The sequence below is a fragment of the Natronogracilivirga saccharolytica genome (assembly GCF_017921895.1).
GTDB lineage: Bacteria > Bacteroidota > Rhodothermia > Balneolales > Natronogracilivirgulaceae > Natronogracilivirga > Natronogracilivirga saccharolytica.
This window is the reverse complement of sequence record NZ_JAFIDN010000001.1, coordinates 403700-461370: the sequence shown is the minus strand read 5'-3', so window position 1 is coordinate 461370 and position 57671 is coordinate 403700. Positions and strand designations below refer to the sequence as shown.

Genomic DNA, 57671 nt, shown 5'->3' with positions numbered 1-57671 from the left:
GACCGTTTGTTTCTCCGAAGTGTCAAGCTGTATACCGACGGGGCGCTGGGGAGCCGCGGTGCCGCACTGCTGGATGACTATTCCGATGATCCCGGCAACCGGGGTTTGCTGCTGTTATCCCATGAGGAACTAACAGAAAAAATCAGAAAAATTATCCAGGCAGGATTTCAGCCGGCCGTGCATGCCATTGGCGATGAAGCCAACCGGATGGTCCTCGATGTTTTTGAAAATGCAGCAGAAGAGTCTGGTGTGCAGCAAAATAATTCGGATGCCGGGATTGATGCCCGCCTCAACCGGCCGCGCATTGAACACGCCCAGGTGGTCCATCCCGATGATATTCCGCGGTTTGATGAGCTCGGCGTCATTGCCTCGATGCAGCCGGTACATGCAACCAGTGATATGAACATGGCAGAAGACAGGATTGGCCGGGACCGGATGAAAGGAGCGTACGCCTGGCGGACCATCCTGGAGCAAAATATCATGATCGCATCCGGATCCGACTTTCCGGTCGAACTATCCAATCCCTTTCATGGACTCTATTCAGCGGTAAAACGCCGGGATCATGAGGGAAATCCGGAGGGCGGATGGTACCCGGAACAACGCCTCAGCCGGAAAGAGGCACTGCACAGCTTTACTCTCGGAGCTGCCTATGCCGGTTTTATGGAAGACAGGACCGGATCGCTTGAACCGGGCAAATGGGCCGACTTTATCCTTGTTGACAAGGATTTTTTTGAAATTCCTGAATCTGAAATTCACCGGATTGAAGTGGTGGAAACCTGGCTGGCAGGAGAGAAGGTATATCCATGACCATTGAATATCTGTTATATCAGGTACTGCGGCTTGGCTCTGTTCTGATTGTCGGTTATCTGGCCGGACTGCTTGTGATACATCGCGGAGTGAAAGTCAATTACACCAGAAAACTGTTTCACTTCGCCATTTTTTTCTTTCCGGTACTCTTTGCCCCGGATTTCGATGTGGATGGCAATCCAGTCTCCCTTTCGGTGTCCACGGGTGTGATACTTATGCTGGGACTCGGCCTGTTTCTCAAACCCATACGGGACCGATGGTATTTTGCTTCCGTGTTATTCCGGGCGATTGACAGACCTGAGGACCGCCCCTACACTCTTTTCTGGTTGACAACGCAGGTTATTACCGGCTATATCGTCATCGTCTTCTTCGTCATTGCTTTCGGACACCATGGCATGGGAGAACTGATGATGATTCCCATACTCATTAACGGGATTGGTGACGGTCTTGCCGAACCTGTAGGCGTCCGATACGGCCGTCACAGTTACCCGGTTCCTGCCTTCTTGTCATCCCGAAGGTATCAGAGAACACTGGAAGGAAGCGCCTGTGTATTTATCACTTCCCTGCTGGTCGTGCCGTTTTTTCACGACCATTTTACCGCACAGCAACTGATTACAGCATTAATCGCAATGCCGGTAATCATGACCCTGGCAGAAGCATTTTCTCCCCATACCTGGGATACCCCTTTTATTTTTCTGGCCGGCGGATTTTCACTACTTGCCATCACTCAGTTTATATAAGCATGATGTTACCATTTCAAAACGGGCTGAAAGTGCACAATCCGGCAGTTTTTCGTGCGATCCGGTGATCAGGTATCCGTTGGATTGCATCCGCTCTGCAAATGACTCCAGAGCCGTAAACTGACGCTCCTCAGTGAAGTAGGTAAAGACCAGATTCCGGCAGAATATGATGTCAAAGATGGTATCTGGCATTTTTTTGCTTATATCCAGCTGCCGGAATGTAACAAGCCGCCGGACTTCCGGCCGGACGCGGCAGCCTGCAGCACCTGCCCGTACGTGATCTGATTTATCGATTCCGGCTTCGAATTCAAACCATTTTTGTTTTTCGTTGGCGGTTGCTTCTTTCAGTGATCCGGGACTGTAGAAGGCTGATTCGGCACGGCGCAGCACTTCCGGGTTCCGGTCCGTAGCCAGAATCTGTCCCGGACTTTCAGGTAAATTTCCGGTGCTGTCCTGACCTGCATTTTCCATAAGCATGATTGCGGCACTGTAGGCTTCTTCGCCGTTGCAGCAGCCGGCAGACCAGATTCGCAGCGGCTCCGGCCGGCGGGCTGCCATCAGCTCCGGAAGCACATCATCTCTGAGCTGATCCCATAATTTTCTGTCCCGGAAAAAACGGCTGATGGTAATGTCACAATTCGCATCAAGTCGTTTCCATTCTTCCGGATTCCGCTCCAGGAAGCGAGCATAATCTGCATAGCTGGTGCAGCCGGTATCGGCCATAAGGCTCCGGATTCTCCGGATTACCTGCCTTCTGGGTTTCCGGTATCCGGCCCAGCGATACCCCAGTTTCGGAAGCGCCCACTGCAGAAAACCGACAGCCGTTCCGGGGTATACATCATCAGAGTTGCAGGGTCTTTCTCTTGCCATTTTGTTATTCATAAATCTTCGGTCGCAATCCTGCCGGACGGCATCATCAGCAAGGTATCATCAATAAACAGGAAAATAAAACCGGGTTGCGAAAAGGGGGTGGGTGCGGCGTTTGACCGGCCAGGTGCTCCGTATCTGGAATTCGTGATAGCTAAAGTATTACATGCGGAGGCATGGTGTAATTTTTGTTCATTATCCGGAATCAGGCCTGCATTTTTATTGTTTTAGAATCAGTAGTTTATAAGATAACTTTGCCGGAACGAAGTGCATAAAGTCCCTGGATGCACAAGTCGAGTGCGCAAGTGAGGAAATCATAACCTGAAAAAAATAGGAGTTGTCATGGGTCAGGCAGTGAAAGAAAGGAGTGCCGAATCTTCTGGTCACACATTTGTGCCAAAGCATCAGATTCGTGAAACGTTTTCAAGGGCAATGTCGGACATGTACAAGAAAGAAGTGCCGCTCTACGGGGAGCTGCTCGATATTGTCCGCGACATCAACAGAGAACACCTTGAGGCACATCCGGATCTTGAAGAAGAAGTTGGCAGCCTTGACCGCGTGTCCGAAGAGCGTCACGGGGCTATCCGGCTGGGCAAGCCGGAAGAGCTTGCAACCATGTCGAGGCTGTTTGGCGTGATGGGAATGGTTCCTGTGGGCTATTATGATCTCTCTGTCGCCAACCTGCCCGTACATTCAACCGCGTTTCGTCCGGTCGAAGAAGACGAACTTGCCAAAAATCCCTTCCGGGTATTCACCTCACTGCTCAGAACAGATCTTCTGGATGATGAAACCCGGCAGCAGGCCATCGACTCACTTGCTGACCGCGAAATATTCACACCCGGAGCCATTGAACTCATCAACATCAACGAAAGGCAGGGGGGATTGACGGCCGATCAGGCTGATGCGTTTATCCGGGAGGCACTGGAAACCTTCCGCTGGCACAGTGAGGCGCGCGTGCCGCTGGATCAGTACGAAAAGTTCCTGAAATCAAGCGGACTGGTTGCAGATATCGCATCATTTAAAGGTCCGCATATCAACCACCTGACTCCGAGGGTCCTCGACATTCAGAAACTGCACAGGCGCATGCAGGATATGGGCATCGAGACCATCCCGGAAGTCCAGGGCCCGCCGTCGGGGTGGCCCATTCTGTTGCAGCAGACCTCGTTCCGCGCCCTGGTTGAAAAAACGCATTTCCCTGATGACAAAGGGGGCTATGTGGAAGGCCGGCACCGTGCCCGCTTCGGGGAGATAGAGCAGCGGCACACGGCGCTGAAACCGGAAGGAATGGCCATATACGACCGGCTCATTGCAAAAGCGAAACAGTATGGAAACGACCTGAAGAAAGAAGGGGAGGAAGTATATCGAAAAGAGTACCCCGGAATGCTTGCCGAACTGTTTGAGAAAGAGTTTCCTGCCAAAACGAATGATGAGCTGCGCCGGCAGGATCTTGGCTATTTCGTTTACGAAAAGACGAAAAAAGGGCAGCAGCATCCCGAAGCCATACAGGCCGAGCAAAACGGACAGAGCAACCACCAGCTGATGGAAACATTGATCCGCAAAGGATTGGTTAAAGCCACGCCGGTCACCTATGAAGACTTCCTTCCTGTCAGTGCCGCCGGAATCTTCAAGTCCAACCTCGACGAAAAGAGCGGCTTGATTGAAAGCGGAGAAGCTTCGGACCGGGCGCTGCTTGAAGAAGCACTTGGCGATACGGTGGCAGATTACCATGATTTGTACCGCCGTCAGGAAGAGCAGTCCATCCGCAGTATTCTGTAACCAATTGACAGATGCATAAGCCGCAATTTATTTGTATGTTGGTTTCAAGTTATTAAACATCAATAAAATAGCGGGATTATGATAAGCTCCGGCATTTTCTGGCGTACGGTTATCTCCGGTTTCATAGCCACCTTTGTCATGATGATGATTGCCTTTGTGCAGGGCGGGGTCGGTTTACCGGCAATTGATGTCGGGCATCTGATCAAGGCCAGTTTCAATGAGGTTCATCCCGACGAACCCTATGGAATAATGTGGGGCAATGCTGCTTTCTATATGGGCGGCATTTTGCTGGCATTGATATGGGTTGCTTTTCTTCAGAAACGTATTCCCGGAAACTGGTTTGTGCAAGGCATCATCTACGGAGTCATAATTTCTTTGTTCGCCGGATTGATCTTGTCGCCGCTGGTTGCCCTCGCTGCGGGAGATGCCGTCGGAATTTTCTACTTTGACACCTGGTTTCCCGGTCTGATATTCCTGGCCGGCCTTACCATGCATTTGGGGTACGGAATTGTGCTTCTGCTGTGCCTCAGATATGCGGGCGTAAGCGGACCGGACCCGCACTCATAAAAAATTCCGTTTTTTATAAAATTTTCACGAGATTCCATCCTGAAACAGGACCGGATTGACGGTTCTTTCCGTATCACATTGCATTAATTCCGGTATTGCAAATGGGTGAATCTCCCGTTCGTGAAACTCTCAAAACCAGGCTTGGATTCCTGCTGCTTGCTGCAAGCTGTGCGGTTGGCCTGGGTAATGTGTGGCGGTTCCCATTTATTGCCGGACTCTACGGCGGGGCTTCCTTCGTACTTGTTTACCTGATCTTTCTGGTCATTCTGGGTCTGCCCCTGATGGTCATGGAGCTGTCAGTCGGCCGCGCGGCACGCCAGAATATCGGCAAGGCATTCAAAACCCTTCAGCCCAAAGGAACATACTGGAATATCTACGGGCATATCGGCATCGGCGGCAACTACTTGCTGATGATGTTCTACACGACGGTGACCGGATGGATACTCGCTTATTTTTATTCCAGTCTGAGAGGCGAACTGACCGGCCTGTCATCGGCAGAAACGCAGGAATACTTCAGCGGAATGCTTACCGATCCCATCGGAATGACCTTCTGGATGATCCTGTCGGTAGTCATCGGATTTGTGGTCACCGGTATCGGATTACGCCGGGGCGTCGAGCGTGTATCCAAATTCATGATGCTGTCTCTGCTCTTTCTGATGATTGCCCTGGCCGTTAACGCTATTACACTCGATGGCGCTTCCGAGGGACTGGCATTTTATCTGCTGCCCGATTTCGGACGTATGATGGAACAGGGCGCCGGCGCCGTTATACTTGCAGCCATGGGGCAGGCGTTCTTTACGCTCAGCATCGGAATGGGCGGCATGGCCATATTCGGAAGCTACATCGGAAAAGAACGTTCGCTGCCCGGCGAATCGGTTCGGATTGTCGGGCTGGACGCCTCAGTGGCCATCATGAGCGGACTGATCATCTTTCCAGCCAGCTTTGCGTTCGGTGTAAGTCCGGATGCTGGACCCGGGCTGCTTTTCGTAACTTTGCCTAACATCTTCAACCAGATGGCGGGAGGATACTTCTGGGCCACAGTATTCTTCCTTTTCATGAGCTTTGCTGCTCTGTCTACGGTCATTGCCATTCTTGAAAATATCGTGAGTTACTGGATCGATTTTTGGGGATGGACACGCAGGCGCGCTTCATGGGTCAACTGCATCGCGCTCATCATCCTGTCGATGCCGACCGTGCTCGGTTTCAATGTGCTGTCCGACATTCAGCCGCTGGGCGAAGGCAGCAATATTCTGGAACTCGAGGATATGCTGGTAAGCACCACCATCATCCCCATTGGTGCACTCATTTTTGTGCTGTTTACCACCACCCGGTACGGATGGGGATGGAAAAGGTTCATCGCAGAAGCCAATACCGGAACAGGGCTCAAGTTTCCCCTCGTTGTGCGATTCTATGTCACATGGATTTTGCCGCTCATCATCATTGCAGTTTTGATCAGCGGGTACTGGGAACTTTTAAAATCCTGATATTCTGGCAGTCTGTTTTGTTTGCAGACGAGTAAAATAATTAGCACAAGATACTGTTAATTGGATATTTATACTGAATATCAGTATATTTAGTTGCTGTTTATGCTCTCCCTTTATATCCCTCTGCAGGCCAATTGACTGACACATGATATGCTGCGTATGAATATCATAGTCGAGCTCAGTTCATTTGGTTTGTATTTCGTGAACAAGCCTATACTAATGGAAAAAAATGAAATTATATATGTTTCTTATCCTGACAAGCCTGGTAATGGTTTCTTGCAGTGAAAGCGTTTCTGAGCATAAAGATCATAAAAATAAGCATAAAGATGATCATCTGACGCTCACTGACGAGAATGCAGCAAGCCAGAAATGGTTTGATAACGAAGAGGTCTTTTCAACCAGCAGCGGTTATGTTGAGTTCACAACGGGTTTTTCAGGAACAGTTGCCATTTTTACTGGAAATTCAAAAAATTTGACCGGGTATATCGATCTTCAAAAAAATGAAATTGAACTGGAACTGGATTTAACGACACTAAGAACAGGGATCATCAGAAGAGATTCGGATATTTTTGAGTTATTGAACGCGTTTACGAATCCAATGGTACATTTTAAGGGCACATTTGAACCTGCATTTGATCAGAACAGCAATATGGAGCAAGTGGTAAAGGCCTCAGGAAAATTTACTTTGAATGGGATAGAACGCGATATAACTGCAGATGGATTCCTCAAAAAAATGGTTGCCGGAATTTTACTTGATGCCGGGTTTACCCTGGATATTGTTGAGCATGATATTATTCCACCCCGTATTTATACTTTTGAAATGTTCAAAGACCAGGAAGTTCGGATGCAAGCTGACTTTGCACCAGGGAAGCTTGCACTACTGGAATAATTTATATGGAAGTCGGTTACAAACACGGGCGATGGATCGGCACAGGCTACTGGCAGCGGATGGTATGATCCACCTCAATATACGCTTGCTTTGCTGAGCTCTGCCCGGAAGCGTGGTTCATCATGACGCTCCAGATAATAAGTAAAAATCCCGTCTTCAAGATCCAGCTCCATCATCCAGACATTGGTAGCCGCTTCCGGAATCATTTGCGCTGTCACATCATCAGCCGGAAAATGCTGACGCGTGGCCGAGCCCCGGTCATCCGCATAGCCTCCGTAGCCATGGGAATCATTCTCACCCAGATCCTCTTCGGTTCGCTCATCCCCGAGATGGTCATGAAACAGATGCAGGCCATCATGCCGTTTTTCCAGGACCCACGCCCCGTGCCAGTAATCGCTGTCGCGGTACAGTTCGATGCGGATCATATCCTCATCGCAGAATGACAGGTGAGTGCGTAATTCCGTGGCAACAAGCGGATGGTCCGGATCATCAGGATAGGAGGCCTCGCCAGTAAAGGTCTCACCGCAAAGAGCGGAAAGATTATCGAAGAAAGCGGAATGGACATCTGCTTGCTCGTCGTTGTTGCATCCACTGACTCCTGTCGACAAAACGACAAATATGGAAATAAAAAGTGTGTATTTCATCGGACATTTATTTGGATGTTAAAGGACTATAACAAGATAGTATATAATTTTTCCTGAACAATTGTCATTATTTCAAATGGTCACATGAGTTAATATCAGGGAGGCAGTCGGTTAAGATATATTGATCCATTGGTGTCGGCAAGAGAATAAGTTGGTCAAAATATTTTAAATAGTAAAGTAACTGTAATGTAATTAGCTTTGGCATGTTTCATGCCTTCCGGCTAATCTGGTCCCGGATACGTGCGGGACATCGCGCAATAAACGATATATAACCTTTTCCGGAAGAAACCAGTACCTTAACATATGACCCATCCATATCCTCTGAAAGAAACGCCTTTAGCGAAAGAGGGGCTGATCTGGTTTATTATTGCGACAACGTTAGCAATTGTCAATTGGCTGGCCAGTGTGGGTGCTTATAGCGAACTACCTGGCGGAACCGGAAAATTGTTCCTGTTACATGTGATCTACAGTTATTTTGTTTTTCTTCACATTCTGGCTATGGTCGCGCTTTTTCGGATTACCATCTGGAAACATATCAGGACACTGAGAAATTTGTTTCAGGAGGCAGTCGGTATGTTGTTTGCTTTCATCGGGTTTTCCGGAGCAATGGTTAATCTGCAATGGTTTGGTGAATGGGCACACGGGTTGTTTTTTCCTGCGATTGAATTCGCGTTCAGTTTTTCCGATTCCATCATTCAGCTTTTCGTTCTGTTCGCCGTTATTGCGGCAACAGGAGTTTTTTCCATTTCCTACTACACCATGCGGTTGAATCTCAAGGATAGTTATCGCATTCATGTTGAAAGCGAGCGGCTTAGAAACGAACTTGAAACGGCAAGAGAAATGCAGATGGGTATCATGCCGTCAGAAGCACCAGCAATGTCCGGATTTGATATTGCCGGTTTCTGCATTCCTGCAACAGAGGTTGGCGGTGATTATTTTGACTATATATGGCTGGACGATACCCGGTCAAAACTGGGCCTTGCGATAGCAGATGTCAGCGGAAAAGGAATGAAGGCCGCCATGACCGCTGTCATGCTCAGTGGTATGCTTCATGCCCAATCTGCCCGGGATAAAAAAACAGAGGACATACTGGGCTCTGTGAACTCCCCGATGTGCAGGAAAACAGATCCGGGAATGTTTATCGCAATGCTTTTTGGAATACTGGATTCCCGGAGCGGAACTTTCACTTATACCAATGCAGGACAAATGCCGCCGTTACTTTACAGTAACGGGGAAGTGTGTGAACTTTCCGTGCAGGATGTCCGGCTGCCCGTCGGGGTGAAAGCCGGAGTGAATTACAACTCGGATTCTGTTGCACTGAAATCAGGTGATGTCCTGTTCCTTTATACGGATGGAGTAAATGAAGCTATGAATGAACAGCGTGAACTGTTTGGCTTGGAGCGGCTGAATCAGTCTTTGGCTGAGGCTGTCCGAAAAGAATCATCAAGCGAAGGCCTGGCACATCTGCAGTCAAAAATTGATGAATTTACGTGTGCACAGGCACGTCATGATGATATCACCATGGTAATGATCCGGCGCTCAAAGGACGGGAACGGTGAATACCGGAAGCCGGAACCTCAGAAAAATAACAAGTGAGCCATGATGGTGATGACCGGCAGGGTGATCAGTGTGCGAAGGATAAAAATGAGGATAAGCTCCCACAGGTTAAGCGGAATCTTTGATTTCAGGATGAGCGCGCCGACCTCGGACATGTAAATCAGCTGACTTACCGACAGTGCGGCGATAACAAACCGGGTGAGATCGCTTTCGATGCCGGCTGCAAGCACGGCCGGAATGAACATGTCGGCAAAACCGATCAGCGTGGCCGGAGCCGCGGCATGTGCTTCGGGAATTTGCAGCAGCTGAAGCAGCGGGATCATCGGGTAGGACAGCCACATGAACAGCGGGGTGAATTCCGCCAGAATGAGTGCCGAAATGCCGATCGCGAACACCAGCGGCAGCAGGGAAAAGAAGATATCGGCGACATTCAGCATGGAATTCCGGAGCAGCATGGCGGGTCCCGGCGCCTTTTTGGCACGGGCCATGGCCTTGAACAGCGAATCCATAAAAATATTTGTCTGATACAGCTTCTCCTCGACCAGTTTTTGCCCCACCGGCTCGTAATAGGTGTCCGGTTTGTGACATAGCGGAAGCAGGCGGGGAAGCACTACAGCCGCGATAATTCCCGCAACCACTACCGTGCCGTAATACTGCAGAAACATGTGGTTCAGATCCACGAAATTGATAATCACCAGACTGAAAGCAATGGACACAACGGAAAAGTTTGTGGCAATGACCGCCGATTCTCTCCGGCTGTAATACCCGTTTTGGTACTGCTGCATGGTAATCAGAACACCAACCGTACCCGATCCGAACCAGGATGCCGTAGCATCAATGGCACTGCGGCCGGGAAGATTGAATATCAGCCGGAATGGCTTGCGCACCAGACTGCCGATAAATTCCATGAAACCGTAATCGACAAGAAAGGGAAGGAAAATGGCTGCAAAAAGAAAGAAAGCAAGAAGGACGGTAATGAGCTCATTCAGCATGAGTCCGCCCGTAATATCGGCTGTTATGAACTCCGGTCCGGTCTGCAGGAGAGTCAGTGTCGCAAGAAGCGTACCTGCCAGCCTCATGGCAAGCCAGACCGGTCCGACATGGAACATTTCGTGAAACGGGCCCTGTTCAGCCCAGTCGGGACGTGCTGTTTTCACGAAAACAGTAATCAGACTCGATATCCAGAAAATGATTACCGCAATGGCGGGAAGTGACCTTCCCAGCAGTGACATAAGGAGGTCGGCAAGTATTCCCATGCCGACATTGATCGACCCGTCAAATGTGAATGGAATAAGAAACATGCCAATGCCGACCAGTGACGGCAGCAAAAAAATCAGGAAGTTGCGAGTGGTGAACAGTTCAGAGTCGGGCTCTTTTTGATCACCGGCCGGGTTGGATGTCATAAGAACGATTTCGTGCAGGTGTATTGCGGAATTGCGGAAAGGTATATATTACGGGCTGTCTGGTCAAGAAGGATATCATTGGAAAGAGTGATCACTGACAGTTACAAAAAACAAATCCCGGAAAAATTAGTAATGTGATGCAACATATCGGCCTGCTGCCAAGATTGATTATAGGAATTATATCCGGAATTCTCATCGGACTCTATCTGCCGGAGTGGACGGGACGTATCCTGTACACCTTCACCCATTTGTTCGGAGAGTTTCTGGGGTATATCGTGCCGCTGATTATCATAGGTTTCATTGTGGCGGGAATTGCCGAGCTCGGGGCAAAAGCCGGACGCCTGCTTGCCGGAACGGCCGGACTCGCCTATGTGTCCACCATCCTGGCAGGTATAGCCGCGTTTTTCATCGCTCTCGTTGTCATACCCCAGTTTATTACGCACGGGGCGGCCGGTGATCCGGATGCGGAGGGGCTGGTACCCTTTATCGAAATCAGCACTCCACCGATCATGGGCGTGATGACAGCGCTGGTGACAGCGTTCATATTCGGTCTCGGAATTAACTTCCTGAAGAATGAAAAGCAGCAGACCACCATGTTTCAGTTCGTGGAGGAATTCCGGTCAATCATTGTGCTGGTCATCACAAAAGTGATCATTCCGCTGCTGCCGGTTCATATTGCGGGTATCTTTGCGGATATGGCTGCCACAGGTGAAGCCTTTCAAACGCTTTCGGTGTTTGCACGGGTATTTGTTCTGATCATTCTGATGCATCTCGGCTATCTTGTCATTCAGTTTTCGATTGCAGCCAGCCGTGTCGGCGGAAATCCGCTGAAATCACTCAAAAACATGCTGCCGGCCTACACGACGGCGCTCGGCACCATGTCCAGCGCCGCCACCATCCCGGTGACCCTTCAAAGCGCAAAGTCCAACGGCGTATCGGAGCGCATTGCCGAATTTGTGATCCCGCTTTCGGCAACGATCCATCTTGCGGGTAGCACAATTACCCTTGTTGCCTGCTCGGTTGCTGTTGTGGTGCTCGACGGCGGAACCCCTGATTTTACAAACTTCTTTCCCTATATCATCCTGCTCGGGGTGACCATGATCGCAGCTCCGGGTGTGCCGGGAGGAGCCGTTGTTGCCGCCCTGGGACTGATGTCCTCAATCCTCGGTTTCACCGAAGCACAGCAGGGGCTGATGCTGGCCTTGTACATGGCTCAGGATGGTTTCGGCACCGCCTGCAACGTGACCGGAGACGGGGCCATTTCGCAGCTTATTGATTCGTGGTCCGACAAGCCGGAAGCAGAGCAGCCGGCCCGGGAAGCGTAAAAACGGGCATGTTCTGAAATGCAGGGGCAACCGTATGGCGGAGAATACTAAAAGCGCTTTTTTGTTAATTTAAATGAGCTTTTGAAGACCGTTATGCCGCAAATGAACTTGTTTTTAGATGAAATTTCCTGTACTGTATAGTATGAATATAAAACTGCCATCCGCTTTTGACTAACCGGAGACCAAAAGGTGGATCTGAAATCATCTGTTGACATAAGAGGGCACGCAAGAGGTGGCCAGGGAATGGTTACCGCTTTCGAAATTCTCGCAAAAGTATGCAGCTATCGCTATGATCTGGAGGTGCAGGCATTTCCGTTTTTTGGCGTTGAGCGTACTGGTGCACCCATTCAGGCGTATCTCAGGGTTTCCCCCGAACCGATACAGAACCGCAGTTACATTTATCACCCGGACCTGGTGGTCGTCTTTGATGAAGGGCTGATGGATCAGCAGGCGATTACCGGCGGGATTTCGGAAAACGCGGTCATTCTGATCAACAGTGATCATCCGCCCGAACATTTTAAAATCGCGGGCGCACATGTATGCACGGTGCCCGCCACCCGTATATCCGTGGCCAACCGGCTGGGCAGCAAGTCACTGCCGATTGTCAATGCGGCCATGACCGGTGCCGTTCTGAAAATACTGGGAGCAGATATTGAGCAGGCCGAAGCGATTATTGCACAGGAGGTACCTTCGAAACCGGATGCCAATGTCGAGTCAGCACGTATCGCCTTTGGCCAGGTCGTTATGCCAGGGTCTTTCACAATCGATGATTTTGCGCGGCAGCTGTCCAAAAAAAACGGTGATCCCGCCATTGAAACCAACGGATCGGCAACATCGCTGAAAACAGATTCCCAAAGTCCGGGCCCGGTCGTTCCGCACTGGAACAAACCGATGTCGCTCAACAAAACCGGCAGCTGGCGGGTTATTGCGCCGAAATACACCAGTATCATTCCGCCCTGTTCGAACGACTGTCCGGCCGGGACCGACGTACGAAAATTCCTGGCCCAGGCGTCAGAGGGAAAATTTGAAGATGCTTACCGCACAATCTACTCCCACAATCCATTTCCTGCAATCTGCGGACGCGTATGCCCTCACTTCTGTCAGCAGAACTGCAACCGGATCAATCTCGACGGCGAAGTCAACATTGGTGCCATTGAGCGCTTCATCGGCGATCAGAACCGCTCTTTTTCCCACAAAAAGCTTCCGGTAACGCAAAAAGAAAAAATTGCGGTCATCGGATCGGGTCCTGCCGGGTTGACCGCCGCACTGCGCCTTCGCACTCAGGGGTACGCCGTGACGGTTTTCGAAGCGATGCCGAAAGCCGGCGGGATGATGCGGTCCGGAATACCCCTGTTTCGTCTGCCCGACGATGTACTTGACCGGGAGATCAGAATGATCGAAGAGCAGGGCGTGGAGATTGTACTAAACCGCAAAGTGACCGTTGATGAGCTTGCGCCTGACTATCCGGTAATTATCACGGCTGTCGGCTCCCATGTTGGCACGGATATGAACCTGGGTGACGATGCTGAGGTTATTGATGGCATTGCATTCCTCCGTGAAATCAAATTCAGTCAGAACGGCTTGCCTGTCAGCATACGTCCCAGCGACGAAACTGCCATTGTAGGCGGCGGCAATACGGCCATTGATGTCGCAAGAACAGCACTTCGGCTCGGAGCCAGACCCACGATTTATTACCGTCGTACCCGGAATGAAATGCCGGCGATTGCCCATGAAGTGGAAGAGGCTATTCGCGAAGGAGTTGCTATTGAGTTCCTTACGGCTCCAACCGGATTGAAAAAACGCACCGACGGCCGGCTTGAAATGACGTATCAAAGGATGAAACTGGGTGAACCCGATCAATCCGGAAGGAGGAGACCGGTGCCCGTTGAAGGATCTGAAACCACCGTCGTTATCGATCATATTGTCAAGGCAATAGGACAGCGTTTCGATGGCCATGCCTTTGCCGGCCGGCAGGTTAAACCCGCCCAGGGCAGACTCTTGTTTGATGATGATGACCCCGGCACCGCACTGTTCTGCGCCGGTGATATGGCCTGGGGCGGAACCGTGGCCGAAGCCATAGGAAGCGGCAATGATGCCGCAGATGAAGTTATGGCCTGGTTAGCCGGTCAGAATTGGAAAAAGCAGAAGAACGGCACCCGCATCGCCACCCCGGATGACATCAATTTTGCCTACTACCTGCCGACGCCGGGCAATCCCACACCCGCAGAACGTCCCGAAAACCTGTTCGGTGATTTCCGGGAAGTGGCACGCGGACTCTCAAAAGAAACTGCGGTTGCGGAAGCCGGCCGCTGCCTGCACTGTGGCGACTGTTTCAACTGCGGCAACTGCCTGAATTACTGTCCCGACGCCGCCATCTTCATCGATGAAGAGAACCGGCTCCGGATAGATTACGACTACTGCAAGGGATGCGGCATTTGTATTCGGGAATGCCCGTGTTCCGCTATTGACTATGACCTTACTTCAGAGGGAGGCTGATGATTATGTCACAGCTTGAAGCGATTGAGAAACAGAGAAAAACGGGGCCGGGTCCTGCATCCCGGCATGTGAAAAAAGTGCTGAAAGGCAATGCCGCCGCCGCGCTTGCCGCCAGGCTTTGCCGTGTCAGTTTCGTGACGGCGTATCCGATAACACCGCAAACCTCTATCATCGAGGAGATCAACGCCATGATCGCCCGCAAGGAGTTCGATGCCACCTGTGTCAACATGGAGAGCGAACATTCCGTTTTTGCTGCTTTGAAGGGCGCTTCACTGGTTGGAGAGAGGGTTTTTACCGCCACAAGCGGACAAGGCCTGCTCTATGCTCATGAAGTGCTCCACGCCATCGCTCATATGCGGCTTCCCATCGTTGCCTGCAATGTGGGGCGGCCATCCTATCCGTGGAATATCTGGGCCGATCAGACCGACTCCATTTCCCAAAGAGATACCGGCTGGATTCAATTTTACTGCGAAAGCGCCCAGGAAGTGCTCGATACCATCATCCAGTCATACAAAATTGCCGAAAGCAGCAATATGCCGGTGATGGTCGTTCTGGATGCATTCTATCTGAGCCACACAAGCGAAAACGTCTATGTGCCGGAACAGCAGCTGGTAGATGATTTTTGTCCGCATGAGCGAAGGACCAGCGACCGCGTTGATCCGAAAGATCCCAAATCTTTTGGGGGGCTGGTTGACCCGTCCAAATATGATACCTACAACCGTGCGCACTGGGAAGAGATGTGCCGGATTGAGGAGCAAACCGATGCCGTCGGGCGGGAATTTGAGCAATTTTTCGGCCGGAATTACGGAGCTGTGGAGGCAGTGAATATCGGGCCTCAGACCAAAACCGTTCTGGTCACCATGTCTTCGATCACTACAACGGCAAGACAGGTCATTGCAGACCATGAGGATACGGGCCTGCTTAAAATCCGCCTTTTCAAGCCGTTCCCCAAAGACTCGGTGCGAAAAGCGCTGGACCGGACAGCCAAAGACTGCAATGTGGTGGCCGTTGACCGGAATTATACGGCCGACCGCGAAGGGGCGTTGCTGCAGCAGCTCAGGCAGACCATGTGCAAGACGGACAGGAAACTGTTCGGCGTGTATGCCGGATTGGGCGGGCGAGATGTTTCACCGCAGACCATCCGGAACATTCTCGATATCGACTACTCCTCACCGGACACCGAAGAAATTAACTGGATACAATGATGTGAACATAACCGGGCTATCGCCGGGTCACACAGGCTCATGATTAAACACGGTCATGGTATTACATCGGACGATATAAATCCAAACATTTAAACACATGAAACCCGATACCGATTTTATCATAACCGGGGAACAGGTCAGCAAAGGAGCGCTGAGCTGCCGCGGGTGCGGATGGTCGCTGCTGGCCAGATATGTCTCCAATGTGATGGGTCCGGAAACGGTGTATGTGGTTCCGGCGTGCTGTTTTTCCATAATTGCCGGGCCCAGCCCGATGAATCTGATGAACGGTACGGTAGTGCATACCCTGTTTGCCGCAGCTGCTGCTACAGCAACGGGGGTGCGGCATGCACTGGACCGTCAGGGCAAGCAGGAAACCAATGTTGTAGTGCTTGCCGGAGACGGAGGCACATTCGATATCGGGCTGCAGGCATTATCCGGTGCGGCATCCCGGGAGGAAAATATTCTGTTCATTTGCAATAACAACGGGGCCTACATGAATACCGGAGTTCAGAGCAGCGCCGGAACCCCCTCCGGCGTGCGGACCACCACCGATCCGTCCGGCAAGGCCACACCGGCTAAAAATGTTATGGAAATTATTGAGGCGCATAACATACCCTATTTTGCAACAGCCTCGCCCGCCTTTCTCAGAGATCTTCAGCGCAAGCTGGAAAAAGCGAAAGAAGCCCGGGGGTTCCGTTTTCTGATGGTGGACGGGCCCTGTCCGCCCGGACACAAGCACGAACCTGCCATATCCATCGAACTTGCCAGGATTGCTGTCGAGACCCGCTTTTTCCCGCTTTTTGAATCCGCGAACGGCGGTATAGAAATCAACTATTTTCCGCAAAAGAACCTGCCTGTGGATGATTACCTCAAGAGACAGGGACGTTTTGCCCATCTGTACAGTGACGGTTCGGAAAGCCGGGCGCCGGCATCCGGCCAGGATTCAGGGGCACATGCCAACGGGAATCAGACCAGGGAGACATCCGGAAAAAATCAGGAGATGCTCAACGCCATCCAGATGCAGGTAGATCAGCAGTGGGAAAAACTGATGGGCAAGCAAACTGTATCTAAAGTGTGATAGTCCGTTCCGGCTGAAGCATCGATTTCTTATCTTGGCCTCTTCTTTGATTCATCACTGAGACGTGATGATTCTGCAACCAAAACTTATTGTCATTTTTAGCTGACGTACCCCATGCATTCATATTACACTCTGTTTTTAACCTTTTTTTTGAGCAGCTGGCTGTTGATCTCCTGCGCTGAGCCGGCGCTGATGCTGACCGAATATGATGACGATGAGCTTCTTGAGTTCACAGTAAGCGATGATACCTATTATTTCCGGACGGGAGCGGGTATCTACGAACTTCAGTTCTATTCTCAGGAAATTCTGGAAGTGGGTTTTCTGCCTTCCGGATCTGAATCGGAAATGGCGGCGATCAGAAAGATGGAGGAGGAAGTCGGTACGGACGGGGATGACGATGCTTCTGATGATCCGGCCGAGCCACCGGAGAAACAGGAAAAAATCCGCTATCAGTCACATGCGGTCGTAATGGAACCGCGGCATCCTGCTGTGCAGGTCGAGCAGGATGATGAGCGCATCCAGCTGCATACCAGCGGGGTGAGCGTGATTTACCACATCCCCGATGCCCGCTTTTCGTTCTATTATGACGGTGACAGGATTCTGCAGGAACACGACGGCTTTGTGCAAAATGAAGATGACGACGGATACCGCGTGGACTTCCGCATTTCCGAAACCGAGATGCTTATGGGCGGCGGGTCCCGCGCGCTGGGTATGGACCGGCGGGGACACAGACTCGAACTCTACAACCGCGCGCACTTCGGTTACGAAACCCGGTCGGAGCTGATCAACTACACCCTGCCCATGGTGCTCTCATCCGGTATGTATGCCGTTCATTTCGACAATCCCACAACAGGTTATCTTGATCTGGACAGTCAGAACGACGGAACCCTGGGATTTGAAGCGCACTCCGGCCGCCAGGTCTATCAAATCATTGCCGGTGACCGGTGGGAAAAGATCATCGAAAATTACACCGAATTGACCGGCCACCAGCCGCTGCCGCCACGGTGGACTTTCGGCAGCTTTGCAAGCCGGTTCGGATACCGCTCGCAGGAGGAGGTGAAAGAGACGGCTGCCAGATATCATGAAGAAGAAATTCCGCTTGATGCGATTATTCTGGATCTGTACTGGTTTGGCCAGGAAATGAAGGGTACGATGGGAAATCTTGCATTTGAAGAAGAGACCTTCCCCGAGCCGGCCCAAATGGTGAGTGAGCTCGAAGAGGCCGGTGTCAGGACGGTTCTGATCACCGAACCTTTCGTACTGACGACCTCAGACAGGTGGGATGAAGTCGTCGAAGAAGAAGTCCTAGCCCTGGACACCCTTGGCAACCCGGCTGTTTACGACTTCTTTTTCGGTGAGACCGGACTCATCGACGTGTTCAAGCCCGAAGGTGAACAGTGGTTCTGGAATATCTATCAGGAATTGAAGGAGAACTATGGTATTCACGGATGGTGGGGTGACCTTGGCGAGCCGGAAGTCCACCCCGACTGGGTGCGTCATCACGGCGGCACGGCCAGGGATGTGCACAATATCTACGGACACCAGTGGGGAAAGCTGATCCACCAAGGCTATGAGCGGCACTATCCTGACAAACGTCCGTTTATTCTGATGCGGGCCGGGTATTCCGGTTCTCAGCGCATCGGCATGATTCCATGGACCGGTGACGTCAGCCGGACGTGGGGCGGGCTGAAGCCGCAGCCCGAGATTTCATTGCAAATGGGCCTGCAGGGCATCGCGTATCTGCACTCCGATCTGGGAGGGTTTGCCGGTGACGTGGTGGATGATGAGCTGTATGTCCGGTGGATGCAGTATGGTGTGTTTCAGCCCGTGTACCGTCCGCACGCGCAGGATGAGATACCCTCCGAGCCGGTTTTCCGGAGTGAGGAAGCGATGAAGCTGTCAAAACAAGCTATTGAGCTGCGTTACCGGCTGCTTCCGTACATTTACACTGCGGCATTTCAGAATACACAAACAGGTATTCCGTTCATGCGTCCGCTCTTTTTTGAGGAGCCGGATAACCATGCCATTTACCGGGTCTCCGGAACCTACCTCTTCGGTGATGATATTCTCACAGCTCCGGTGCTGCGCCAGGGCAAAAAAGAGGTGCCCGCATACATGCCCGATACGGGGAACTGGATCGATTTTTACACTGGCGAGTGCTACGAGGGCGGCCAGCGGCATTGGATACCGGCAAAAGAAGACCGGATTCCGACGTTTGTCAGGGGCGGGGCAGTCATTCCGCTGGCGGACCTGGTGCAATCCACGGAAGATTACAGCGTGGAACATCTCACCCTGAAATACTTTTTCGATGCAGGTGCCTCCGGGTATGAGACCAGAATCTATCACGATGACGGTCTGACCAGGGATGCATTTGGTCGTGATATGTATGAGAAGCTGCTGATTGGCGTTGAGCCGGAGGCCGGGGATGATGACACCGGCCGGCAGGTGACCATAACATTTGAAACCGAAACCGGCGATGCGTTTTCTGATGAAGACGGGTTTTCAGAAATATCGCTGCATGCGTCCAATTTTCCGGCGAATCCGGATAGCGTCGTACTGAACGGAGAGGAGACAGGTTTTTCCTATGATCCGGAGAGCAAAATACTGGAAGTCAGCACATTCCTGCTTGAGTCGGGTCGGAATGTGCTGACATTGAAATTTTAACCGGAAGGGCAGGACTGCCCAACGGCCGGGATTACTCGCCGGACTCTTCCTGCTTAAGGTACCGGTTCATCCAGTCGATCTGCCGCTCCACCATATCGATCCGGAATTTCGGTTCCCGGATTCCGTGAGGTTGACGGGGGTAGGTTACCATTTGCGTCTCTATATCCAGGCGTTTGAGTGCGTTGTAGAGTTCAAAGCCTTGCGTCGGCGGGACACGGACGTCTTCCTCCGGATGAAGAATAAGCGTTGGTGTGCTTATATTTTCGACGTTGAAAATGGCCGAATGCTTTTTGAAGCGATCATAGTTTTCCCAAAACTCCGCTTCGAAATAGTCTGGCAGGAAACCGGGGATGTCGGCGGTGCCGGTCATGCTGATCAGATTTGTGACGCCCGCACCCACGATGGACGCCTGAAACCGGTCGGTCCTGGTAATCGCAAATGAAGCCATATATCCGCCATAGGACCATCCCATTATTCCCTGACGCTCCTCATCCACCATTCCGCGTTCCACCAGGTAGTCAATTCCGGCCTTCATGTCCTCAAGATCGCCGTATCCCCAGTCAGAAACATTGGCAAACCGGAATTCCCTGCCGTATCCGCCCGAACCGCGAAAATTGGGCCTGAGCACAAAATAGCCCTCTGCGGCAAACTGCTGAAGCGGGGCAAATGATGAAGCAAGGTAGCTTTCGCCATACACTCCGGTCGGGCCGCCATGCACATCCAGAATAACCGGATAGGTTTTACCTTCTTCGTAATCAAGGGGATAAATAAGCGGAGATTCAATCTCCAGTCCGTCAAACGACTCCCAGATGATGACTTCAGCACGGGCAAGTTCGGTGAGTTCAAATCCCTCGTTGATATCGGTCAGCCGGTCAGGCTGAAAATCACTTTCATCAGATACAATCACATCCGGTGACTTGTGAAAATCCTGATGGATGGCGGCAAGGCGGGTGCCGTCTGCGTTCAGCGACAATCCGGTGAACCGACCGTCGCCCCGGGTGATCTGGCGGTATTCACCGCCGTCAACAGGCATGGCAAACAGATCGATGGAGGTCCGGTGCAGCTCTGTGTAGTAAATGGACTCACCATCAGGTGCCCATTCCATCAGCCTGGCCTCATCATCAAATGTTTCACCGAGCTGACGGTAGGAGCCGTCCTCCAGATCCATCACAAAAATGTAGTAGTGACCGGGCCAGCGGGGATCACCGTTATCCGAGGTGAATGCCAGATAGTTGCCGTCCGGTGAGTAAAGCGGCGTTGTGTCACTGCCGCCCAGATCGATGATTTTTTCCACCGCCCCGCTGTCGGACGGCACCGTTGAGATGCTGGTTTCGGGCCAGTACTGGGTGCCCGGGCGGGGCTGATGGTCGAAGACAATGGTTTCATCATCGGGAGACCAGTCAAAATGTCCGACATGAAATTCGCCTTCTGTGAGACGGCGGATGTCTGCCGAAGCTTCCTTCTCCGGTTCAACTTCAAAAACATAGATGTGAGCATATCTGAGGTCTTCATCGACAACATTGACGTCCCGGCGCTCACGGCGGCGCTGCTCTTCCTCGTCCGTCGGCGGATCGGTCATGGAGAAAGCGATGTGGCTGCCGCTGTTGGACCATCGGTAGCTGCTTACACTGCCATCCGCCTCTGTGACCTGCCAGGCCTCGCCGCCTTTGGGGTCAATCATCCATATTTGATTGCCGTCATCATTGCGTCCGGATGTAAAACTCAGATAACGACCGTCCGGAGACCACTGGGGGTTGGATGCAGAGTGATCTCCCCGGGTGAGCTGGTACTGGCGGGACCCGTCAGAGCGGACCATATGAATGTGCGTCAGATAATCACTTTTGTCTCCTTCCGTACGCGCTTCTGATACGGTAAAGGCAATCCATTCGCCATCGGGTGAAATTTCAGTGCTTCCGGCGTTCCGAAAGTTCTCGACGATATACTCCGGAGACCAGTGCTCATCGTTGCCGTTTTTATTTTCATGATCATCACTCGTGGATGGCTCGCTTGCGGCAATAGAACTGCTGCCGCATCCCGTAAGAACGAAAAAAGACAGTGTAAATAACAGAACCTGTTTGTTCATGCTGAATTGTATTTGGTGATAGTTGGATGGGAAATGTTTGCAATACCTGGTGCAGCAAGGCTGTCCCGGTGCAATAATCAGGGCTTATAAGTCACACAGGGTAAAGGATAAACAGGATTGACGGAAAAAGAAAAGGGAATGTTGTGACGGAACGGGCGGTTATAATCGATGATAGATGTCATTAAACGAAAAAAACTGTCGGGGTGTACATATGCCTTTATCTGCCGGAGACCGGGCGCCTGAATTCACATTATCTGATCATCAGGGCCGGAACACATCCCTCACGGAACTGCTGAAAAACGGTCCGCTCGTGCTTTTCTTTTATCCCAAAGACGACTCGCCCGGATGCACCAGGCAAGCCTGTTCGTTCCGGGATAACTACGAGACCTTGCTGTCGCGCGGTGTCTCCGTTGCCGGAATCAGCAAAGATTCCGGGGAGGATCACAAGTCATTTATTGAAAAACACCAGCTGCCGTATCCCCTTCTGGTGGATACGGACGGGAGCATTCACGAAAATTATGGTTGCCAGACGCTTTTCGGAATGCTGACCAGGCGGATTACCTATCTGATCGATACCGATCGCACCATTCTGCTGGCACACGAAGATAATTTTCGCATGGGAAGCCATGTGGAGGCTGTAATCGGGGCACTGAGCTTAAAAGCGGAAAAACAGAAGGCTGATTAGTCTGCGGATCCGGGCCATCCGGGTGATCCCGTTTATCCCGGCATCACGGCCGCGAAATATATTCCGGAGACATACCTGCTCAGGTGTTCAGAAGCTCATCTTTCTCCTGCATTCTCGGGCTAGCCTTGAAAAAGGCAAAAACGATGCTGATGAGTACGTAGATGCCAAATCTGGGCGCACTGAGAAACACCTCGTTCTCTGTATGAAAGCTGTAGAGCCATTCAAACAGGAAGTGCGCAGCGCAGACACCGCCAAGAAACCACAGTATTGAGTAAATAATATTTGTCATACGGCCGGATAGATCATCCGCGTGGCGCCAGGGTCAGCCCAGTTCCAGCGGACCGGATTCGTCATCCCCTTCGTACCACTTGAGTTCAATTTCCAGTTTATGCCGCAAGCCTTTTTTGGGCTTTTGCTCATGCTCAAACTCGACATCCAGCATGACGTTGGCAGGCAATTCCACATTTACCTCATCAGTTCCTTGTTTCAGCAGGACATTGCCTTTCTCCACCTTGTCGGCAAGCTGGCGCAGAAAATCTGCGGCTTCGGCAAGGGATCGCCGCTCCTTTTTCTTGAAAAGCTGCACTTCACGAGTCATAATATTCCGTATTTAGGGTTGAAAAGTTGTAACCGGATAATCAGGTTAAACGTTAATTACGCACGTAAAAATATACAAATCGGGATATTCTGCAACAGATTTAATCACATAGTAGCGGAAGGCATACAAATGTGTAACTTTCGGCAAGATCGTGCGTCATACGGTTGAATGATACATAACTCTTGATGACACGATCAGGCCGTCAACCCGCATATCGCAGAGTTTAACAGATGAAGTCGAACGACTTGCCGGATCCCGAGATAATCAACCGCATTCTCGACGGGGAAAAGGAACTGTATCGTGTGATCATTCAACGATACACCACATTGGTATTGCATGTGGTCAGAAGGTATGAAACAGATACTCAGCAGTCTGAAGAAATGGCACATGATGTTTTCCTGAAAGTGTACGAGCGTCTCGGTCAGTTCAGAGGTAATGCTGCTTTTTCCTCCTGGATTTACCGGCTTGCCCATAATCATTGCCTGGATCAGACCCGGCGCAATAAGTATCGGCAAACGATATACACTGAAATGCCGGATCATAACACAAAAGACATGGAGGACCTTTCGGCCTCTGCTGATAAAGCGATACTCGCAGAAGACACTTCGGCCATTTTGGAATGGGCCATGGGAAAAATAAGTGATAAGTACATTGTGCCCCTTCTAATGAAATACCGGGACGGATTTTCATATGATGAAATATCCCGTGATCTGAAGGTGCCGGTTGGAGCATTGAAAGTAAGAGTGCATCGGGCCAGAAAAGAACTTAAAAACTATCTGGAGCAGGTGATATGACTATAAACAAAGATGAATTGCTGAGGCGTTTTCTTGATGGGGAGCTCTCTGAGTCCGAAGAGCAGAAGGCACTGCATGTCATTGCCGACGATCCCGAACTCAGGCAGATACTGAAATTTGATCTGCATTTGCGGCAGAACCTTTCACGTGAACCGCAAAGCAGCAAATTTGTGCAACATGATATTAATTCTGCCGACAGTCCCGGTTTTAACCCGGAAAATCTTGAAAACCGAGTGATGCATTCCCTGAAACTTCATGAAAAATCAGGCGAGAGCATAGCATCTGAACAGGTGAATATGCCGGGAAAAAGCCGGAAACGGACCGTACTAAACAGGTTGACTGAGACAATCAGAAGCTTGTGGCAGCCCAGAGAAGTCCTCTGGCGCCCGGTATGGTCTGTGGGAGTTGCGGTCTTCTTATTGCTGATACTCGTTTTGAGTCCGGTCATGATTATGTCTCTGATGGAACAGGAGCCCCAAAGAGCCCCGGACATGCCCGTCCGTCAAATTGTCGAACAAACCACAGATCAGGTGATGATGCGTTTTGTTTATGTCGACAGAGAAGCCGAATCCGTAGCCGTTGCCGGTGATTTCAGCGACTGGGAGCCGATACAACTGAACCGGCAAAATATTAATGGTGATGTAGCATGGACGGGCATTATTCCGTTGCCTCGTGGAGAACATCGTTACATGTTTATAAAAGACGGAGAGGATTGGGCTACCGATCCCCTCGCTAACCGGTTTGTTGACGATGGATTTGGCAATAAAAATGCAGTAATCAGTCTATGATCGGAAAACTGCTGACAACCATGATACTCGCAGCAATTATACTTGGATGGAACAAAGCCTCCGCTCAGCGCGTCGAGTCCAACATTAGTCTCTCAGCAACCGGAGGATATGCGACAAATTCATACCTCGTATCAGGGATGCCCCTCTGGGACCGCAGATACAAAAGCCTCTATTCTGCTCTTTCTCCCAGTGGGTCACTTCGCATTCGGGGTCGTGACCGAAGCCTCTCACTTTACGGCGGAGGAAACTTGTTGCAGTTTACTGATGACAGAGAAGCCTGGTTAGGTGGCAATGTGGCGGCAACGTATCGTGAGCAGGTATACTCAACGCTTTCATTGCAGGCAACCGGCGGATTTGATGGAATTTCTGCTGATTACAACAGAAATATGAGGTGGCTTCAAACGGGGGTACGGTGGCTTATAAGTCCGTTTTTACAAGTGGATGCGTCTGTCGGAACCGGACGCTGGTCGGTCAGTGATTTCGGAGATGATAACAGTGATGTATCAGATCGGTTCAGCATCATATCATCAGGTCTTGAATACTGGCCGGACTTTCGCTGGCGTATTCAAGCCAGGTTTTCAACTGCAATCGACAATATCACAAATCTGAATGATGGATTTACAGGAACAGTTACCGTATCCAGATTTCTGTATCGGGGTACAGTAGTGACGTTACGTTCCGGACTTGAGCATTATTCTTCCGAATATGCGGCAGGTATTGTAACAGAGGCTCAGTCCTTGCCGGAAGCAGGAGTGACCAATCACTCTGAAATGACACGAGCCCATCAGCAGGTCTTTTCCGGAGACATACTTGAGACTGCAGATGAAACTGGTGAAGAAGTTATCAGACTCGATGATCAGTTTTACAGGACGATGCTGCAGGTATCGCATCCGCTGAGCAGTCGTGTAACACTGACCGGAACGGTATCCGGACTGTTATGGACCAGCAGTCAGGACGATCGCATTGTACCCGATTTTCAGGTTTCCGCAGGGGTTCGGGTTCCTTTTTCAGTTAATGTCAGAAGAAAAGGGGACCTGAAATCCGTGAGATGGAAATCGACAGAACCGGGCAGTGCCGTTATTTCTGTCAGGTACAGCGAACAGGCAGATCTGTATATCACCGGCAATTTTAATGACTGGGAGGAACCCGGCGAACCACTGATCAAATCCGGACGTAATGAATATCGTGCGGAGCTGGATATGCAGATTGGAGCGCATGAATTTAAAATCGGGAAAAAAGATAATGGCAGTCTGGAATGGCTTGAGCTTCCAGATAATGCTGAAACCGTGAGTGACGGATTTGGTGGTCGCAACGGCAGGGTTTTTATCGATGAATGAGCGAAGAAGACTATGAAAAATCAGATCAGAACAGAATATTATGACTCAGAAAGCCAACAAACTGATCGGAAAAGAGCCGAAGGTAATATATCGGAGCTCTCTGCTCATCCAATGAATGAAAAATGGAATGTAATACAGGCTGACGTGCGATCCTTTAATCTCAAAAACAGATATATCTCAGAACGAATGTTTGGAAAATTTGATTTGCAAAGGGTATTCGCTGCATTGGTTGTGCTGTTCCTTGTTTTGGTCAGTGGCACGCATGCTCGCGGTGCAGATGAATATCGTCAGATGCTGCAGCGAGGAGTTGAAGCGGGTATGGATGCAGATGGGCTGGAAACGGTGATCTCACGGGCGCGGGATCGGCAGATTGGTCCGGAGCAGCTTGACCAACTTCTCACTCCGGCAATTTCGCTCGCTGAAGCTGATCTGCCTTATCATAGTGTACTCCAGAAAGCCATGGAAGGTATGGCAAAGCGAGTTCCGCCAGATAACATCCGAAATGTTCTCAACCAGATGACCGAGGGACTGAATCGATCGGCAACAATCATAGATGACTGGATGCAGCAGGAAAGGGTCAGATCATCTGTTATATCTGCTCTTGGTGACAGGGATGAGCAGATTGTTATCAGGCAGCTTCGTAATCAGCTTTTGGAAAACACATCATACGCGTTGCAGCAGGATATTGGGGAGGATGCCATCAGGAACTTTCTGAGTCATGTCATTAGTGAAAATGTCATCGACCAAAGCGGTCTGTCTTCCGTAGCTTCTGCTGTTCGCGCTTTTCCGGATTTGCCCACCTCAAGAGACGATCCGGCATCGAGCAACATAATTCTGATTCGGGCATTGAAATCAGGCTTCAGTGCCGGAGAAATTCAGCAGCTGCCTGATGCCCTCCGGTCGGCGAAATTTCGGAGTGAAATGCCGGCAGAACACATTGCAAGAGGTATGAACAGACAAATGGAAGAAGGTGTACCCAGTGAGCATATCCTGAAAAATCTGTTTCAGGGAAATGTAAGAGGAGGCCCGCCCGGTTTTGCACCACCCGGTTTGGGAGGAGATGGTGATGAGGGCAGAGGCAGAGGGCGGGACCGAAGACCTGATGAGCCGCCCGGCGGACCACCTGACGATCCGCCCGGCGGACCTCCGGATTCACCGTAGTATATAACGGTACCTGACATGATAGATTACGCAATTCTATGAAATTACCAGGCATTGCATTGAAAATTGCTGTAGTAATAGTAATTCAAGATGAAGAGGGATTTAAATGCAATTCTTTTTGTAACCAGTTTCTTTTTCATGCGTCATACGAATAACCCAAATATTTAGTAGTTGTTTTAATCAGATACATAAACAAAGAGGTGTACCATGGAACGACAGAAAGTAGCAACGAATCGTCCGGCAGTATTTACAACCATGTCGATGGCTTTGATGCTGTTTTTATTCACAGGATGTGATCAGTGGATCGGTTCTTCATCCGACGGTTCGGGCACGATGGAGGTCATACTTCATGACAATCCCGGTGACTATGAGGAGCTCTGGATAGACGTTCAGCGAGTGGAGGTTAACAATCAGGAGGATGAAGAGTCCGGATGGGTTGTGATCAATGAGCCGCAGGAACGCTATAATTTGCTCGAACTTGTAAATGGCGCCCAGGAAGTGCTGGGTGAAGCGGAGCTGGAAGAAGGAACCTACCGCCAGATTCGCCTGATTCTTGGTGATGACAATGAACTGGTGGTAAATGGAGAAAGCTATCCGCTTCAGACACCGTCAGCGCAGCAGTCAGGACTGAAGCTGAATATTGATGCACAAATTACAGCCGGTATTACTTATACGGTGTATCTGGACTTCGATGCCTCCCGGTCCATAGTCAAAAAAGGACAATCTCAGGGGCCGTATCCTTACCTGCTCAAGCCGGTCATCCGGGCTTACACTCAGGCAGAGACCGGCATCATAAGCGGGGCTGTTGAACCTGCAGAAGCCGATCCCTGGATATATGCCATTGCCGGTGAAGATACCGTAGCCTCTACCCGCGGCGAAGAGAATACCGGTGAGTTTATGCTTATGGGACTGCCTGAAGATGTTTACACTGTTGCTGTAGATCCTGCCAGTGAAGATTTCAGCGAAGCACTTATCGAGGATGTGGAAGTGTTTGCCGGTGAAGAAACGGATCTTGGCACGATTGAACTTGAGCCGGCAGAATAGGCATTCCGGCAAGGATCATCGATAACAGCTGCAGGTTGCAGATGCATACTGAAAATGGTCTGATACCATAACTGAAGCAGCTTGCAGCGCAGCATATTTACAGCCGAAGGGCGCATATTTTATTTGTGCGTTCTTGGGCTTTTTTTATTAATCAGCCTGTTAAATTTTTCTGCAGCACGAAGATACAAGGGGTCACACAACTCAGGCAACAACGGTCCGCAGAACTCCGGAACCTCCCGCCGGCTGTAATACCCGGGGAGATGCTCCGTCAGGTATCGGGCTCCGCCTTCCGGATCCGCAGCACCATATACAACTCGGCCGATGCGATGGAGGATGAGGCTGCCAAAGCACATGACACAGGGTTCAAGTGTGGTATAGCACGTCATCTGTCTGCTTTTGGGCCAGAGATGCACCGGGACATTGCGAAGTGCCTCCATTTCAGCATGGCGTCCCGGATGAAAATCAGGATTTTGTACCGCATTTTTCCCCTCGCTGATAATCTTGCCTTCAAATGTGATCAGAGCTCCGACGGGTATATTCCCGCTATCTTCAGCCTCACGGGCAATTTTTGCGGCTTTTTTGAGGAATTCAATATCCATCTTTGGAAAAATCTGAAATTTCTTACAGAAGGAAATCAATATAATTGCACATTCAAAAGAATTTCATTAATCTTTAGGTCGCTATGTGTATTTAGCAGTTACAGCAACATCAGTTGTAATGAACAGATATATATAGCATTTACATGATACAACAAATAATGTTAAAGGTATAAATATGTCAGAAGAACGAGAAACCGGCGTTGTCAAATGGTTTAATGGTGGAAAAGGATTTGGATTTATCAGCCGGGATAGTGGCGATGATATCTTCGTGCACTTCAGCGAAATCAATGAAGATGGTTTCAAGACACTGGACGAAGGCCAGAAAGTTGAATTCACTGTTGATGAAGGGGAAAAAGGATTATACGCAAAAGAAGTAACCAAGATTTAGTATAGTCCGGAAACAAACTTTCAAAAGGGTTGGAAAGAGTTAAACCTTTCCGGCCCTTTTTATGATTACCGGTCGGTTTGCACCAGATACCGGCCGATATTCAAGGGAGTGAGAGACCTGAAGTTTTTTTGGGGTGGAAGTGTTGCGTTTTCAAAACATCAGAAAAACCCGGCGACTCAGTCTGAACTGTGAGGTGCCGGGGTAACGAGACTGCGGAAAACCAAAAGAAGGGCAATAATTCCGGATACCATCATATATTGGCCCAGCTCTGCAAACCGGCCTTGCCGGATCGATTTGGATATCAAAAATCTGAGCAGTTGCAAATGCGATCGAAGCCGCAGCCACAGGCCAGAGGACCGCTCCAGATTGGGCTCAACCCGGTCGAGAAAATTTCTCCCGGGTACCCAAAAATGATCGTAACGCGGAAAAACGGAGATCGCAGTGCTCATCAGAAAAAGCTGAAAGTCCAGCCAGGCCATATTGACCGAGCTGTTAACAGCTTTGGCAGAAGGATCGATAATATAAATTGTTCTGGTTTCGCTGTTCAGCAGAATATTCCTGAGATGTAAATCACCGTGCAGGGCATACGTGCCTTCTGTTGTGTGCGATTGATCCAGTATATACGCAAACCAGTCGGAAACGGCTTTTGTAAGGTCCAGCATCTCTTTGTAATGAAGTCTGAATTGAACAGAAACCGCATCTGCGCGTGGCATTGATGCGGCAGCGTTATCCGTTTCCACAGGTGAGGGTACCAGCACGGTCACCTGATAACCATTTCCGAATGTGAGTTCCCCGGGCGTGAATTGTTCAAGCCTTTTTGCCACAGCAATACAGTCGTGCATCTCGTGATCACTGCGGTATTTTTTGAGAACCTGCCTTTCCCCGAAGATGAGGGTATCCGGTCGTGTAGTTTCGGTCATCTTGTGCTCAGCTGTCGGGATCCTGGGACCGGACAGTCAGATTTAAATTGCCGTTATTCAGGTGATAATACAAGATCGAACGAAACCTTCATATCATCCCTGGCACGGATGGCACCAAGCAATGCGGTTGGCGTTTCAACATCGAAGTCTGACATTTTCATCTCATGACTTCCGGTGATCCTGATTCTTTCATCGTCTGTAGCCTGCAAGGTGCCCTTCACTTCAATATTTCTGCTTATACCGGCAACCGTCAGGATACCTTCGGCCAGTGTTTCGTAAGCGCCGTTGGTGGACGTGAAATTATTCATGGATGTCAGTTCGAAAGTGATTTCGGGATATTCGTCTGCTTTCAGGTACTCGTGGATACTGCCGGTTTCACGACTGTTTCCTGAATCGATCGTTTCCACAGGCATAGTCACCGTAAAATGACTGAATACCGGAAGCTCACGCTCATTTTTGCCGGACCTGATGTCATAATCTGATATGACGACCCTGGCGCTCCAGCTTCGAATGTTGGTCCGGCCGCTGATTTCCATTTCTGACTCATCTTCGATCAACCGGTAGATATCATTTGAAAATCCCGGACCCGGCAGGGTAAAAAGGATATTGCCACCGATAAATGCCGTCAGAATCAGAAAAATGCGAAGTGAGTTTGATGTTCGTGACATGATATTTAGTCGGTAAGGATGGTTACCATGTCCCCGTCACGGGAAACGTCGTATTCGGTCAGATCCCGGTTGGCCGGTCCCTGAACCACCGTACCGTCGTTTTCGAATCGGGATCCATGACAGTTGCAGGTGAAGTGCTGATTGTCATACTCCCATTCATCCCGGCAGCCATCATGGGGACAGACATCAGAAAAAGCCCGGATCAAATCACCATCAACATTTACAACCAGCAGGCCGGCCGTGGCAACTCTCAAAAAACCACCTTCATTTTGAAGTGACTCAAGTGTTTCATCACTGATGTCCAGAACAACGGTACCGTTTTCTATAGTTACAGCATCGGTGTCTTCGTCATCAACATCATTGTTGGAGTCAGTAACATCGCATGATGCCAGGCTGATACCCAAAGCTGCAAACAAACTTGCGGAACCGGCCGTTTTGAGGAATTGCTTTCTGCTGATTGAATTATTATTGGTTGCTTCAGGTTTTTCCATGACACAGACATGTTTTTATTAAGGGTATGTTGTTAAAAAGCAGTAATATAAACAACGAAATAATGTGTAGATCGGTTCCTGTAGATATAAGTTCGATACTTTCGTGATAAAACCTGATGATACTATGACCGGAGTGGCTGTGAGATACGTGTTTTTTGCTGTGATCTTTGTCCTTGTTCATCCGCATTCGGAAGCATCAGCGGTGACAGGAGAAAAGCTTGATGAGAATATTTTCTGGGCCAATACCAATGTGGTTCTGCCAACCGTATACCGCGCCGATGCCGGCACCATGAGATTATCCGTCAAGCACACCTTTGGGCATGTGGACGGTGGCATTGACCGGTTTTTCGGTCTTGACGATGGCGCCAATACCCGTCTGGGGCTGGAGTATGGATTCACGGACCGTTTTTCAGCAGGACTGGGACGGATGACATTCCGGAATGTGGTGGATCTTCATGCGAAATATACCCTGTTTACACAATCCCGGTTATCCGCGTTTCCATTTGAGACGGCCTTATTTGTATCATCTGGTATTGATACGCGTTCGGGGCAGGGCCTGGAATTCAGTGACCGGCTTTCCTATCTCACCAGCCTGATGATAGCCCGGTCACTTGGCGATTTCAGGTTTCAGCTTTCTCCCATGTTTGCCCATTATAATTTCATCACCGGAGGCCGGGAGTCACAGCTTTTTGGATTGGGGATTTCAGCGAAATATCTGATAACATCCGATGCGGGGATCAGCGGTGAATTCGCTCCTGTTTTGGGGAGCCGGAATTCAAATACGAGCAATGCCCTGAGCATAGGCCTTCATTTTGAAACCGAGCAGCTGACATATCAAGTGTATCTTGCAGCATCGCAGTGGCATAACGCACAGTTCATCATGTCCGAGAACAACGACCGCTTCTGGGAAGGAGACATACGAATTGGATTCAACATTAACCGGAAACTGTTCAGCAGGTAGGATCGCTGAAAATAAAGTGTGCGAAAGATATAAATTTAATTCGTCGTTCAGGCCCTGGTTTGAACGAAAACCGGGCATACACTCTGGTCACTACGTGCCCCGGATAAAGAAATGCAAGTCTAATATGTTGCTATGAATAACTTTAGTGGTACCGCCGGCCGGGCTCGAACCGGCACGGGAGTTTAAGCTCCCATTGGATTTTAAGTCCAACGTGTCTACCAATTCCACCACGGCGGCACATTGTTGATCAAAACTTTCAAACTACAAAAAATAACGCTGTTCTGAATTATCTACAACGCAATATTTGCGTTAGTTAATATTAATAAAATTTAATATAATCCGCTGCAAGGTATCATCTGCAGTTTAAAAGTCTGAATTTTATCATCGGCATACGTGTGACAGGCGGAATCCGATGATATCGGATGATTCAGAATGCAGGATCTTTTGCCGATAACATCTTAAACAGGCACTAACGTGAGTGAAAATGGGATTCCCCGTTCCGCGAATCCCGTCTGCACTCGCCACTGTGTGATTCCCTTATTAAGTTCTATCTGGCATCATTGACAATTATTAAAAGCCAAACATTGCAGCAAACCGGTTAATTCATCTGCAAAAGCAATTATGTGCACAAACAGACCGATTAAAGAGGATCTTGAAAGAATTCTCAATAAGGCAGAAATTGGATGCTGGGTGCTGGACCTGTCTACCAATCAGGTCAATTTGTCACATGTAATCAAAAATTTGCAGGGACTGCCACCCGGTTACAATCCCGACCTGGAATCATCTCTTACTCTTTTTTACGATGAACTTCACAGGAATTTGCTGCGTGAAGCTATTGAAACGGCGGTGAAGGAAGGAACAGACTTTGATCTGGAACTGAAAATCCGGACTGCCGGGCCAAGCAGACGCTGGGTCAGGGTAACGGGAGAGCCGGTATTTGAAGACGGTTCTTGCAGCCGGATCATTGGAAGTACCCAAATTATTGACAAGCAAAAAAGAGTTGAGCACAATCTGGCCCGAAGCGAAAAACGATTCAAGTCGCTGGTCCAAAACGGAACCGACCTCATAGCGGTACTGGATGAACAATTGCATTTTTCTTACGTCAGTCCGTCCGTTAAAAAAATTTTGAACCTGACCTCTGACTCACTTTTGCATCAGAATGCATTTGAGCGGCTGCACCAGGATGACCGTGATGCGGTGAAGGACTCTGTTAATTCGATTGCCCCTTTCTCCCGGTTGACTCTGGAACCATATCGTTACAAGGACGGAGACGGAAACTGGAGATGGATTCAAAGTACGGTAACAAATTTGTGCCGGGATCCCGATGTCAGTGGCTTCGTGATTAACTCCAGGGATGTTACCGGTGAGAAAAATGAAAAAGAGCGCCTGAAGCTGCTGGAATCGGTTATCACTCATACCACCGAGGCGGTTGTTATCGTGGAGGCCAGTCCTTCGACGCATCCGGACCGCAAAATTTTGTATGTAAATGATGCCTATTGTGAAATTACCGGATACAAACGGGATGAAGTGATTGGCAATACAGCTAATCTGCTTCACGGACCGGAAACCGATACCGAAGAGCTTCAAAAACTTCTGAATGCAATGAAGGCATGGCGTCCGGCCAAAGTGGAATTGATAAATTACAGGAAAAACGGCGAACCTTTCTGGATGCATGTTTCTGTTGTTCCTGTTACCAATGAGCATGGAGAGTACACTCACTGGATATCCATCGAGAGGGATGTAACCGAGAGAAAGAAATATCAGCAAGAGCTTCTGGCTTCACTGAAGGAAAAGGAAACGCTCCTGGCGGAAGTGCATCACCGTGTAATGAACAATCTGGCTGTCATATCCGGCATGCTGCATTTGCAGGCAACAGAACAGGATAATGATGAACTGTCTTTGAAGCTTCTGGACAGTGTTGCGCGCATAAAAACCATCGCAACGATTCATGAGCAGGTCTACCGGAATGAGACGCTGAGTGCTGTAAACCTTGCAAAAAGTATCAGAAAGCTGAGCTCGGACCTTGTAGCTGTGCTGAATCCGGATAGTGACATCCGGTTTCAATACGACTGCGATGATATTCATGTGAACATCAATCAGGCGGTTCCGTTTTCTCTTGTCGTGAATGAAATCATTACAAATGCCATAAAGCATGCCTTTGAGGGAAGGGAGAGAGGAAGTATTCATTGTGTGCTGAAACGGGATGGCAATATGGCCGAACTTAAGATAAAGGATGACGGAGTCGGTCTGAGCACCGGGTTTGAGCAATCTTCCGGGGTCTCGTTTCAGGAATCCGTCGTTGAAATGGATCAGGAGCGGGATACCCGGCAGGCAACAGGATGCGGACTCGGTTTACAGATTGTCTCGGCCTTGTCAAAACAGCTGCGGGGCTCTTTCAGGCTGAGAAGCAACGGGTCCGGAGCTGCCTTTTGTTTTGAATTCCCGCTGGAACGTTAGTACCGGCTTGCTTATTCCGAAATACAGAAAAGCGCACAGTTCTGCCCGCAGCACAGGCGATCAGCTACATGCAAATTTAACATAATATTTGTATGCTGGGAATAGTACGAGGTATATGCATACGCTCAAAATTGCAGAAGACGTTACCCCCTTGGAACGTTTTACCTGCGTGCAGCGTGTTTTTAATTGTAAGCATCGGGAAACAAACGACATAGCGTAATGATCCCGGAAATTTTATCCGAACCGATCAAAATCATCCGAAATTGTAAAGGCAACTGCCTTTTTGCAGTACATTTGTAAATGCCGACACAGAACTTAAATATTGTCGATAACATCGAAAATCTTCAGCTTGACCCTGCTCAGCAGGTTGAGTTGAATACGCTGCTCAATGAGTGCCATGAGTATCTGGATTCCTGCGATGATGATCTGATCATCAAAGCCTTCAAGCTTTCTTTTTTTTCCCATGAAGGCATTACCAGGGCATCCGGAGAGCCGTATTATCTTCATCCGCTGGAAGTTGCCCGGATACTGATCAAGGAGATCGGCATGGATGATGTCTCTGTAGCTGCGGCTCTGCTGCATGATACGGTGGAGGATACCAGTGTCTCGCTTGATGACATCCGGAAGGAATTTGGTCCTGTTGTTGCGCATTTGATTGACGGCATGACGAAGATTTCCGGTGTCTTCAAAAACAAAGGTGTAAAGCAGGCAGAGACGTTCATGAAGATGCTGCTTTCAATGGCGGAAGATCTGCGGGTGGTGCTGATCAAATTTGCCGATCGTCTCCACAACATGCGTACCATCCAGCATTTGCCGAGAAAGAAACAGCTCAGCATTGCCACCGAAACGATGGAGCTGTTTGCCCCTCTTGCTCACCGTTTCGGTATTTACAACATCAAAAGCGAGCTGGAGGATCTGAGTTTCAGGGCTCTTGATCCCACAGGGTATAAATTCATAGCCAGGAAGCTTCGTGAGAAAAAAGATGCGCGGGAAGCATTCATCGCACGGTTCATGGAGCCGGTGGAGGAGCAGCTTGAGAATGCCGGTTTCCGGTTTGAGATAAAAGGACGTCCCAAGCATATCTATTCGATATACCGTAAGATGACCCGGCAGCAGAAGCCGTTTGAGGAAATCTATGATCTGTTTGCCGTCCGTATCATTCTGAACGAACCTCACACCAAGGAAGATTGCTGGCGGGTGTATTCCTTCATCACCGATTACTACACGCCGATACCGGAGCGCTTCCGTGATTTTATATCGGTACCCAAAGCCAACGGGTATCAGTCGCTGCATACCACCGTAATTACCAATACCGGACAAAAGGTCGAGGTACAGATCCGGACTGAAAAAATGGATGAAATCGCCGAAAAGGGTTTTGCCGCCCACTGGCGATACAAAGAGGGACCCAGAAAGGAACAGGATATCAACAGGTTTGTTGACTGGGTGCGGGATGTGCTCGACAATCCGCGTCCCGATGCGGCCACCGAGTTCGTCGAAGATTTTCAGCTGAATCTGTACACCGATGAAATTTATGTGTTTTCTCCCAAAGGGGAGCTGATTACGCTTCCCAAGGGAGCGACGCCCATCGATTTCGCATTTGAAATACACAGTGAGATCGGTGAGCGTGCCCTTGCCGCCAAAGTAAACGGCAAAATCGTGCCGTTGCGCCAGAAACTCAAAAGCGGCGATCAGGTTGAAATCATAACCGGAAAGCAGATCAATCTGAATCCGGACTGGATCAACGATGTCGTCACACACAAAGCCCGTGCACGGCTCAGGCAGTTTATCAAGCAGAAAGAGCGAAAAGTTGCCGAGGACGGGCGGCATCAGTGGAATAAAAAAGCGGCACGTGCCGGTATTGAAATATCCGATCAGGAACTGGCCAAAATAGCGTCCAAGCTTAAATACTCCTCCCTGCAAAAGCTGTTTTTCGATATCGGTTCCGGGGTTTTTGATGTCAACCGACTGACCAAAGCAGTAAAAAGCTACGTCAGCAAGGGGCGACTGGATGAAGAGAAGGAGCAGGAACCCGGAGAGGAGCTGCAGACATCGGATCATTATAAAATTGCCTACGATGTCTCCAATCCCCAGGGACCCAGTGAAGGTTTGATTCTGAACGGTCAGGTTACGGATGTAAAATACTCGTTTGCCCGGTGCTGCAATCCCATCCCCGGAGATGATATAGTGGGCTTCATCAGCCGGGAAGGGGACATAAAAATCCACCGGGTAAGCTGCAAGAATACACGGCATCTCATTAAAACCGACGGAGAACGTATTGTCGATGTCTCCTGGGCCCGCAGCAGCGGATCACAGTTTATGGCTGCTATACGTGTGATCGGTGAAGACCGGGTCGGACTGGTCAGCGATATTTCAAGTCTGATTTCGAAAACGCTGAAAACCAACATGAAGAGTATCAATGTGACCAGCGACAGCGGGATGTTTGAGGGCACGCTCATTATCATGGTTGAAGGAATCAACCATCTTGAAAAAGTGCTGGCTCAATTGCAGAAGATTGATGGAATTAAAGAGGTATACAGGTATGAATAGTTAATTTAGATATGATATACGTATTTACTTAATTGTTCGTTATTTGTATATTAAACCTATATTAAACAAAATATTACATTTTAAATAGAATCTCGCTCAGTACTTCATTCACCGGTTTAAATAGAATTATTTCTGTTGTCGCATGATCATACCAGTCCCGATTTCCGGTGTATTCGAGGTGATTTATTATTAAACCGATAACCATAACCATATATTAGTGATGACATACACAAAAAGAGACATCGTACGTCGCATATCCGAGAAAAAAAATGTACCCATGGTACAGGTTGAGCCCTGGGTTGATGCCGTGATTGAGTCCATTCGAGACACCATGATGGAAGCCAATCCGACCTGCCGGATTGAAATCCGTGATTTCGGTGTATTTGAAGTTAAGGTGACCAAGGCTAAGCCGAAGGCCCGCAATCCGAAGACCAACGAAGTCATCTATGTTCCCGAGCATAGAAAAACGCATTTCAAACCCAGCAAGCTGCTGAAAGAATTTCTGCGTCAGCCGCTGGAAAAAGAAGAAGTGGAAGAAGCATAAAACGAACTCAGGTTGACTAATGCAGCGAATTATTGGTGTTGATGTCGGCCTGAAACGAGTTGGTATTGCCCAGTCGGACAAAACCGGAATTCTGGCCAGTCCGCTGGGCACTTTTACTTATAACGAGGCGCTACTTCAGATAGAAAAACTATGTAATGCAGGGGAAGTGCGGCTCGTTTTGATCGGGTGGCCGCTCACCCTCCGGGGAGAGGAAAAGGATTCAGTTGACATGGTCCGTAAATTCATCGCCCGCCTGGAAAAAAAGACCGGATCCGCTCCCATCCAAACCATGGATGAGCGTTTTACTTCAACTATCGCCCAGCAATCCATCCGTGACTCCGGTGCCGGCCGCAAAAAAAGGCAAAGAAAAGATTTGGTTGATTCCACAGCTGCCACTATACTTCTTCAGAATTATCTCGACGCCCAGTAAGAAGATCAGAAATGGCCATTTTACCCATCGTTACGTACGACGATCCAGTACTGAGAAATCCTGCAGAACCGGTTGAATCCAATACCCCGGAGCTCCAGACGTTCATCGACGACCTGTTTGAGACCATGTATGAGGCCAGCGGTGTGGGACTCGCCGCCCCGCAGGTCGGCAGATCACTCCGGATTTTTGTTGTTGATGCTGATGCTATAACCGAAGCCGAGGGAGAGGGCACGTATGGCCCGCGCGTATACATCAATCCGGAAATCGTATCCGATCAGGATTATTTGTGGGATGCCGAAGAAGGCTGCCTCAGTATCCCGGATGTCAGGGAAAAAGTGACCCGGCCTGATTCGATCCGCATTCGTTATCTTGACCGGGATTTTTATGCGCATGAGGAAGAGCATCAGGGTTGGTTTGCCAGAGTGCTTCAGCATGAATATGATCACCTGCGGGGTGTGCTGTTTATTGACTACCTCGGTGCATTCCGCAAACGGCTGATCAGAAACAAACTCAATGAGATCAAATCAGGAAACGTGGACACGGAATATTCATTGGTGCCCAAAAAATCCATCCCGAAATGACAGTGAGGCCACTCGACATCGTGTTTATGGGGAATCCCGATTTTGCAGTTCCCTCGCTGGAGAGGCTTGCAGGCAGTCATCATAACATCTCAGCTGTTGTAACCGGGAGAGACAAGCGGAGGGGCCGCAGAGGAAAACCGGAACCATCTCCCGTCAAGAGTAAAGCGCTGGATCTGTCGCTGCGTGTCATCGAATCGGATGATGTCCGGACCGAAGCGTTTGCTGCCCAAATCAATCAGCTGCAGCCCGATCTGCTTGTGGTAGTCGCATTCAAATTACTGCCCCCCAATGTGCTTGCTATTCCTTCAAAGGGATCGCTGAACCTTCATGCGTCATTGCTGCCAAAATACCGTGGCGCGGCGCCTATCCACCGGGCGCTTATTAACGGAGAGCGGGAAACAGGCTGTACGGTATTTTTGCTTGATGAAGGCATGGATACCGGTGCAATACTCGGCCTGCAAAAAACGGCAGTGGACTTTCTGGAAACCACCGGAGATGTGTATGACAGGCTGAAAGTCATGGGGGCTGGTCTGTTGCTGCGTACCATTGATGAGATAGCTGAAGGAAAACATCGTCCGCAGCAGCAAAGTGATAAAAGCGCATCAAAAGCGCCCAAAATATCTGTTGAAGAAGCCGAAATTGATTTTAACCGGGACGGTTTTGCCGTACATAATCTGATCCGCGGTATGAGTCCGTTCCCCGGCGCATGGACAACATGTGATGGTAAAAAGCTGAAAATCACACGCTCGGAGCCGGCCCCGGAAATACGGTTGCAACCGGGTCAGGCAGAGTTGATAAGCGGAGAGGCTTTTGCCGGGTGCGGCAACGGGAGTGTCAAACTGACTGAGGTGCGTCCGGAAGGAAAGAAAGTCATGAGCGGTGCCGATTTCCTGCGGGGTGCAGGCGGCTCAGCAATACTTGGAAGGTGACATCGTTTACCGGAAGCTGATAAAAAAAGAGTTGCAAGATTGAGAACAACTCCGCATAATTGCAGGGAAATGTTTACCCTATAAAACTTTTATCAAAATCATGGAAACTTCTCCTCTCATAGAAGCGTGCAAATCAGGTGATCTTCAGGAAATCAAAGCGAGCCTGAAGGATGGTGCTGATATAAATGCCGTTTCTGCGACCGGATCAACGCCTTTGATTTATGCTGCCCAGAACAATCAGCTTGAAGCTGTTGAGCTGCTCCTGAAAAAAGGCGCCAGTGTAAATGAAAAGAACAAAATTGGGGGCACAGCACTTAACAGGGCAGCTGAAAACGGCAATATCAAAATGATGAAGCTGCTTTTTGACAACGGTGCAGAAATAGGCCCGCTTGCACTGATTCTTGCTTCGAGGGAAGGACAGCTTGATGCCGTCAAATTACTGATTGAGAAGGGCGCTGATGTCAATGCCACCCAGCACTGGGGGCAGACCGCTTTGATGTTTGCCGCAAAAGAGGGAAATCTGGAAATTGTTCGTTTTCTGATTTCCAGCGGTGCCGATGTGAAAATAAAAGACAAAAACGGGTATACGGCCCTTAATCATGCCGTTGAAAACGAGCAGTCGGATGTTGCTGTGGTGCTTCGGAGTGCCGGAGCCACTGAGAGCAGGGCAAAAAAAAGGCAGTCACCGCCACCGCCACTGAATGACGATGACGACGATGATGACAATGGCGATGATTCCGATGAGGTAGATCTTGGCAGTGACGATGATGATATTGCCGATGAAGACCAGAGCGAAAAATAAAAAGCCTGATTGACGCTTCTTCATTTTCGTGTCATAAATGACACGTACATTCACTATCACATCAGCCCGGCTTCAGAAAATGACCTGGTGAAAGCCCGCTGCAATGCGCACATTCCGGTGTAATGAGCAGCTCGCCGGAATACCGTGCAAACTTGAAAAAGGGCTGAAATAATGGTACCTTTAGGCGGTTTGAAAACAAGCTTTATCTCAAAATTTGCCCGATTTTTTTATGTGCCGGGGCAAATCAACAATTATTGACTACTAACTAAAAAAGGACTTGTACTATGTCAAGAATAAAAGTAGGAATTAACGGATTTGGACGGATCGGACGGTTGGTTACCCGTGCTATCCTTGCCAACTACAATGACAAGATTCAGGTAGTTGCGGTAAACGACCTGACAGATGCCAAAACCCTGGCTCATCTCTTCAAATATGACTCGATTCAGGGTAAATTTGACGGTGAGGTTCGCGCTGAAGGCGACAGCCTGGTTATCAACGGAGAGAAAATCAAAGTAACAGCAGAAAAAGATCCGTCAAACCTCTCCTGGGGAAAGGATGGTGTCCGCACTGTTGTTGAGAGCACCGGTATTTTCACCCACAGTGACGGTGCCTCCAAGCACCTGCAGGCGGGCGCTGAAAAAGTGGTTATCTCAGCTCCGGCAAAAGGCGATGTGAAGACGATTGTTATTGGCGTTAATGATGATGAAATCAGTGATGATGTGAATATCTATTCCAACGCCAGCTGCACAACCAACTGCCTTGCGCCGATGGTAAAGGTTCTTGATGATGCCTTTGGTGTTGAAAAAGGATTCATGACCACCATCCACGCCTACACCGGAGACCAGCCCACTGTCGACAGCCCGCACAAAGATCTTCGCAGAGCCCGTGCCGCTGCTATCAACATTGTGCCGACTTCCACAGGTGCAGCCAAAGCTGTAGGACTGGTACTTCCTCACCTGAATGGCAAGCTTGACGGCGGTGCCATGCGCGTACCCGTTGCTACCGGCTCGCTGACCGACTTCACTGCTACGGTCAAGAAGGAGACTACACTTGAAGAAGTGACAGCAGCCTTCAAAAAAGCAGCCGAAGGTGAAATGAAGGGTATTCTTGAGTTTACCGATGAGCCCATCGTATCTTCCGACATCATCGGCAACCCGCATTCAACCATTTACGATTCCGATATTACCAAAGTAGATGGCAAGATGGTGAAGGTTGTTGGCTGGTATGATAACGAAGCCGGCTATTCAGAAAGAACAGCTGATCTGATTGTCCGGATCGGATAAAATGATATGCAACAACTGCTGCACTGTCCGTTGTAACAATGCGGATAGTCAGTAGTTGGTTATTTACTTTGAGTCCGGCAACCTTTATTTTCGGTTTCCGGATTTTCGGGATGTAGCGCAGTCCGGTAGCGCGCCTCGTTCGGGACGAGGAGGTCGCAGGTTCAAATCCTGTCATCCCGACCACTCAAACCGGAGTCCGCTGACACGTTTCAGGTCAGGGCTCCGGCTTCTTTTTTGGAACCGTTTTGTGCACTGCTGATACCTTTATCGCTGGGCAGTGAGATCACAAATGTAGAGCCTTCCCCTGGTTTGCTTCGACCCGAGAGTGATCCCCCGTGGCGCCGGATCATCTCAACACACATAACCAGTCCCAGGCCGGTACCCGCCTCTCTTTGGGTTCCTTTTGTGCTGACCGTCTTCTCCTTTGAAAGTATCTGGTCCAGTGTGTGCTGTTCTACACCCACACCGTTGTCTGAAACTGTGATTTCCGTACCTGATGTGCTTTGCTCAGCTTCAACAGTTACTTCCCCGCCGGAGTCTGTAAATTTGACGGCGTTGCTGAGCAGGTTCCGGAGTACTGTCTGAAGCATGTGTTTATCCGCAAAAACCATAATGTCATCGGCGATATTATGGCTGATGGTGATATTTTTGCTTTCAGAAAGACTCTGAAGCAATTCGAGGGTTTCATTTACAAGGTCAGCAAGCCTCAGTGTATCCGGATCAAAACTCATTTTTCCGCTTTGAAGAGTAACCCATTCAAGAAGCTGTGTCAAAAGGTTCACAGCCCGGTTGGATGAAGTTACAATCTGGTCAATCATGCCCGTTTTTTCTTCATCGGATAATTCCCCGAACTCATCCCGCAGCATACTGGCATAACCCACTATGCCCTGAAACGGCGACCGAAGGTCGTGGGAAATGATCTTGATCAGCCGCTCCTTGGTGAAATTGCTCTCTTTCAACTGTCTTTCAATCTTGCGGCGCTGTGCGATTTCCTTTTCCAGACGATCCACCGTTTTAGTGAGATGCTCGGTGCGCTCTCTTACAGAGTTGGCAAGATCCTTGTTTCGCTTCTTCAGCTCCCTGGACCGCCAGTTGATGAATCCGACCACCATAAAAAACAGTACGACAACATAAGCTGCAATCATATAGTTGTGCATCCACCAGGGTGGGGGGATGTAAAAACTCAGCTGAAGCGGCTCTGTCCAGTCGGTTGAATTGCGTGATGCCCTGACTTCAAACGTATACCAGCCCGATCCGTAAAATGATCGTGAAAATACAGATTGATTGGTGGGTTCAGACCAGGATTCACCTGTTTCCTTCAGGCGTGTCTGGTAATAAATGTCTTCGGAAGGGTAATCATACGTGGTAAAGGCAAATGTCATATGACTGACATCATGATCCAGTTCACGCTCTTCAGCGGTGTGAAAAACATCGTCGTGAACACGCCAGTAGCGCAGCTGCACCGGAGAGGCATTTGTTGAAAAAGTCCCCCCGTTGTAATAACTCACGCCGACATTGGTACCCATCCATAAAAAATCGTCCTGGTCCAGATAGGCGGCACCGTGGCTGAAACTGGTTGACATCAGTCCGTTGACGGTTGAGAACGTACGGATGACTTGTTGTGCGGGATCGCAGAAATCTTCAGAATATATCCAGTGCAGGTTTTGATTGGTTCCAACCCAGGTTATTTCGCCGCTGTTTTTAATCCACCGGGTGCTTTCACCCGCAAATGTCGTGCAGAAATGATGCTCAGCTACCGTGTCATGCGGTTCGGAGTGCGGAGCAGTATCCAGGTGATAGAGTCCCTCGGTAGAGCCTAACCAAAGCTGATTATCAACTCCGGGGTGGATGTAGGTGAAATAGGTATCCGGATCAGGCTCCACATAGTAATCATCCCAGTCGATACTGATAAACTCTTCATTTCCTGGATCGAAGTAAGCAAGAAACCGCGATGTTCCTGATACCCAGACGGTGTTGTCCTCAGTGAGTGTAATTCCGGAAAGTGACTCGCTGATGCCGTCATCGGGGCCAAAAACCCTGAGTGAGTCATGAAGTGAATCATAGCGGTACAGCAGTCCCGAATTGTCAACCATCCAGTACAGATTGTTGTCCTGCAAAACTGCCAATTCCACATCCATAACCGGATCCAGTTCGGCTATTATCGACGCCTCAAGGGAATGCACGTTAATATTGTGGATGATATTTCGTGAAAAGACGATCAGATTACTGTTGCCCGGTTCGTAATGCAGCGTTTTGACAAATTCGTTTTCAAGGTAATCGAGCTGCTGAAGATTTTCTTCCCCCGCCTCTCTGAAATAAATGCCACCATGTGTTGCCACCCAGAGGTTGCCGAGCTTGTCATTCACCACATCAGTAACATATCGTCTGGGCAGTCCTTTTTCTTTGCCTACATTGGCAAAGGGAAAAACGGGCAGCATGTTGATTCCATGATCCGTGCTGACCCAGATGTTGTTACTGCGATCAATGTGCACATGCTTTATGTAGTTTGAAAAAAAATCGCGTGTTGGTTTTACGGCGTGGCTTTCTTTATCCATGGTAAACAGGCCTTCCCCGTTTCCACCGATGAACAAATGGTCGCTGTTCCGGGGCTTTACGACATCAACATCAATGCCGCTGCTCTGCTCAATCCACTGTGATCTGATAACCTTTGCGGACTCGTAGTCCCAATCCATCTTGTAAATACCATCGTCACTGGCGACCCAGAATCGCTGCAAGCCATCCTCCGGTATTACACCTGAGATTTCTATATCCAGAAGGCTCTCAGAAAGCCCGGTATCAGGAATTTTCCGGACATAATCAGCTCCGTTTTCGATCAGCAAAAGTCCGTTAGCCGTAGACGGGATGAGTATGTTGCCTTTTTTGTCTTTATAAAAAGTGTAGGACCGGACGAAGTTGGTTTGAAATTCCGGTTCAAAATCGAAGGATAATGGCTCGATGGAGTGATCTTCATTGATACGATATATCCGGTTTTGTCCGGCCATCAGAATGGTGCCGTCATTAATTTCAATCAGCCTGCGTATTCTTTTGTCATTGTCATCAGGATCGAATGGAAGGGTCGTGAAAGAATAGGGTATGGGTTTGTCATCGTCCAGCTTTGCAAATGCAGGTCCGCTGTCGGTAGCGACCCATAGTGTATTGTCGCTGGACACGAGTGTTTGCTTGACATATCTGTCAGGAAGACCGTGAGGAATGGATCGGTTATGGAACTCGTAGCCGTCATAAAAGGATAGTCCGTCATCTGTGGCTATGGCCAGCGCGCCGGATGGCAGCTCCGAGATTTGTTTGATGAACGAAGAAGGCAAGCCATCATCTGTAGTCAGCTCGAGATGGTAATCAAACGCAGATAATGGCGATGAACCATAAGCCATTATGATAATCAGCCACAAAGTTGCTGAGGCGTATTTAGGCAACATTGCGGGATGTATGGCGCAACGATTATTCAATTCGAAGTAATATTGTCAGGCTTGAAAATAATTTATCCGGACAGGACAGACTGCCCATTGTAATATAGAGAAATTCCACTATAAACAGAATATACATTTTTTACATAGATAAGCAAATTTTAATATTGCTTTAGTAAAACAGCCCGCCTTCCGAAATAACTACTGCTCTCTTTCTCTGTTAAAAACCGCAACCGGCATGCTGCTCGACTCATTTGAGCGCTGAAAATTTATCCAGCATTTATCCATCAGTTTGTCATTATTGGTCATTATCGGGCAATATCGGGCAATGGCGTTTTTCCTCAATCTGTGATAGAAAGGCATAAAAAAACCCGTCATACGGGATGTATGGCGGGTTTTGAGGGGGGTAATTCTGAAAAATAAGTGAGCGAGAAACGGGACTCGAACCCGCGACCCCAACCTTGGCAAGGTTGTGCTCTACCAGCTGAGCTATTCTCGCTTGTAGATTCTTAATATAACAATAAAATCCTTATCAGGACAAGTGGTCCGAATAAAAAAACTGGCTATAACCGGGCTTTATTGCGCACATCCGGATCGGGAATCCAGGATTTGAGTTCATGCCGGCTTGCCGGCACTTCGGGACGATCACGGTAGCGGTCGACAATACAGATAAAGCCAAGCGGACTGCCCCGGTCAGCATGAAACTGGTGGACAGTCTCCGGCGCGATGTAAACCGTGTCGAATGTATCCAGCTGATGATACTCATTTCCGAGAATCATACTTCCCTCACCGCGCACAATGATAACGGTGTGAGGGTGACGGTGTCTTTCAAGTGAAGAGTATCCGTCCGTTCCGATTTCAAAGTACCGGGTCTGGAAGTTAAGCCCTTGCTCATCATCATTTTCCCCTAACAATACGTAGCGTGTAACACTGTCGTAGCGGTCTGGAACAGGCTTGTACTTTTTCTTTTGAATGCCCGGCCAGTTAAATTCCTCATTGCGGATAATTTTTGATTGATCAGCCATGGTTCTGGTATTAATTACTTATGCATCAGTGACTGTAAAAACGAACGTGAGGCTTCAGCTATTCCCCTCGAATCCTCATAAAGGCTTCCCCCCATGAGAAAGGTGGTGTCATCGCCGTACTGTTCAAGCCAGTAACCCATGCGGCTGTGTTTCATGCCGCCACCGGGAACGGGAAAACACGTTTTAAATGGCAGATCGGTTCTTCTTGCCTGCTGGTTTATGGCCGAACAGGTTTCATAGGGAAAAGAAAACCGTCCCCCTGTATTGGGATAAATCACAAAATCGGCACCCAGCGCGCGCCATAATGCTCCGTAAAACAGCCCGGGATCAAATCCGTGACAGCGTTCCGGATCTGTCCGTGAAGCAGTTGGTTCGGTGCCGGATTTCCGGGCAAAACCCGGTGCATACCCCGGCGATGTCGCGTGCGTTATGATTGTTCCGCTGAAAGCGGGGTGTGCCATGACGGGCAAATCCGTGCTGTTTTGCGCCAGCTGATGCATGACGGAAAGCCCGGTCAGCATGGGAGCAAGCAGAACTCCGTCTGCGCCTGCTTCAGCTGCCTGTTCATATCGCTCTCCGATCCGGTAATGATCTGTTGTAATATTCGGAAAATACCGGCTTCGGCGGCCGGTTTTTTGAGCTGCTTTATCCATCGCCCTGACACAGGCTGCAACGCGGTCGGCGAACGGAGCATGGCTCTGATCGGCAAGTCCGTGATCGTCCTTGATTATGTCGATGCCTCCCAATGCAAAGCGGAAGGCCGATTCGGCAAGTTCTGAGGTGTTCTGCCCCATTGGCTTGAGTGCAGTGCAGCTTAGCGCACGATCCGGTATCTGCCAACGGGCGCGAAGGGCTTCAATGCCCAGGGAAGGTCCGCCCAGAAGGTGCGGTGCAAGATCATCCCACTGTATGTCGACAATGGCAATGCCCTGTTTCATGGAGATGTTCCCGAAGAGGATATTAAGGAGCTGGGTAATTTCTTCGCCATGATTGGATGCCGGCCAGGCAATGGTAACATCCAGTTGCAGCGGATCCAGGAAATCCGTGCGGATCACATCGCCGGTTACATGATCCATGTCCATAGCCTGCACCACTGCATCAGGCAGTTCAGCACTCTGCTCGAGCTGAAGAGCACGAATCCGGTCATCCGGGGATTCATCATCGTGCAGCGTCAGCCGGTAAGTGACGTGAAATCGGTCGGACATTTCTGGTTCACTTCTGTGCCGGAGTGAAAATCAGTTCAAAACCGGACGGGTTAAATATCTCCGGCAACGATGGTTTCATTTCGTCCCGGTCCCGTAGATACAATTACAACAGGAACTTCCAGGTAGTCGGATATGGCCTCAAGATAGGTACGTGTTGTCTGCGGAAGTTCGTCATAGCTTGTGGCTTCACGGGTCGACTCCTTCCAGCCGTTAAACTCGGTGTAAACCGGTTCAACCTTGTCTATTTCTTTGAGGCGCAGCGGAAAACGGGTAGTTTCACTGCCGTCGATCCGGTACGATGTACAGGCTTTGACAATGTCGAATTTATCCAGAACATCCAGCTTTGTAATAACCAGTTCATTCATGCCGTTGATCTTCACGGCGTATTTGAGTGCCACAAGGTCAATCCAGCCGCATCGCCGCGGCCGGCCGGTTGTGGAACCGAATTCATGTCCGGCTTCGCGAATGGCATCCCCGATTTTATCTTTCAGTTCGGTTGGAAAGGGGCCGTTGCCCACTCTGGTGCAGTACGCTTTGGCAATGCCCATGACATTGTCGATAGCAGTAGGCGGAATGCCTGTTCCGATGCAGGCGCCGCCGGAGACCGGTGAAGATGAGGTTACGTAAGGATAGGTGCCGTGATCAATATCGAGCAGGGCGCCCTGTGCCCCCTCCAGCAGAATATCACGTCCGGCGGCCAGCGCTTCGTGGATGCGTTCGGTGGTATTGCAGATATATGGTCTGAGCTTCTCGCCGGCATCAAGCATTTGGTTGTACATCGGGTCCAGCTCAAGAGGAGGCGAATTGTAGGCAGCCAGTCTGGCATTGACTTCGGTCAGGTTGGCCTCCATTTTCTGACGGAGGAAGTCCGGGTCAAGCAGGTCCATGATGCGAATGCCGACACGTGCAATCTTATGCATATAGGCCGGACCGATGCCCCTGCCGGTGGTGCCGATTTTCTGCTGGCCAAGTGCACTTTCGCCAACCTTGTCCAGGCTTTTATGATAGGGCATGATGACATGGGCAGTTTCACTGATCAGCAGCCGGCCTTCAACACTGGTTTCGGTTTTTTCTACCAGCTCGATTTCTTCCAGCAGTGTAAGGGGGTCGATGACCACACCGTTGCTGATGACACAACATGTATTATGGTGGAATATTCCGGATGGAATGAGGTGGAGAATATGTGTCTGGCCGTCGAAATTGAGTGTATGACCGGCATTGGCCCCACCCTGATAGCGGGCCACATAGTCGGCCTGATCACTAAGAAGATCGACAATTTTTCCTTTCCCCTCATCGCCCCACTGGGCTCCGATAACGACACGAACGGACATAAATAATTGAAATAAATAAGTTAATTGGGTCAGGCAGCAGTGTTTTCTGCTGCAGGTATCAAAAAAAAAGAGGTGCCGGAGCACCTCTTTTTCAAAGTAGCAGCACAGGTAATGATAACAGCTGCAAACAGGGTTTGCCGGTTTCTGTTATTCCTGTTTTGAAAATGACTCCACGGCTTCTTCAAGCGAACGAAAGTGTTGAAATACCGTTATCAGTTTGGTGATCATAAGCAGGCTTTGAATCTTGTCGGTGGCATTGGCAATGCGCAGGTCGCCGCCGGCGTTTCGCATTGTTGTCAACGCTCCTATCAGCATACCGAGCCCGGAGGAGTTCATAAACTTGACCTTGCTCAGGTCAACCACGGCATTTTTCTTTCCCTGGTCGATAAGCTCATGAAGCTTCTCGTTCAGCGTCAGTGCATCGGGGCCGCCCATGACATCACCCTTGAACTCGATGACAACACAATTGTATCGTTCTGATATATTGAAGCTCATATTTGGCAGTAGTTAGGTTAGAAGAACCGTTGAAATCAGGCTACGTTTTTGCGTGTCTTGAGTTGCAGGTCAACCAACAGCGAGCTGGCCACAAAGATAGAGCTGTATGTACCCAGCAATACTCCGATGATCAATGCAAACGAAAGCCCCTTCAACACATCACCTCCGAAAATAAATAGTATCGTAACTACAAACAAGGTGGTAATGGAAGTTACTACCGTACGGCTCAATGTGTTGTTGATACTGCGGTTGACCATTTTATCAAAACTTTCGGTTTTGAATATCAGGGAATTCTCGCGGATACGGTCAAACACCACCACCGTATCGTTCAGGGAATAACCCACAATGGTCAGAAACGCGGCAATCAGCGCCTGGTTGATGTCCAGACTGAACGGGACGATCCCGTGCAGTATGGTGAATATTCCCAGGGTTATAATCACATCATGAGCCAGCGCTGCCACAGCTCCGGCAGAGTAGGACCATTTTTTGAACCGTATGAGGATGTAGAGGAAAATGACTATCAGTGCAAAAATAATCGACATGATAGCCGCATTCCTGAGGTCATCAGCAAAGCTTGGTCCCACAGATTCCGTCTGAACAATTTGTGACGGATTGTCCGGATACAGGGAAGCCGCCGTTGAAGTGATAATCTGCTGTACTTCGGAGCTGCTCTTTTCAGTGTCAATGCGGATAATCATATCCCGTCCAACGCCAAGGCGGCGGATGTCAGGCATGGCATCGAGCGGTCCACTGAGTTCGGCACGCAATTCATCCGTGGAAGCGGGTTCTTCAAACTCGAGGATGATCTCGATTCCGCCGCGGAAGTCAATACCGTATTGGAGTCCCCTGCCGAAAATGGCTATCAGGGAAATCACTACCAGTGTAATCGAGATAACATACCCGACTTTCCGGTACGGTATAATGGTGTAATTTGCAGTTTCAAAAAGTCTCATGAGTTACAAAAATTTTATTATTTACAAGTTTCTGACAGGGATCAACCGTAGCTGATATTCCACTTTTTGTCTTTTGTCATCCAGTCTACAATCACACGCGTGATGATGATGGCACTGAAGAGTGAAGCGGCAATACCAGCCATAAGTGTAATGGCAAAGCCTTTGATCGGTCCGACACCAAAGCTGAACAGAATTACCGCTGTAAGGAAGGTGGTAATATTGGCGTCAAGGATCGCACTCATGGAGTTGGAATATCCGCTGTCGATGGCCGCAATGAGACTTTTTCCGGCCCTGAGTTCTTCCCTGATACGGTCGAAAATCAGTACGTTCGCGTCCACCGCCATACCAATGGTAAGCACAATTCCGGCAATACCCGGCAGGGTCAGCGTGGCATTGAATGCGGCAAGAATACCCATGATGAAGATAATGTTCAGAACAAGGGCAATGTCGGCAATTGCTCCTCCGGCACGGTAATAGACCATCATGAACACAACCACAATCATCAGACCGATCATCGCGGAGTTGAATCCTGCCCGGATGGAGGCCTCGCCGAGACTTGGTCCGACCGTCCGCTCCTGTACAATATCCAGCGGGGCGGGAAGCGCACCTGACATCAGAATATTGACAAGATCTTCAGCCTCGGCGCTGCTGGCCAGTCCGGTAATGGATGATCGCCCGCCGGTTATCTGACCCTGTACGACCGGATAGGAGTAAATCACACCGTCCAGTGCAATGGCAATGGGTCTGCCGATGTTGGCACCGGTTACACGAGCCCAGGTCCGGGCGCCCTGACGGTCCATGTTCATCGAGACCTCGGGTTGATTGGTATGCTGGTCGAATGTCGGGCGGGCTTCCGTGATGACATCACCGGTCAGTTCAACCTGGCGCCGCACCCCGATCAGGGTGTAATAACCTCGCCCTTCGGACTCAAACTGAGGGTTGGCTGTCCACATCAGTTCAATGTCACGGGGCAGCAAACGCTGAACATCTTCCTGCTTGATCAACTCGTTCACCCTGGCAGTATCGCGTCCGGCCGCCGATCCGAAGTTGACGCCCTGCCCCTGCGGCATCAGAACCTGCAGCAGCGGGTTATCCTGCTCTTCCTGATCCATATCGGTGAACTCATCTTCAAGGTCTATATCGTCTTCATCCTGCTGCGGATCAAAATGGGCGATGATTTGCTCGAGTGAGTGCCGCAGATCATCAGGATCAGCGGTGAGTCTGAACTCAAGCCGTGCCGTTCCGCGCAGCAGATCGCGCACCCGCTCCTCGTCGGTCACACCGGGCAGCTCCACAACCAGCCGGTTACTGCCCTGACGGACAATGGAAGGTTCAGTTACACCAAAACGGTCAACCCGGTTTCGCACAATTTCAATAGCCCGGTTAACGGCGGCATCGCGCTGCTCCTGAAGCCATTCCTGAATTTCGGAGTTGCTGGACCGGCGGGTGATGTTGTCGGCATCCGAGCGGAAATACCGACTGAGCCGTGCGTTGGGATCCCGCTCTTCAAAAGCCTCAACAAATTCATTGATGACATCCGAATTGTTATCCCGGGACCGCTGGTAGGCTACGCTCATGACGTCGTCAAATTCATCATCAGCATATTCGCTGGCAAGCTCCCGCATCAGCTGATTGGTTGCCAGTTCCAGTGTCACGTGCATACCGCCCTGAAGGTCGAGACCCAGAGTCAGTATTTTTTCTCTCATGCCCTCAATCCGGGCTTCATTTTCTTCGAGGTAGACGATGCGTTCTTCCTCGGGCATATTATCGATGTTCCTCATTTCGAGCCAGTACTGGAACGAGGGGAACAAATAATATATCGTCATTGCCAGAAAGGCGACGATAAAGGCCAGTTTGGTTCCATTTCCTTTCATAGATTCAATTCTGATTCTGCGTGTGAATAATGTATTGTGAAAAAACTGATTTCGGGAAGCCGGATAGTTTTCGTCAGCATTGCTGTCCTTTTCCCGGGGGGTGGGCTGTTGCAGATATCACAGGCATATTGCCCGGAACCGGGTAATCATGTTTTAAAATTGATTACGCGCCGGGATAACGGGTAAGCAAACCCGGCATATCTGCTCTACAAGTCGCTATGGGGCGTTTATTGCAATTCCGCTGACAAGCGGGCGAAGGATCAGTCTGATGTAGTCCCAGGCTTCGCTGATTCTGCTGTAAGCACCGACTACGAAACTCAATGATTGTGTTATCTGATCCCGGTAGGATTTGTTGTCCTTCTCGGTAGCAACGGGAACCTGTGACTGCCGGTCACTGATCATGACGGTGTCGGCAGCAGCTTCCTGCTGGTGAAGGGTCCACTTGATCAGCAGCGTATTATAAATGTCATCATCCGAAGCATCACCGGAATTCACAGGCAGTACAAAATCATCCTGATGACTGCTTATGATGGATGTAGCCTGGCGAAGAAGTCCGGGTATGTCACCGTCCTGATTGCTGAGCGAGCTGATTTTGTTGTGAACCACAGGATTGGTTGTATCCGAACGCAAATCCAGAAGCCAGTTCGAAACCGACTCACCGTTGTTGGCCCGGTCTTTTCCCGGCCAGGCAACAATCAGCATGCCTGTTACAAACAGGAGCAGTACGGCTATTTTGATGCTATGTGAGCGGAAATATGACATTACCCCGCAATATAACGAAATCAGGGTTCGGTGGCAATGTGATTTTGGCTGCCACAGGCTGGTTTGTTACGAAGATCCAATCAGATAAACGACTGTTAAACCGGTATGTTATATCCGGCCCGCGCCATTTCCTCACGCAGATACCGTCCGGTATGTGAATGGCCGGAACGGGACAGTTCTTCGGGAGTGCCGGCGGCGATGATCTTTCCGCCTTCTGAGCCCCCTTCCGGACCCATATCAATGATGTGGTCGGCAGCAAGAATGAGGTCGAGGTTGTGTTCGATGACTACCACCGTGTTCCCCTTGTCGACCAGCTTCTGGATCACATTGACGAGCATTTTGACATCCTGGAAGTGCAGGCCTGTGGTCGGTTCATCCATCACATACAGGGTGTCGCCTGTCCCGATTTTCGAAAGTTCTCTTGCAAGCTTGATGCGCTGTGCCTCCCCGCCGCTGATTGTTGTACTGGACTGCCCCAGTGTCAGATAGCCGAGTCCGACCGAATTCATGGTCTCGAGTATCCGCTTTACGCGCGGCACGGCATCGAAAAACTCAGCCGCCTCTTCAATCTGCATCTCCAGTACATCAGCGATGTTTTTCCCTTTGTACCGGATATCCAGTGTTTCGCGATTGTACCGTTTTCCCTTGCAGCTTTCACAAGTCACATAAACATCCGGCAGAAAGTTCATCTCGATCTTTTTGACACCGTCACCGGTGCAGGCCTCGCAGCGCCCCCCTTTGACATTAAAGGAAAACCGGCCCTGTCCGTATCCCCGGATTTTGGCGTCGGGCAGTTCGGCAAAAAGCGAGCGGATGACATCGAACACTTTGGTATATGTGCCGGGGTTGGATCGCGGCGTCCTGCCGATCGGACTCTGGTCGATGGAGATGATTTTGTTGAGATGATCGAGCCCCTGAACCTGATCATAGGGGAGAGGCACTGATTTGGACTGGTAAAAATGGCTGCTGAGCAGGGGAACCACGGTCTGATTGATCAGAGAGCTTTTGCCGCTTCCGCTGACACCGGTAACGCATGTAAACGTGCCGAGCGGCAGGTTCATGTCCACCGACTGCAGATTGTGCCCCCGGGCTCCGGTTACGGTCAGCTCTTTGCCCTTGCCTTTTCTTCGGGATTCAGGCAGGGCTATGGACTCTTTGTAATGCAGATAGCGGGCCGTCAGCGAATTTTGATCCAGCTCGCCGGGCCGCCCTTCCGTTACAATATGCCCGCCGAACCGTCCCGCTCCCGGACCCAGATCAACTACATAATCGGCATGCTCTATGGTTTCACGGTCATGCTCGACAACGATGACGCTGTTTCCCAGGTCGCGGAGAAGCTTAAGGGAGTTGATCAGCTTGATATTATCCCGCTGATGCAGTCCGATACTGGGTTCGTCAAGTATATAGAGAACTCCGACGAGCTGAGTGCCGATTTGTGTGGCCAGCCGTATCCGTTGAGCCTCACCTCCGCTGATGGTCTGTGCCTCGCGGTCAAGGGACAGGTAGTTCAGCCCGACGTTGAGCAGAAAATCGAGCCGGTCACGTATTTCCTTGACTACCTGCGATGCGATGACACGCTGACGTTCCCCCAGATCAAGCTGATCAACCGTTTTACGCAATGTGCGGATATCCTGCCTGACCAGGTCGTGAATATTGTAATCGCCGATCCGGTAAGACAAGGCCTCTTTTTTCAGCCGGCCGCCGCCGCAGGTGTCACAGGCAATGCGATTCATGAACGCTCTGGCCTTGTCGCGCTGCTTCGGGCTTTTCGACTCCTCATACTGTTCACGGATCAGGGTGATCAGACCGGGAAAAGAGTGTTTGTAGGTAACGCTGCTGTTCCGGAATTCATAGGTTACATTGAATTTATCCTCGCCGCTGCCATGGATAATGATTTCCCGCAGGTTTTCCGGAAGTTCGGATACCGGAGTATCAAACGAGGCTTTGTAAGCATCAAATACAGCCTCCAGCTGTTTGAATACAAAGATGTTCCGGGGCTTTCCAGGGTAGCGCAAGGCTCCTTCATTTATACTCTGGGAGGTGTTGGGAATGACAAGTTTCGGGTCGACATCATAACGATAGCCCAGTCCGTCACAATCCGGGCAAGCGCCATAGGGTGAGTTGAATGAGAACATATTGGGAGCCGGCTCGTCATAGGACAAACCGCTCTCCGGGTCGAACAGGTTCTGGGAGAAGAGCATGTCCCGGAACCCGTCCGGATGGTCTTTGTCCTCGATGGCCAGTATCAGGTTGCCGTCGGCCATGTCCAGGGCTATGTCCACACTCTGCTCAATGCGGCTGCGGCTGTTTTCAGAAATCACAAAACGATCCACAACGACCTCAATATTGTGGGTTTTGTAGCGGTCTGCCTGCATGCCCTCTTCGATTTCGCGGAACGTTCCGTCAATCCGGACCCGGATGAATCCCTGCTTGAGCGTCTGCTCAAAAAGCTCCCGGTAATGGCCTTTCCTTCCGCGGACCACCGGTGCGAGACAATAGGCCCGGGTACCCTGCGGAAGCTGCAGTATGCTGGCAACCACCTCTTCGGGAGTCTGCTTTTTCATCTGATTCCCGGTAATATAGGAGTACGGGGTTCCCGCACGGGCAAACAAAAGCCTGAGGTAGTCATAAATTTCGGTAACCGTACCGACCGTCGAACGCGGGTTTCGGCTGGTGGTTTTCTGATCGATGGAGATCACCGGTGAGAGTCCGTCAATGAAGTCGGTTTCCGGACGTTCCATCATTCCCAGAAACTGTCGCGCATAGGCAGAAAGAGATTCCATGAACCGTCGCTGTCCTTCGGCATAGATGGTGTCGAAAGCCAGGGACGTTTTCCCCGAACCGGAAATACCCGTAATCACGACAAACTGATCCCTCGGGATATCCAGATCAATATTTTTCAGGTTGTGTTCGCGGGCTCCGCGTATGGTTATGGCGTTCCTGGGCATGAAATTGAAATAGGATAAAAGAAAAACTTCAAAGTTATTACAATACGGTCATTTTTTAAACCGCAATCGGCATCATAATCATTCGTTTATTCCGCTCTAAGCATTATCTTATGGAAATGCCTGTTGACAGACGCATGATTAAAAACGATCATGACTGTATAAATCCAAAATTCTAAACTGATGAAACAGATCACCGCTGCTTTACTCTTTGTCGCACTGACGGCCGGATCGGTTGCCGGCAATACCCCGGTAGATTATGATGGACCCTGGAAGCATGCCGAAGGACCGTACGGCGGATCGGTTTGGGCGCTTCATATCGCCGGTGACGGTGTTATTCTTGCCGGAACCCTGAGTCACGGGGTGTATTTCTCGACTGATGAGGGGGATTCATGGCTGCATAGCAATCTTGACAATGAATCGGTCTATGATTTTGCCAAAGGATCCGGCGAGACCATATTTGCCGCCACCCAGGACGGCGTTTATCGTTCCGATGATAACGGACGCAGCTGGCAGCGGAAGTCATCCGGCATGGAAGAGACCCGGGTGCAGTCTGTGTTTGTTCACGAATCCGGACGGGTTTTCGCCGCAACACTCGTTGGCGGCATCTATACCTCGGACGATGACGGGGATTCATGGAGGGAAGCCAATGAAGGGGTACCCCTCAACTTTGCCTATGCACTTGGTGCCCACGCTGATGGTACCATGTTTGCCGGAATAACCAACCGTATTTTCCGTTCCGATGATGAGGGTGACACCTGGACAGAAACGGAATCGGACTTTCCGAATGTCCGCGCTCATGCCATCATTGCTGACAACAGCGGCAACCTGTTTGTTGCCACTCAGGACGGTGTCTATCGTTCTGATGATGACGGCAGCAGCTGGCATGCCACCGGAAATCAGTTTGAAGATTCCGGGATTTACGATCTGGCGCTCGGTGAAGACAACCAGCTTATTGCGGCCACGCGAAAAGGTGTGTATGTGTCCGGTGATGAAGGGGAGACCTGGGAATCCGCCGGCTTGACGGATCATCCGGTTTATTCCGCAGCCTCATCCCGGGGAATCACCGTCGTGGGCGGTAATCCCGGTGTATTCATCATGGAATAGCAAACACCCGACACACTCCAGGTTCCATAGATTTTGTCTTTAGTCATTCTGGGAATAGAAACATCGTGTGATGAAACAGCTGCTGCCGTCTATGACGGCAACCGGCTGCTGTCCAGTGTGATCGCATCCCAAAGTGATCATGTGGATTACGGCGGCATTGTTCCAGAACTTGCCTCGCGGGCACACGAGCGCGTTATTCATGATACGGTTGCGGCCGCCATAAGACAGGCTGATGTCACTTCTGACCGGATTGATGCCATTGCAGTTACTGAGGGACCCGGACTGATGGGATCGCTGCTTGTCGGACTTTGCTTCGCCAAAGGTCTTGCCATTCAGTGGAACAAACCGGTCATTGGTGTCAATCACATCGATGCCCACATCTATGCCACGTTTATTGATGAAGAACCGGAGCTCCCCTTTGTAAGCCTCGTGGTTTCAGGCGGACACACCCAGATATTTCATGTTGCGCGACCGCTGCAGCATGAACTCATGGGTCAGACGCGGGACGATGCCGCCGGAGAAGCCTTTGACAAGATCGGCAAGCTTCTGGGACTCGATTATCCGGCCGGACCGGAGATTGACCGGCGGGCAAAATCAGGTGATCCCGCATTTTATGATTTTCCCAGGGCAATGATGAAAAAGGGACTCGATTTCAGTTTTTCCGGACTGAAGACTTCGGTGCTCTATTACCTGCAGAAAATTCCGGAGAAGGAGCGGGAAGCCTTCCTTGAAAAGCACCGTGACCATCTCTGTGCCAGCGTGGCTTCGGCAATCACTGATGTGCTGGTCAACAAATTGCAGCAGGCGGTGCGGCAAACCGGCGTGAAAAGTGTGATTATTGCCGGCGGCGTATCGGCAAACTCCATGCTTCGTGACAAGGCAAGAAAAATGGCTGAAAAGTCAGGCGTCAAACTGCACATTCCCCATCCCAGGTATTGTACAGACAATGCTGCAATGATT

49 protein-coding genes and 3 tRNA genes (2 of these 52 running past the window's edge) are annotated in these 57671 nt (G+C 49.9%); 31 read left to right on the top strand and 21 right to left on the bottom strand.

All coding sequences use genetic code 11. The features are described from left to right. Window positions 1-807 carry the 3' end of an amidohydrolase gene (locus NATSA_RS01895; RefSeq protein WP_210509893.1) on the top strand. The gene continues 1026 nt to the left of window position 1, outside the view, so only the last 807 of its 1833 coding nucleotides appear in the window; the start codon falls outside the window, past its left edge; it ends in the stop codon at window positions 805-807. Further along, window positions 804-1547: a diacylglycerol/polyprenol kinase family protein gene (locus tag NATSA_RS01890; protein ID WP_210509891.1), complete on the top strand. Its 744-nt coding sequence runs from the start codon at window positions 804-806 to the stop codon at window positions 1545-1547. The genes NATSA_RS01895 and NATSA_RS01890 overlap by 4 nt, the downstream gene beginning before the upstream one ends. Here NATSA_RS01890 and NATSA_RS01885 read toward each other — a convergent pair. After that, window positions 1521-2429, bottom strand: coding sequence for a CheR family methyltransferase (locus NATSA_RS01885; protein ID WP_210509887.1), 909 nt, complete (start codon window positions 2427-2429; stop codon window positions 1521-1523). The genes NATSA_RS01890 and NATSA_RS01885 overlap by 27 nt on opposite strands. Window positions 2430-2756: 327 nt before the next feature. Between NATSA_RS01885 and hglS the strand changes: the two genes are divergently transcribed. The 4 genes from hglS (at window position 2757) to NATSA_RS01865 (ending at window position 7130) form a co-directional block, all read left to right on the top strand. Further along, window positions 2757-4190, top strand: a complete 1434-nt coding sequence (gene hglS / locus NATSA_RS01880; protein ID WP_210509885.1) for a 2-oxoadipate dioxygenase/decarboxylase HglS — start codon at window positions 2757-2759, stop codon at window positions 4188-4190. A 78-nt stretch (window positions 4191-4268) separates the two neighbouring features. Beyond that, window positions 4269-4757 (top strand): hypothetical protein, encoded by a 489-nt coding sequence (locus NATSA_RS01875; protein WP_210509880.1) that lies wholly within the window; start codon window positions 4269-4271, stop codon window positions 4755-4757. A gap of 101 nt (window positions 4758-4858) precedes the next feature. Further along, window positions 4859-6241 (top strand): sodium-dependent transporter, encoded by a 1383-nt coding sequence (locus tag NATSA_RS01870; protein WP_210509877.1) that lies wholly within the window; start codon window positions 4859-4861, stop codon window positions 6239-6241. Between the two features lie 241 nt (window positions 6242-6482). After that, entirely contained in the window at window positions 6483-7130 is a 648-nt protein-coding gene (locus tag NATSA_RS01865; RefSeq protein ID WP_210509874.1) for a YceI family protein, read from the top strand. 74 nt (window positions 7131-7204) lie between these two features. Here NATSA_RS01865 and NATSA_RS01860 read toward each other — a convergent pair whose 3' ends face one another. Next, entirely contained in the window at window positions 7205-7774 is a 570-nt protein-coding gene (locus NATSA_RS01860) for a hypothetical protein (protein ID WP_210509871.1), read from the bottom strand. Between the two features lie 303 nt (window positions 7775-8077). Between NATSA_RS01860 and NATSA_RS01855 the strand changes: the two genes are divergently transcribed. Further along, window positions 8078-9370, top strand: coding sequence for a PP2C family protein-serine/threonine phosphatase (locus NATSA_RS01855; protein WP_210509868.1), 1293 nt, complete (start codon window positions 8078-8080; stop codon window positions 9368-9370). Here NATSA_RS01855 and NATSA_RS01850 read toward each other — a convergent pair. Beyond that, complete coding sequence (locus NATSA_RS01850; RefSeq protein WP_210509865.1) at window positions 9352-10734, bottom strand: YjiH family protein; 1383 nt, start codon at window positions 10732-10734, stop codon at window positions 9352-9354. The two genes, NATSA_RS01855 and NATSA_RS01850, sit on opposite strands and share 19 nt — an antisense overlap. 137 nt (window positions 10735-10871) lie before the next feature. Between NATSA_RS01850 and NATSA_RS01845 the strand changes: the two genes are divergently transcribed. The 5 genes from NATSA_RS01845 to NATSA_RS01825 all read left to right on the top strand — a co-directional run bounded on the left by NATSA_RS01845 (window position 10872) and on the right by NATSA_RS01825 (window position 19502). Continuing rightward, entirely contained in the window at window positions 10872-12059 is a 1188-nt protein-coding gene (locus NATSA_RS01845; RefSeq protein ID WP_210509862.1) for a dicarboxylate/amino acid:cation symporter, read from the top strand. A gap of 189 nt (window positions 12060-12248) precedes the next feature. After that, the gene (locus NATSA_RS01840) at window positions 12249-14555 is read left to right on the top strand and encodes a 2-oxoacid:acceptor oxidoreductase family protein (RefSeq protein WP_210509858.1); all 2307 of its coding nucleotides are present in this window, start codon (window positions 12249-12251) and stop codon (window positions 14553-14555) included. Window positions 14556-14560: 5 nt separating this feature from the next. Then, window positions 14561-15760, top strand: coding sequence for a hypothetical protein (porA, locus tag NATSA_RS01835; RefSeq protein WP_210509855.1), 1200 nt, complete (start codon window positions 14561-14563; stop codon window positions 15758-15760). A gap of 97 nt (window positions 15761-15857) precedes the next feature. Then, a complete protein-coding gene (locus NATSA_RS01830) occupies window positions 15858-16838 on the top strand; it encodes a thiamine pyrophosphate-dependent enzyme (RefSeq protein ID WP_210509852.1) in 981 nt (326 codons plus the stop codon). Window positions 16839-16988: 150 nt separating this feature from the next. Next, window positions 16989-19502, top strand: a complete 2514-nt coding sequence (locus tag NATSA_RS01825) for a TIM-barrel domain-containing protein (RefSeq protein WP_210509849.1) — start codon at window positions 16989-16991, stop codon at window positions 19500-19502. Between the two features lie 31 nt (window positions 19503-19533). Here NATSA_RS01825 and NATSA_RS01820 read toward each other — a convergent pair whose 3' ends face one another. Further along, window positions 19534-21585, bottom strand: coding sequence for a S9 family peptidase (locus NATSA_RS01820; protein ID WP_210509845.1), 2052 nt, complete (start codon window positions 21583-21585; stop codon window positions 19534-19536). A gap of 211 nt (window positions 21586-21796) precedes the next feature. Here NATSA_RS01820 and NATSA_RS01815 point away from each other — a divergent pair, with 211 nt between their 5' ends. Next, window positions 21797-22270, top strand: a complete 474-nt coding sequence (locus tag NATSA_RS01815; protein ID WP_210509842.1) for a peroxiredoxin — start codon at window positions 21797-21799, stop codon at window positions 22268-22270. 79 nt (window positions 22271-22349) lie between these two features. Here the strand turns inward: NATSA_RS01815 and NATSA_RS01810 are convergent, their stop codons facing one another. Together NATSA_RS01810 and NATSA_RS01805 are read right to left on the bottom strand one after the other, a co-directional pair. After that, window positions 22350-22559 (bottom strand): hypothetical protein, encoded by a 210-nt coding sequence (locus NATSA_RS01810; protein ID WP_210509839.1) that lies wholly within the window; start codon window positions 22557-22559, stop codon window positions 22350-22352. A gap of 33 nt (window positions 22560-22592) precedes the next feature. Then, window positions 22593-22868, bottom strand: a complete 276-nt coding sequence (locus NATSA_RS01805; protein WP_210509837.1) for an amphi-Trp domain-containing protein — start codon at window positions 22866-22868, stop codon at window positions 22593-22595. Window positions 22869-23098: 230 nt separating this feature from the next. On the opposite strand from NATSA_RS01805, the gene NATSA_RS01800 reads away from it, so the two are divergent. The 5 genes from NATSA_RS01800 to NATSA_RS01780 all read left to right on the top strand — a co-directional run bounded on the left by NATSA_RS01800 (window position 23099) and on the right by NATSA_RS01780 (window position 27992). Continuing rightward, a complete protein-coding gene (locus NATSA_RS01800) occupies window positions 23099-23662 on the top strand; it encodes an RNA polymerase sigma factor (protein WP_210509834.1) in 564 nt (187 codons plus the stop codon). After that, window positions 23659-24450, top strand: a complete 792-nt coding sequence (locus NATSA_RS01795; protein ID WP_210509831.1) for a glycogen-binding domain-containing protein — start codon at window positions 23659-23661, stop codon at window positions 24448-24450. Before NATSA_RS01800 ends, NATSA_RS01795 begins: the two co-directional genes overlap by 4 nt. After that, a complete protein-coding gene (locus tag NATSA_RS01790; protein WP_210509829.1) occupies window positions 24447-25787 on the top strand; it encodes a glycogen-binding domain-containing protein in 1341 nt (446 codons plus the stop codon). Before NATSA_RS01795 ends, NATSA_RS01790 begins: the two co-directional genes overlap by 4 nt. 186 nt (window positions 25788-25973) lie before the next feature. Further along, complete coding sequence (locus NATSA_RS01785) at window positions 25974-26948, top strand: hypothetical protein (protein WP_210509828.1); 975 nt, start codon at window positions 25974-25976, stop codon at window positions 26946-26948. A 207-nt stretch (window positions 26949-27155) separates the two neighbouring features. Next, a complete protein-coding gene (locus NATSA_RS01780) occupies window positions 27156-27992 on the top strand; it encodes a DUF4382 domain-containing protein (protein ID WP_210509827.1) in 837 nt (278 codons plus the stop codon). 119 nt (window positions 27993-28111) lie between these two features. On the opposite strand, the gene NATSA_RS01775 is transcribed toward NATSA_RS01780, so the two are convergent. Continuing rightward, window positions 28112-28591 (bottom strand): nucleoside deaminase, encoded by a 480-nt coding sequence (locus tag NATSA_RS01775; protein WP_210509825.1) that lies wholly within the window; start codon window positions 28589-28591, stop codon window positions 28112-28114. A 175-nt stretch (window positions 28592-28766) separates the two neighbouring features. Here NATSA_RS01775 and NATSA_RS01770 point away from each other — a divergent pair, with 175 nt between their 5' ends. Continuing rightward, the gene (locus NATSA_RS01770; RefSeq protein ID WP_210509823.1) at window positions 28767-28979 is read left to right on the top strand and encodes a cold-shock protein; all 213 of its coding nucleotides are present in this window, start codon (window positions 28767-28769) and stop codon (window positions 28977-28979) included. A 176-nt stretch (window positions 28980-29155) separates the two neighbouring features. Here NATSA_RS01770 and NATSA_RS01765 read toward each other — a convergent pair whose 3' ends face one another. The 3 genes from NATSA_RS01765 to NATSA_RS01755 are packed head-to-tail and all read right to left on the bottom strand — an operon-like array spanning window position 29156 to window position 31058. Then, window positions 29156-29899, bottom strand: a complete 744-nt coding sequence (locus NATSA_RS01765) for a hypothetical protein (protein WP_210509822.1) — start codon at window positions 29897-29899, stop codon at window positions 29156-29158. A 53-nt stretch (window positions 29900-29952) separates the two neighbouring features. Next, complete coding sequence (locus NATSA_RS01760; protein ID WP_210509818.1) at window positions 29953-30567, bottom strand: YceI family protein; 615 nt, start codon at window positions 30565-30567, stop codon at window positions 29953-29955. Window positions 30568-30572: 5 nt separating this feature from the next. Beyond that, window positions 30573-31058, bottom strand: coding sequence for a QcrA and Rieske domain-containing protein (locus tag NATSA_RS01755; protein ID WP_210509817.1), 486 nt, complete (start codon window positions 31056-31058; stop codon window positions 30573-30575). 124 nt (window positions 31059-31182) lie between these two features. Between NATSA_RS01755 and NATSA_RS01750 the strand changes: the two genes are divergently transcribed. After that, window positions 31183-32019 carry a DUF5777 family beta-barrel protein gene (locus NATSA_RS01750; protein WP_210509814.1) on the top strand — a complete coding sequence of 279 codons (837 nt, stop codon included), beginning with the start codon at window positions 31183-31185 and terminating at the stop codon, window positions 32017-32019. A 146-nt stretch (window positions 32020-32165) separates the two neighbouring features. Here the strand turns inward: NATSA_RS01750 and NATSA_RS01745 are convergent. Continuing rightward, window positions 32166-32256 (bottom strand) — tRNA-Leu (locus NATSA_RS01745). Between the two features lie 384 nt (window positions 32257-32640). On the opposite strand from NATSA_RS01745, the gene NATSA_RS01740 reads away from it, so the two are divergent. The 9 genes from NATSA_RS01740 (at window position 32641) to NATSA_RS01700 (ending at window position 41775) form a co-directional block, all read left to right on the top strand. Continuing rightward, on the top strand, window positions 32641-34476 hold the full coding sequence (locus tag NATSA_RS01740) for a PAS domain-containing sensor histidine kinase (protein ID WP_210509813.1): 1836 nt from the start codon (window positions 32641-32643) through the stop codon (window positions 34474-34476). A 300-nt stretch (window positions 34477-34776) separates the two neighbouring features. Next, on the top strand, window positions 34777-37023 hold the full coding sequence (locus NATSA_RS01735; RefSeq protein WP_210509812.1) for a RelA/SpoT family protein: 2247 nt from the start codon (window positions 34777-34779) through the stop codon (window positions 37021-37023). A 220-nt stretch (window positions 37024-37243) separates the two neighbouring features. Further along, a complete protein-coding gene (locus tag NATSA_RS01730) occupies window positions 37244-37567 on the top strand; it encodes an HU family DNA-binding protein (protein ID WP_210509811.1) in 324 nt (107 codons plus the stop codon). Window positions 37568-37586: 19 nt separating this feature from the next. Further along, on the top strand, window positions 37587-37997 hold the full coding sequence (ruvX, locus tag NATSA_RS01725; RefSeq protein ID WP_210509809.1) for a Holliday junction resolvase RuvX: 411 nt from the start codon (window positions 37587-37589) through the stop codon (window positions 37995-37997). A gap of 11 nt (window positions 37998-38008) precedes the next feature. Then, window positions 38009-38578, top strand: coding sequence for a peptide deformylase (gene def, locus NATSA_RS01720; RefSeq protein ID WP_210509807.1), 570 nt, complete (start codon window positions 38009-38011; stop codon window positions 38576-38578). After that, complete coding sequence (fmt, locus tag NATSA_RS01715; protein WP_210509806.1) at window positions 38575-39507, top strand: methionyl-tRNA formyltransferase; 933 nt, start codon at window positions 38575-38577, stop codon at window positions 39505-39507. The genes def and fmt overlap by 4 nt, the downstream gene beginning before the upstream one ends. A 100-nt stretch (window positions 39508-39607) precedes the next feature. Beyond that, a complete protein-coding gene (locus NATSA_RS01710) occupies window positions 39608-40309 on the top strand; it encodes an ankyrin repeat domain-containing protein (protein ID WP_210509804.1) in 702 nt (233 codons plus the stop codon). Window positions 40310-40593: 284 nt separating this feature from the next. After that, window positions 40594-41592: a type I glyceraldehyde-3-phosphate dehydrogenase gene (gap, locus tag NATSA_RS01705; protein ID WP_210509801.1), complete on the top strand. Its 999-nt coding sequence runs from the start codon at window positions 40594-40596 to the stop codon at window positions 41590-41592. A gap of 106 nt (window positions 41593-41698) precedes the next feature. After that, window positions 41699-41775 (top strand) — tRNA-Pro (locus NATSA_RS01700). A 26-nt stretch (window positions 41776-41801) separates the two neighbouring features. Here NATSA_RS01700 and NATSA_RS01695 read toward each other — a convergent pair. The 10 genes from NATSA_RS01695 to uvrA all read right to left on the bottom strand — a co-directional run bounded on the left by NATSA_RS01695 (window position 41802) and on the right by uvrA (window position 55607). After that, complete coding sequence (locus NATSA_RS01695; RefSeq protein WP_210509798.1) at window positions 41802-45026, bottom strand: sensor histidine kinase; 3225 nt, start codon at window positions 45024-45026, stop codon at window positions 41802-41804. A 414-nt stretch (window positions 45027-45440) separates the two neighbouring features. Next, a tRNA-Gly gene (locus tag NATSA_RS01690) sits at window positions 45441-45513 on the bottom strand. Window positions 45514-45577: 64 nt separating this feature from the next. After that, window positions 45578-46039, bottom strand: a complete 462-nt coding sequence (locus NATSA_RS01685) for a cupin domain-containing protein (protein WP_210509795.1) — start codon at window positions 46037-46039, stop codon at window positions 45578-45580. A 14-nt stretch (window positions 46040-46053) separates the two neighbouring features. After that, complete coding sequence (locus NATSA_RS01680) at window positions 46054-47244, bottom strand: RuBisCO large subunit C-terminal-like domain-containing protein (protein ID WP_210509792.1); 1191 nt, start codon at window positions 47242-47244, stop codon at window positions 46054-46056. A gap of 50 nt (window positions 47245-47294) precedes the next feature. After that, on the bottom strand, window positions 47295-48575 hold the full coding sequence (locus NATSA_RS01675) for an adenylosuccinate synthase (protein WP_210509789.1): 1281 nt from the start codon (window positions 48573-48575) through the stop codon (window positions 47295-47297). 147 nt (window positions 48576-48722) lie between these two features. Further along, window positions 48723-49070 (bottom strand): STAS domain-containing protein, encoded by a 348-nt coding sequence (locus tag NATSA_RS01670; protein ID WP_210509786.1) that lies wholly within the window; start codon window positions 49068-49070, stop codon window positions 48723-48725. A 35-nt stretch (window positions 49071-49105) separates the two neighbouring features. Beyond that, a complete protein-coding gene (gene secF, locus NATSA_RS01665; protein WP_210509783.1) occupies window positions 49106-50023 on the bottom strand; it encodes a protein translocase subunit SecF in 918 nt (305 codons plus the stop codon). A 41-nt stretch (window positions 50024-50064) separates the two neighbouring features. Beyond that, window positions 50065-51897 carry a protein translocase subunit SecD gene (secD, locus tag NATSA_RS01660; protein ID WP_210509779.1) on the bottom strand — a complete coding sequence of 611 codons (1833 nt, stop codon included), beginning with the start codon at window positions 51895-51897 and terminating at the stop codon, window positions 50065-50067. Window positions 51898-52113: 216 nt separating this feature from the next. Beyond that, entirely contained in the window at window positions 52114-52659 is a 546-nt protein-coding gene (locus tag NATSA_RS01655; protein ID WP_210509776.1) for a hypothetical protein, read from the bottom strand. A gap of 95 nt (window positions 52660-52754) precedes the next feature. After that, entirely contained in the window at window positions 52755-55607 is a 2853-nt protein-coding gene (uvrA, locus tag NATSA_RS01650; protein WP_210509773.1) for an excinuclease ABC subunit UvrA, read from the bottom strand. 180 nt (window positions 55608-55787) lie between these two features. Here uvrA and NATSA_RS01645 point away from each other — a divergent pair, with 180 nt between their 5' ends. Beyond that, window positions 55788-56711: a sialidase family protein gene (locus NATSA_RS01645; protein WP_210509771.1), complete on the top strand. Its 924-nt coding sequence runs from the start codon at window positions 55788-55790 to the stop codon at window positions 56709-56711. A 33-nt stretch (window positions 56712-56744) separates the two neighbouring features. Further along, window positions 56745-57671 carry the 5' portion of a tRNA (adenosine(37)-N6)-threonylcarbamoyltransferase complex transferase subunit TsaD gene (tsaD, locus tag NATSA_RS01640; protein ID WP_210509770.1) on the top strand. 93 nt of this gene lie beyond the right edge of the window, so the window shows 927 of its 1020 coding nt (coding positions 1-927); the start codon lies at window positions 56745-56747; its stop codon lies beyond the right edge, outside the window.

Excerpts from the sequence above, each read along its gene's own strand:
- uvrA (WP_210509773.1), bottom strand. The coding sequence starts at position 55,607 with ATGCCCAGGAACGCCATAACCATACGCGGAGCCCGCGAACACAACCTG.
- NATSA_RS01780 (WP_210509827.1), top strand. The coding sequence starts at position 27,156 with ATGGAACGACAGAAAGTAGCAACGAATCGTCCGGCAGTATTTACAACC.
- NATSA_RS01685 (WP_210509795.1), bottom strand. The coding sequence starts at position 46,039 with ATGGCTGATCAATCAAAAATTATCCGCAATGAGGAATTTAACTGGCCG.
- NATSA_RS01890 (WP_210509891.1), top strand. The coding sequence starts at position 804 with ATGACCATTGAATATCTGTTATATCAGGTACTGCGGCTTGGCTCTGTT.
- NATSA_RS01680 (WP_210509792.1), bottom strand. The coding sequence starts at position 47,244 with ATGTCCGACCGATTTCACGTCACTTACCGGCTGACGCTGCACGATGAT.
- NATSA_RS01875 (WP_210509880.1), top strand. The coding sequence starts at position 4,269 with ATGATAAGCTCCGGCATTTTCTGGCGTACGGTTATCTCCGGTTTCATA.
- NATSA_RS01770 (WP_210509823.1), top strand. The coding sequence starts at position 28,767 with ATGTCAGAAGAACGAGAAACCGGCGTTGTCAAATGGTTTAATGGTGGA.
- NATSA_RS01740 (WP_210509813.1), top strand. The coding sequence starts at position 32,641 with ATGTGCACAAACAGACCGATTAAAGAGGATCTTGAAAGAATTCTCAAT.
- NATSA_RS01805 (WP_210509837.1), bottom strand. The coding sequence starts at position 22,868 with ATGACTCGTGAAGTGCAGCTTTTCAAGAAAAAGGAGCGGCGATCCCTT.
- NATSA_RS01815 (WP_210509842.1), top strand. The coding sequence starts at position 21,797 with ATGCCTTTATCTGCCGGAGACCGGGCGCCTGAATTCACATTATCTGAT.
- NATSA_RS01800 (WP_210509834.1), top strand. The coding sequence starts at position 23,099 with ATGAAGTCGAACGACTTGCCGGATCCCGAGATAATCAACCGCATTCTC.
- NATSA_RS01870 (WP_210509877.1), top strand. The coding sequence starts at position 4,859 with ATGGGTGAATCTCCCGTTCGTGAAACTCTCAAAACCAGGCTTGGATTC.
- NATSA_RS01710 (WP_210509804.1), top strand. The coding sequence starts at position 39,608 with ATGGAAACTTCTCCTCTCATAGAAGCGTGCAAATCAGGTGATCTTCAG.
- NATSA_RS01820 (WP_210509845.1), bottom strand. The coding sequence starts at position 21,585 with ATGAACAAACAGGTTCTGTTATTTACACTGTCTTTTTTCGTTCTTACG.
- NATSA_RS01730 (WP_210509811.1), top strand. The coding sequence starts at position 37,244 with ATGACATACACAAAAAGAGACATCGTACGTCGCATATCCGAGAAAAAA.
- NATSA_RS01775 (WP_210509825.1), bottom strand. The coding sequence starts at position 28,591 with ATGGATATTGAATTCCTCAAAAAAGCCGCAAAAATTGCCCGTGAGGCT.
- NATSA_RS01830 (WP_210509852.1), top strand. The coding sequence starts at position 15,858 with ATGAAACCCGATACCGATTTTATCATAACCGGGGAACAGGTCAGCAAA.
- NATSA_RS01785 (WP_210509828.1), top strand. The coding sequence starts at position 25,974 with ATGTTTGGAAAATTTGATTTGCAAAGGGTATTCGCTGCATTGGTTGTG.
- NATSA_RS01855 (WP_210509868.1), top strand. The coding sequence starts at position 8,078 with ATGACCCATCCATATCCTCTGAAAGAAACGCCTTTAGCGAAAGAGGGG.
- ruvX (WP_210509809.1), top strand. The coding sequence starts at position 37,587 with ATGCAGCGAATTATTGGTGTTGATGTCGGCCTGAAACGAGTTGGTATT.
- gap (WP_210509801.1), top strand. The coding sequence starts at position 40,594 with ATGTCAAGAATAAAAGTAGGAATTAACGGATTTGGACGGATCGGACGG.
- secF (WP_210509783.1), bottom strand. The coding sequence starts at position 50,023 with ATGAGACTTTTTGAAACTGCAAATTACACCATTATACCGTACCGGAAA.
- secD (WP_210509779.1), bottom strand. The coding sequence starts at position 51,897 with ATGAAAGGAAATGGAACCAAACTGGCCTTTATCGTCGCCTTTCTGGCA.
- fmt (WP_210509806.1), top strand. The coding sequence starts at position 38,575 with ATGACAGTGAGGCCACTCGACATCGTGTTTATGGGGAATCCCGATTTT.
- NATSA_RS01655 (WP_210509776.1), bottom strand. The coding sequence starts at position 52,659 with ATGTCATATTTCCGCTCACATAGCATCAAAATAGCCGTACTGCTCCTG.
- NATSA_RS01860 (WP_210509871.1), bottom strand. The coding sequence starts at position 7,774 with ATGAAATACACACTTTTTATTTCCATATTTGTCGTTTTGTCGACAGGA.
- NATSA_RS01760 (WP_210509818.1), bottom strand. The coding sequence starts at position 30,567 with ATGTCACGAACATCAAACTCACTTCGCATTTTTCTGATTCTGACGGCA.
- NATSA_RS01790 (WP_210509829.1), top strand. The coding sequence starts at position 24,447 with ATGATCGGAAAACTGCTGACAACCATGATACTCGCAGCAATTATACTT.
- NATSA_RS01885 (WP_210509887.1), bottom strand. The coding sequence starts at position 2,429 with ATGAATAACAAAATGGCAAGAGAAAGACCCTGCAACTCTGATGATGTA.
- NATSA_RS01795 (WP_210509831.1), top strand. The coding sequence starts at position 23,659 with ATGACTATAAACAAAGATGAATTGCTGAGGCGTTTTCTTGATGGGGAG.
- NATSA_RS01845 (WP_210509862.1), top strand. The coding sequence starts at position 10,872 with ATGCAACATATCGGCCTGCTGCCAAGATTGATTATAGGAATTATATCC.
- NATSA_RS01765 (WP_210509822.1), bottom strand. The coding sequence starts at position 29,899 with ATGACCGAAACTACACGACCGGATACCCTCATCTTCGGGGAAAGGCAG.
- def (WP_210509807.1), top strand. The coding sequence starts at position 38,009 with ATGGCCATTTTACCCATCGTTACGTACGACGATCCAGTACTGAGAAAT.
- NATSA_RS01850 (WP_210509865.1), bottom strand. The coding sequence starts at position 10,734 with ATGACATCCAACCCGGCCGGTGATCAAAAAGAGCCCGACTCTGAACTG.
- NATSA_RS01750 (WP_210509814.1), top strand. The coding sequence starts at position 31,183 with ATGACCGGAGTGGCTGTGAGATACGTGTTTTTTGCTGTGATCTTTGTC.
- NATSA_RS01810 (WP_210509839.1), bottom strand. The coding sequence starts at position 22,559 with ATGACAAATATTATTTACTCAATACTGTGGTTTCTTGGCGGTGTCTGC.
- NATSA_RS01865 (WP_210509874.1), top strand. The coding sequence starts at position 6,483 with ATGTTTCTTATCCTGACAAGCCTGGTAATGGTTTCTTGCAGTGAAAGC.
- NATSA_RS01695 (WP_210509798.1), bottom strand. The coding sequence starts at position 45,026 with ATGTTGCCTAAATACGCCTCAGCAACTTTGTGGCTGATTATCATAATG.
- NATSA_RS01735 (WP_210509812.1), top strand. The coding sequence starts at position 34,777 with ATGCCGACACAGAACTTAAATATTGTCGATAACATCGAAAATCTTCAG.
- NATSA_RS01645 (WP_210509771.1), top strand. The coding sequence starts at position 55,788 with ATGAAACAGATCACCGCTGCTTTACTCTTTGTCGCACTGACGGCCGGA.
- hglS (WP_210509885.1), top strand. The coding sequence starts at position 2,757 with ATGGGTCAGGCAGTGAAAGAAAGGAGTGCCGAATCTTCTGGTCACACA.
- NATSA_RS01670 (WP_210509786.1), bottom strand. The coding sequence starts at position 49,070 with ATGAGCTTCAATATATCAGAACGATACAATTGTGTTGTCATCGAGTTC.
- porA (WP_210509855.1), top strand. The coding sequence starts at position 14,561 with ATGTCACAGCTTGAAGCGATTGAGAAACAGAGAAAAACGGGGCCGGGT.
- NATSA_RS01675 (WP_210509789.1), bottom strand. The coding sequence starts at position 48,575 with ATGTCCGTTCGTGTCGTTATCGGAGCCCAGTGGGGCGATGAGGGGAAA.
- NATSA_RS01755 (WP_210509817.1), bottom strand. The coding sequence starts at position 31,058 with ATGGAAAAACCTGAAGCAACCAATAATAATTCAATCAGCAGAAAGCAA.